At 45.9% G+C, this 57,671-nt stretch carries 47 protein-coding genes, 6 rRNA genes and 1 riboswitch (1 of these 54 running past the window's edge); of the genes, 4 read left to right on the top strand and 49 right to left on the bottom strand.

What is annotated here, in order from left to right:
- The 4 genes from MHB37_RS00265 to pth form a co-directional block, all read right to left on the bottom strand.
- Positions 1–211 carry the start of a peptidylprolyl isomerase gene (locus MHB37_RS00265; RefSeq protein WP_076282728.1) on the bottom strand. It extends 842 nt beyond the left edge of the window, so 211 of the gene's 1,053 nt are visible here — the first part of the coding sequence; it begins with the start codon at positions 209–211; its stop codon lies beyond the left edge, outside the window.
- Complete coding sequence (gene mfd / locus MHB37_RS00260) at positions 198–3,722, bottom strand: transcription-repair coupling factor (protein WP_076186834.1); 3,525 nt, start codon at positions 3,720–3,722, stop codon at positions 198–200. Before mfd ends, MHB37_RS00265 begins: the two co-directional genes overlap by 14 nt.
- Before the next feature lie 131 nt (positions 3,723–3,853).
- Positions 3,854–4,084, bottom strand: coding sequence for an anti-sigma-F factor Fin family protein (locus MHB37_RS00255; protein WP_036678789.1), 231 nt, complete (start codon positions 4,082–4,084; stop codon positions 3,854–3,856).
- An 84-nt stretch (positions 4,085–4,168) separates the two neighbouring features.
- Entirely contained in the window at positions 4,169–4,729 is a 561-nt protein-coding gene (pth, locus tag MHB37_RS00250) for an aminoacyl-tRNA hydrolase (protein WP_076130069.1), read from the bottom strand.
- Positions 4,730–4,854: 125 nt separating this feature from the next.
- Between pth and MHB37_RS00245 the strand changes: the two genes are divergently transcribed.
- Entirely contained in the window at positions 4,855–5,055 is a 201-nt protein-coding gene (locus MHB37_RS00245; RefSeq protein WP_036678792.1) for a hypothetical protein, read from the top strand.
- A gap of 88 nt (positions 5,056–5,143) precedes the next feature.
- Here the strand turns inward: MHB37_RS00245 and MHB37_RS00240 are convergent, their stop codons facing one another.
- From MHB37_RS00240 to MHB37_RS00180, 13 genes are all read right to left on the bottom strand, one after another.
- Positions 5,144–6,097 (bottom strand): ribose-phosphate diphosphokinase, encoded by a 954-nt coding sequence (locus tag MHB37_RS00240; protein ID WP_036678796.1) that lies wholly within the window; start codon positions 6,095–6,097, stop codon positions 5,144–5,146.
- Between the two features lie 87 nt (positions 6,098–6,184).
- Positions 6,185–7,585 (bottom strand): bifunctional UDP-N-acetylglucosamine diphosphorylase/glucosamine-1-phosphate N-acetyltransferase GlmU, encoded by a 1,401-nt coding sequence (glmU, locus tag MHB37_RS00235; RefSeq protein ID WP_076138495.1) that lies wholly within the window; start codon positions 7,583–7,585, stop codon positions 6,185–6,187.
- Positions 7,586–7,857: 272 nt separating this feature from the next.
- Positions 7,858–8,145 carry a septation regulator SpoVG gene (gene spoVG / locus MHB37_RS00230; RefSeq protein ID WP_020425826.1) on the bottom strand — a complete coding sequence of 96 codons (288 nt, stop codon included), beginning with the start codon at positions 8,143–8,145 and terminating at the stop codon, positions 7,858–7,860.
- 209 nt (positions 8,146–8,354) lie between these two features.
- The gene (gene purR, locus MHB37_RS00225; protein ID WP_036678807.1) at positions 8,355–9,182 is read right to left on the bottom strand and encodes a pur operon repressor; all 828 of its coding nucleotides are present in this window, start codon (positions 9,180–9,182) and stop codon (positions 8,355–8,357) included.
- Positions 9,183–9,257: 75 nt separating this feature from the next.
- The gene (gene ispE / locus MHB37_RS00220; RefSeq protein ID WP_076194958.1) at positions 9,258–10,112 is read right to left on the bottom strand and encodes a 4-(cytidine 5'-diphospho)-2-C-methyl-D-erythritol kinase; all 855 of its coding nucleotides are present in this window, start codon (positions 10,110–10,112) and stop codon (positions 9,258–9,260) included.
- A 140-nt stretch (positions 10,113–10,252) separates the two neighbouring features.
- A complete protein-coding gene (locus MHB37_RS00215; protein ID WP_036678812.1) occupies positions 10,253–10,429 on the bottom strand; it encodes a small, acid-soluble spore protein, alpha/beta type in 177 nt (58 codons plus the stop codon).
- Positions 10,430–10,572: 143 nt separating this feature from the next.
- Positions 10,573–10,848, bottom strand: a complete 276-nt coding sequence (gene veg, locus MHB37_RS00210) for a biofilm formation stimulator Veg (protein WP_019914493.1) — start codon at positions 10,846–10,848, stop codon at positions 10,573–10,575.
- Between the two features lie 276 nt (positions 10,849–11,124).
- Positions 11,125–12,027, bottom strand: a complete 903-nt coding sequence (yabG, locus tag MHB37_RS00205) for a sporulation peptidase YabG (protein WP_036678813.1) — start codon at positions 12,025–12,027, stop codon at positions 11,125–11,127.
- Between the two features lie 164 nt (positions 12,028–12,191).
- Positions 12,192–13,076, bottom strand: a complete 885-nt coding sequence (gene rsmA / locus MHB37_RS00200; RefSeq protein WP_036678815.1) for a 16S rRNA (adenine(1518)-N(6)/adenine(1519)-N(6))-dimethyltransferase RsmA — start codon at positions 13,074–13,076, stop codon at positions 12,192–12,194.
- Complete coding sequence (gene rnmV, locus MHB37_RS00195; protein WP_036678817.1) at positions 13,073–13,624, bottom strand: ribonuclease M5; 552 nt, start codon at positions 13,622–13,624, stop codon at positions 13,073–13,075. The genes rsmA and rnmV overlap by 4 nt, the downstream gene beginning before the upstream one ends.
- Before the next feature lie 176 nt (positions 13,625–13,800).
- The gene (locus tag MHB37_RS00190; protein ID WP_076105834.1) at positions 13,801–14,967 is read right to left on the bottom strand and encodes a 3D domain-containing protein; all 1,167 of its coding nucleotides are present in this window, start codon (positions 14,965–14,967) and stop codon (positions 13,801–13,803) included.
- Between the two features lie 285 nt (positions 14,968–15,252).
- Positions 15,253–15,482: riboswitch (cyclic di-AMP (ydaO/yuaA leader) on the bottom strand.
- A gap of 198 nt (positions 15,483–15,680) precedes the next feature.
- The gene (locus MHB37_RS00185; RefSeq protein WP_036678823.1) at positions 15,681–16,451 is read right to left on the bottom strand and encodes a TatD family hydrolase; all 771 of its coding nucleotides are present in this window, start codon (positions 16,449–16,451) and stop codon (positions 15,681–15,683) included.
- Positions 16,452–16,502: 51 nt separating this feature from the next.
- Positions 16,503–17,786 carry an HD domain-containing protein gene (locus tag MHB37_RS00180; protein ID WP_405168833.1) on the bottom strand — a complete coding sequence of 428 codons (1,284 nt, stop codon included), beginning with the start codon at positions 17,784–17,786 and terminating at the stop codon, positions 16,503–16,505.
- A gap of 295 nt (positions 17,787–18,081) precedes the next feature.
- Here MHB37_RS00180 and MHB37_RS00175 point away from each other — a divergent pair, with 295 nt between their 5' ends.
- Entirely contained in the window at positions 18,082–18,336 is a 255-nt protein-coding gene (locus MHB37_RS00175; RefSeq protein ID WP_036678829.1) for an AbrB/MazE/SpoVT family DNA-binding domain-containing protein, read from the top strand.
- Between the two features lie 418 nt (positions 18,337–18,754).
- On the opposite strand, the gene rsmI is transcribed toward MHB37_RS00175, so the two are convergent.
- The 10 genes from rsmI to MHB37_RS00125 form a co-directional block, all read right to left on the bottom strand.
- Positions 18,755–19,666, bottom strand: coding sequence for a 16S rRNA (cytidine(1402)-2'-O)-methyltransferase (rsmI, locus tag MHB37_RS00170; protein WP_076218452.1), 912 nt, complete (start codon positions 19,664–19,666; stop codon positions 18,755–18,757).
- A complete protein-coding gene (locus MHB37_RS00165; protein WP_076296962.1) occupies positions 19,663–20,436 on the bottom strand; it encodes a tRNA1(Val) (adenine(37)-N6)-methyltransferase in 774 nt (257 codons plus the stop codon). Before MHB37_RS00165 ends, rsmI begins: the two co-directional genes overlap by 4 nt.
- Before the next feature lie 109 nt (positions 20,437–20,545).
- On the bottom strand, positions 20,546–20,911 hold the full coding sequence (gene yabA, locus MHB37_RS00160) for a DNA replication initiation control protein YabA (RefSeq protein ID WP_036678835.1): 366 nt from the start codon (positions 20,909–20,911) through the stop codon (positions 20,546–20,548).
- Between the two features lie 30 nt (positions 20,912–20,941).
- Complete coding sequence (locus MHB37_RS00155) at positions 20,942–21,742, bottom strand: stage 0 sporulation family protein (protein WP_036678838.1); 801 nt, start codon at positions 21,740–21,742, stop codon at positions 20,942–20,944.
- A gap of 139 nt (positions 21,743–21,881) precedes the next feature.
- Positions 21,882–22,856: a DNA polymerase III subunit delta' gene (holB, locus tag MHB37_RS00150; RefSeq protein ID WP_076099912.1), complete on the bottom strand. Its 975-nt coding sequence runs from the start codon at positions 22,854–22,856 to the stop codon at positions 21,882–21,884.
- 17 nt (positions 22,857–22,873) lie between these two features.
- A complete protein-coding gene (locus tag MHB37_RS00145) occupies positions 22,874–23,317 on the bottom strand; it encodes a YaaR family protein (RefSeq protein WP_036678842.1) in 444 nt (147 codons plus the stop codon).
- Positions 23,318–23,368: 51 nt separating this feature from the next.
- Positions 23,369–23,698, bottom strand: a complete 330-nt coding sequence (locus tag MHB37_RS00140) for a cyclic-di-AMP receptor (protein ID WP_036678844.1) — start codon at positions 23,696–23,698, stop codon at positions 23,369–23,371.
- A gap of 126 nt (positions 23,699–23,824) precedes the next feature.
- Positions 23,825–24,466: a dTMP kinase gene (gene tmk, locus MHB37_RS00135; RefSeq protein WP_036678846.1), complete on the bottom strand. Its 642-nt coding sequence runs from the start codon at positions 24,464–24,466 to the stop codon at positions 23,825–23,827.
- Positions 24,467–26,167, bottom strand: coding sequence for an aminotransferase class I/II-fold pyridoxal phosphate-dependent enzyme (locus MHB37_RS00130; protein WP_405168832.1), 1,701 nt, complete (start codon positions 26,165–26,167; stop codon positions 24,467–24,469).
- Positions 26,168–26,375: 208 nt separating this feature from the next.
- Positions 26,376–26,561: a sigma factor G inhibitor Gin gene (locus MHB37_RS00125; protein ID WP_036678851.1), complete on the bottom strand. Its 186-nt coding sequence runs from the start codon at positions 26,559–26,561 to the stop codon at positions 26,376–26,378.
- A 209-nt stretch (positions 26,562–26,770) separates the two neighbouring features.
- Here MHB37_RS00125 and MHB37_RS00120 point away from each other — a divergent pair, with 209 nt between their 5' ends.
- Positions 26,771–27,295, top strand: coding sequence for a hypothetical protein (locus MHB37_RS00120; RefSeq protein WP_076130063.1), 525 nt, complete (start codon positions 26,771–26,773; stop codon positions 27,293–27,295).
- 63 nt (positions 27,296–27,358) lie between these two features.
- Here MHB37_RS00120 and MHB37_RS00115 read toward each other — a convergent pair whose 3' ends face one another.
- The 16 genes from MHB37_RS00115 to gyrA form a co-directional block, all read right to left on the bottom strand.
- A complete protein-coding gene (locus MHB37_RS00115; RefSeq protein WP_036678856.1) occupies positions 27,359–27,772 on the bottom strand; it encodes a hypothetical protein in 414 nt (137 codons plus the stop codon).
- Between the two features lie 258 nt (positions 27,773–28,030).
- Positions 28,031–28,147 (bottom strand): 5S ribosomal RNA (gene rrf / locus MHB37_RS00110).
- Between the two features lie 128 nt (positions 28,148–28,275).
- Positions 28,276–31,200, bottom strand: a 23S ribosomal RNA gene (locus MHB37_RS00105).
- A 232-nt stretch (positions 31,201–31,432) separates the two neighbouring features.
- A 16S ribosomal RNA gene (locus MHB37_RS00100) occupies positions 31,433–32,990 on the bottom strand.
- The 16S, 23S and 5S rRNA genes sit together here, the layout of an rRNA operon.
- A gap of 424 nt (positions 32,991–33,414) precedes the next feature.
- Entirely contained in the window at positions 33,415–34,566 is a 1,152-nt protein-coding gene (locus MHB37_RS00095; protein WP_405168831.1) for an amidohydrolase family protein, read from the bottom strand.
- Positions 34,567–34,568: 2 nt separating this feature from the next.
- Positions 34,569–35,627 (bottom strand): alanine--glyoxylate aminotransferase family protein, encoded by a 1,059-nt coding sequence (locus MHB37_RS00090; RefSeq protein WP_076307474.1) that lies wholly within the window; start codon positions 35,625–35,627, stop codon positions 34,569–34,571.
- A 21-nt stretch (positions 35,628–35,648) separates the two neighbouring features.
- A complete protein-coding gene (locus tag MHB37_RS00085; RefSeq protein WP_076195266.1) occupies positions 35,649–36,398 on the bottom strand; it encodes an ABC transporter ATP-binding protein in 750 nt (249 codons plus the stop codon).
- Positions 36,389–37,153, bottom strand: coding sequence for an ABC transporter ATP-binding protein (locus MHB37_RS00080; RefSeq protein WP_076195269.1), 765 nt, complete (start codon positions 37,151–37,153; stop codon positions 36,389–36,391). Before MHB37_RS00080 ends, MHB37_RS00085 begins: the two co-directional genes overlap by 10 nt.
- On the bottom strand, positions 37,153–38,019 hold the full coding sequence (locus tag MHB37_RS00075; protein ID WP_139330225.1) for an ABC transporter permease: 867 nt from the start codon (positions 38,017–38,019) through the stop codon (positions 37,153–37,155). Before MHB37_RS00075 ends, MHB37_RS00080 begins: the two co-directional genes overlap by 1 nt.
- A complete protein-coding gene (locus MHB37_RS00070) occupies positions 38,016–39,002 on the bottom strand; it encodes an ABC transporter permease (RefSeq protein ID WP_405169574.1) in 987 nt (328 codons plus the stop codon). The genes MHB37_RS00075 and MHB37_RS00070 overlap by 4 nt, the downstream gene beginning before the upstream one ends.
- A complete protein-coding gene (locus tag MHB37_RS00065; protein WP_076195273.1) occupies positions 39,002–40,618 on the bottom strand; it encodes an ABC transporter substrate-binding protein in 1,617 nt (538 codons plus the stop codon). The genes MHB37_RS00070 and MHB37_RS00065 overlap by 1 nt, the downstream gene beginning before the upstream one ends.
- 154 nt (positions 40,619–40,772) lie before the next feature.
- A 5S ribosomal RNA gene (gene rrf / locus MHB37_RS00060) occupies positions 40,773–40,889 on the bottom strand.
- Positions 40,890–41,017: 128 nt separating this feature from the next.
- Positions 41,018–43,943: ribosomal RNA gene (locus tag MHB37_RS00055) — 23S ribosomal RNA — on the bottom strand.
- 232 nt (positions 43,944–44,175) lie between these two features.
- Positions 44,176–45,733: ribosomal RNA gene (locus MHB37_RS00050) — 16S ribosomal RNA — on the bottom strand.
- A 378-nt stretch (positions 45,734–46,111) separates the two neighbouring features.
- Entirely contained in the window at positions 46,112–47,209 is a 1,098-nt protein-coding gene (locus tag MHB37_RS00045; protein WP_076124333.1) for an HD-GYP domain-containing protein, read from the bottom strand.
- A 256-nt stretch (positions 47,210–47,465) separates the two neighbouring features.
- Positions 47,466–50,030 (bottom strand): DNA gyrase subunit A, encoded by a 2,565-nt coding sequence (gyrA, locus tag MHB37_RS00040; RefSeq protein WP_036677722.1) that lies wholly within the window; start codon positions 50,028–50,030, stop codon positions 47,466–47,468.
- A gap of 356 nt (positions 50,031–50,386) precedes the next feature.
- Between gyrA and MHB37_RS00035 the strand changes: the two genes are divergently transcribed.
- Positions 50,387–51,262: a YheC/YheD family protein gene (locus MHB37_RS00035; protein ID WP_076307608.1), complete on the top strand. Its 876-nt coding sequence runs from the start codon at positions 50,387–50,389 to the stop codon at positions 51,260–51,262.
- An 80-nt stretch (positions 51,263–51,342) separates the two neighbouring features.
- Here the strand turns inward: MHB37_RS00035 and gyrB are convergent, their stop codons facing one another.
- From gyrB to dnaA, 6 genes are all read right to left on the bottom strand, one after another.
- On the bottom strand, positions 51,343–53,253 hold the full coding sequence (gene gyrB / locus MHB37_RS00030; RefSeq protein ID WP_036677726.1) for a DNA topoisomerase (ATP-hydrolyzing) subunit B: 1,911 nt from the start codon (positions 53,251–53,253) through the stop codon (positions 51,343–51,345).
- A 47-nt stretch (positions 53,254–53,300) separates the two neighbouring features.
- Positions 53,301–53,549, bottom strand: coding sequence for an extracellular matrix regulator RemB (gene remB / locus MHB37_RS00025; RefSeq protein WP_036677731.1), 249 nt, complete (start codon positions 53,547–53,549; stop codon positions 53,301–53,303).
- A 17-nt stretch (positions 53,550–53,566) separates the two neighbouring features.
- A complete protein-coding gene (recF, locus tag MHB37_RS00020) occupies positions 53,567–54,685 on the bottom strand; it encodes a DNA replication/repair protein RecF (RefSeq protein WP_036677733.1) in 1,119 nt (372 codons plus the stop codon).
- Positions 54,686–54,708: 23 nt separating this feature from the next.
- A complete protein-coding gene (gene yaaA, locus MHB37_RS00015) occupies positions 54,709–54,936 on the bottom strand; it encodes a S4 domain-containing protein YaaA (protein ID WP_036677736.1) in 228 nt (75 codons plus the stop codon).
- Between the two features lie 48 nt (positions 54,937–54,984).
- Positions 54,985–56,127, bottom strand: a complete 1,143-nt coding sequence (dnaN, locus tag MHB37_RS00010) for a DNA polymerase III subunit beta (RefSeq protein WP_036677739.1) — start codon at positions 56,125–56,127, stop codon at positions 54,985–54,987.
- Between the two features lie 197 nt (positions 56,128–56,324).
- Positions 56,325–57,671: a chromosomal replication initiator protein DnaA gene (dnaA, locus tag MHB37_RS00005; protein WP_036677741.1), complete on the bottom strand. Its 1,347-nt coding sequence runs from the start codon at positions 57,669–57,671 to the stop codon at positions 56,325–56,327.

Here is a 57,671-nt window from a genome sequence, read left to right as displayed (position 1 = left end):
TCTCTAAGTATTGCGCTTGTTGTGGAGAGAGGAATTTCATGATTTTTTGATCCATTGCAAATTCCTTTTGTGTAATCGTTCCACCTTTATAAGTGGCTACAGCTTGATTATCATCCGCACTATTTCCACATGCTGCTAGCATAGAAAAGGAAACTGCCGCTGCCAATGAAACGAGCAGCACTTTCCATGATTTTGTTTTATTTAACGACATTGTGTAGTTCTCCCTTCGATTTAAAAGACTGTTTAGCTTCCTTAAGAAACTGTTCAAGCAAGTCAAGCAGCTGTTTATCACTTAAATCTTTCGATTTGACCCGGATACTGGCTTTCGCATCCCTATCAAATTGTACACGTCTTTCGAAGCTATTTCCAACTTTGGCGAGTTTCGCTGTGTCTAAAGCGCCGAGACTTCCCTCATAGAAATTCAAGGTAACATCATCTCCGCGTCTAATCATGGAATCAATGCCATACATTTTTCCATACACTTTCAAACGAGCGACCGATAGTAGATTCACCACGGCTTCAGGTAACTCACCGAACCGATCCAAGAGCTCATCTTCAAGCTCGGAAGCATCATCGAAGGAGGTTACTGCCGCCACTTTTTTATAAATTTCAATTTTTTGGATACTGTCGTAAATATACTCTGACGGCAGATACGCGTCAATCGACAAATCAATGACTGTATTGCCTTCTTTCAGGGATGTATCTTCCTCCCCAAGCACAGTAACCTTACGCTTACGAATTTCCTCCGCCAGCATTTGTGAGTACAGATCAAACCCCACGGATGCGATAAAGCCATGCTGCTCTGCACCCAGCAAGTTACCTGCACCGCGAATAGACAGATCTCGCATCGCTATTTTGAAACCAGAGCCCAGCTCCGTAAATTCCTTAATAGACTGCAGACGTTTCTCTGCAACCTCTGTCAGAACCTTGTCCCGTTGATACGTGAAATAAGCGTAAGCGATCCGATTGGACCGGCCTACACGTCCACGCAGCTGATAGAGCTGAGACAAGCCCATTTTATCCGCATCATGCACAATAAGTGTATTAACGTTCGGAATATCTACGCCCGTCTCAATAATACTTGTGCTGACGAGCACATCGTATTCTCCGTCAAGGAAATCGAGAATAGTCTTCTCCAGCTCAGATTCCGACATTTGACCATGTCCGATGCCAACTCTAGCCTCAGGAACAAGCATAGAGATTTGAGCAGCCATTTCTTGAATGCCCTGCACACGATTATAGAGATAATAGACTTGACCACCACGAGCTAATTCCCGCTCTACAGCTTCCCGCGTAAGGGTCTGGCTATGCTCCACTACATACGTTTGCACAGGGAATCTGTTCTCTGGCGGGGTCTCAATGACAGACAAATCCCGCACTCCGAGCATCGACATATGTAGCGTACGAGGAATTGGAGTTGCAGTCAGCGTAAGAACGTCTACATTCGTTTTCAGTTTTTTCAGCTTTTCTTTATGAGTCACGCCGAAACGCTGTTCTTCATCCACAATTAATAACCCCAGATCCTTGAATACAAGGTCCTGAGATAACAGACGATGTGTACCGATAACTACATCGACAGTTCCTGCCCTAACGCCTTTAATCGTCTCGTTCTGCTCTTTACGGCTGCGGAAACGACTTAAGACCTGAATATTAAGCGGGTAATTAGCGAAACGTTCCCGGAAGGTCTCATAATGCTGCTGAGCCAAAATCGTTGTCGGGACTAGCACCGCCACCTGTTTACCTTCAATCGCTGATTTAAAAGCCGCCCGAATAGCCACTTCAGTCTTACCATACCCAACATCACCGCAAAGCAATCGGTCCATTGGCCGGTTTTGTTCCATATCCTTCTTAATCTCTTCGATAGCCCGAAGCTGATCTCGGGTCTCCTCGTAAGGGAACATTTCTTCAAATTCATGCTGTTCCTGTGTATCCTTTTCAAAACCATATCCTGCGGCACTTTGGCGCTCAGCATATAGCTTTATTAAATCATCAGCAATATTCTGAACGGAGGAACGAACCTTATTGGTCACTCGTGTCCATTCATTGCCGCCTAGCTTATATACTTTCGGCTCTTTATCTTCGGAACCGACATATTTCTGAATCAGGTCAATCTGCTCAATCGGAACTGAGAGCTTATCGCCGCCAGCATACAAAATATGCATGTAATCACGGTGAATACCGCTGACCTCAAGCGTGCCGATCCCCATATATTTTCCGATACCATGGTTCTGATGGACGACATAATCACCGATTTTCAGCTCTGTGTAACTCTTGATCCGTTCTGCATTATCTATTCCTTTGGAGATCTTCCGTGCCTTCCGCTGCTTCTGAGAGAACATTTCTCCCTCAGTTATAACAGCTAGATGAATAGAGGGCAGCTCAAAACCAGAACCCAGATTTCCTTGTACAATCATCGGCTCGTTAATGCCGTAATCATAAAGAACTCTGCGCACTCGTTCAATCCGTTCCTCACTGCTCGCAAGCATCATTACCTTAACACCGGACTTCTGCCAACGCTCCATTTCCGATTTCAGCACATTCATCTGGCCATGGAAATCCTGCATTCCACGACTGATAAACCCAAGAATGTTCTGAGGCTGAATATGCGGAACCTGACGTAAAAAGATTGACATAAACAGGCTTTGGAACGGGCGCTGATACATAACAACATCCGTATCGACAGAGAGATCTAGATCCGGCAATGATTTGCCGTTTTGCAGCAAATGCAGATTCCATTCCGATTCATCCCGTTCAAGCTGTCTCGCCGTTTCGAGCAGTCTTGTCGGCTCATCTAGAATAAGAATGGTATCCTGGGCCATGTAATCAAATAAATGAGAGCGTTCAGGATATAAAAGACTGATATATTTATAGATCTCCGGGAAATAAGTACCTTCCCGCAGCATTTCCAGCTCACGGCCAATTTCTTCCCGCAGCCTGAGCTTCGCCTGGCGATCCGCCATCTTCTCCAACTGTCGCTCCATCATAGCTGAGGCTTCAGCAGAAGCAGATTCCTGGCGCAATCTACTAGCTATAATCTCTTTAGCCGGTGTAATCTTCACACTACGTACCTTATCAATAGAACGCTGATCCACTGGATCAAAAGTTCTTATGGAATCAACCTCATCGTCAAATAACTCAACCCGATAAGCAAAAGGAGATGTCATTGGATAAAAATCAATTATTCCACCCCGTACGCTCAGTTCACCACGATTTTCAACCCGCTCTACTCTTTCATAGCCCATTTCAATCATGGACATCAAAAATTCATCCAGAGCAAGCGTTCCATCTTGGGAAACGGTGACTTGTGCCTCTGCCATAACCTCTGGGGCTGGCAGCAATCTACGCACTCCTGAGTAAGGAACTACAACAATACCACGGAAGCCCTGAGCGCATTTGGTCAGCACATCTATACGCTGAGCCAGTGTCTCTGGGCTTGATACAGCCGCTTCTGCAGCCACTAGTTCATTGGCGGGATAGAGCAGAACCCGGTCAGGGGAAAGCGCTTCCTGCAAATCATCGGCCATCTTCTGGGCCGAAAACATATTATGAGTCACTACAAGTAAGGGACGAGTTGTCTCTTCATGTAATGCTGCAAGCATAATCTGTCTAGCAGAACCTGTAAGCCCCGAAATGAGCTGCTCTTTCATACCTGCAGCAACACCATGGGTGATAGACTGGAAATCGGGATCCTTGGAAAAAGCTTCTATAAGACCTTGTAACAACAGGCGCACCTCTCTTACTAAACAGGCTAACGGTGGCATAGCCACCGTCACCTATTATGATTGGAATCGAAAAGAAGCCTCAGCTGTAACGCCAAGGCTTGCGGATGACGATAGAGACAGGCGCTTCCACCTTACTGAAGCGGACTTGTCAGCAGGCTAAGCTCCGGATTGTTCTCTAAAGCCTCCTTGCAATAGTCGCAAGTAACCTTTACCGTGATTTCACCTTCTGAATTATACGCTATTATATCTCTGCGCTCCGCAGGGGTCAAGGAATGAAGGCCCAACTGCATTTCTGTAACATCACTTCTATTAATACTGCCTAGAGATGTCTTACAGTGCCTACAAACATAGTTTATTGCCATCTATATGCCTCCTGAAGGTACTATATACCTTCAGTATGTCCGGGCAGCTTCATCTTTAGCCTTAAAAACAACAGGGTTTACAGATTAACCATTGAACTTAGCCATTGTCTGCTCGAATGAATGCTGTAAGCTGTATTCCAGTGCATCACAAGTATTAAGGATCATTTGCTTAAGCGGATCGCTTTCCTTCTTAGGAAAAGTAGAAAGAACATAATCGACAATAGCAAAACCTGGCTCAGGACGAGAAATACCCATTCGTACCCGATTGAAATTCTGTGTTCCTACATGCTGTATGATGGATTTAATTCCATTATGTCCACCAGCGCTTCCTTGATAACGCAAGCGGACTTTTCCGATTTCTGTATCCAAATCATCATAAACGACGATCATATCTTCAAGTTGAACTTTGTAATAATCCATATAAGCGCGAACGGCCTCACCGGATAAGTTCATAAAGGTCATGGGCTTAATCAATACGGTTTTGACGCCACCAATGACCCCTTCACCGATGACGGATTTACATTTGCTCTGGTTGAAGGCAATTCCGTTCTGGGCAGCAAGCTCATCCAAAGCCATAAAGCCAACATTATGCCTTGTTTTCGCGTACTGTGTTCCGGGATTTCCCAATCCGACAATCCATTTCATTATCGAACCTTTCCTTTCCGTTCGGGCTCTCCGGCAAGAGGAGTCCGTTTTTGGTACAATAGATCTAATCTACATATCTCTGTGCAACCAGAGCGAAATTATACTCCGAAGACAGGTGATAACCCATGCCGCACAAAGGCGAATTATTGACACATCAACGCCATTTTCAGTACCACATCCAATATGCTGTGCCCGTGGAAATATACAAGGGCGACGTGCATATTGATATCGGTGTATTAACAGCGGTAGACGAAGCTTTCGTGGAGCTACAAGGGACACTATATAACCGCAGTTTATTCACCTTTGTCTCCCGTCCCGGATATTAAATCCAGTAGTTCTACCTGTAGCACGCCGATAAGGGTTACATCTCCGAGAACGGAGGTGTAACCCTTTTGTACTATTCATTCGTTATATTTATTCAATCTCGAACAATTTACTAATCGACAACTCTTCATGAACGCGGATAATTGCCTCACCCATAAGTGGAGCCACGGACAACACCTTGAGCTTAGAGGTTGGATTCGCGCTGCGAATTGGAATGGTATCCGTCACGATAATTTCTTTGATTGGAGAATTCTCCAGACGCTCGTGTGCAGGACCAGACAATACTGGGTGTGTACAGCATGCGTATACTTCCTTCACGCCGCCTTCCATCAAAGCATTAGCACCAAGTACGATCGTTCCAGCGGTATCGATGATATCATCGATCAGGATGGCTGTTTTGCCTTCGATATTACCGATGATGTTCATAACTTCGCTGACGTTAGGTTCTGGACGACGCTTGTCTATAATAGCCAGTGGAGCGTTCAGGAAATCAGCAAGCTTTCTTGCACGTACTACACCGCCATGGTCCGGCGATACGACAACTGGGTTCTCGATTTGCTTGGAACGGAAATACTGAGCCAGAATCGGTACACCAAGCAAGTGATCCACTGGAATATCGAAGAATCCTTGAATCTGCATGGCATGAAGATCCATCGTGATTACACGGTGAGCGCCAGCCTTTTCAATTAGATTCGCTACCAGCTTAGCGGTAATGGGGTCACGGGAACGGGCTTTACGATCTTGACGGGCATATCCGTAGTAAGGGATAACCACGTTGATGCTTTTTGCGGAGGCACGTTTAAGCGCATCTACCATAACCAAAAGCTCCATCAGGTTATCATTTACAGGGCCACAAGTGGATTGAACAATATAAACATGGCATCCCCGAACGCTTTCTGACAGCTTGACCTGAATTTCTCCATCGCTGAAACTTGTGGTGTGTGATTCACCCATCGGAATCCCGATGTAATCAGCAATTTGACTAGCTAGCTTAGGATTGGAGTTACAGGTGAAAATCTTTAACTTGGAATCACAATAAGTCATAAAATATAAACCCTCCGTGACGGAATTTAGCTTTCCAAAGGCGCCGGCGCGGAAATATAAGTCCGTCCGGCGCTTCTTAGCAACGCTTTACGATGGACTCGAGTGGTCTTTCTTCGCTTTTGCACGGGAACGGATCTTCTCTGCATATCCCGGTTTGTTCTCTTGTCTTACTCTAGCTACAGCCAGATCGTTCTCGGAAACGGAACGTGTAATTGTCGAACCTGCTACAACAAAAGCCCCTTTGCCCACAGTAACTGGAGCAATAAGGTTAACATTACTGCCAATAAAGGCATCGTCTGCGATTGTTGTCTTGAATTTATTATACCCGTCGTAGTTAACGGTAATCGCACCGCACCCGACGTTTACATTCTTACCTACAGATGCGTCGCCGACATAACTAAGATGTGACACTTTTGAACCGTCACCAATAGTAGCATTCTTGATCTCGACGAAATCTCCAACCTTAACTTCTTCTCCAAGCACAGAGCCTGGACGCAAATAGGCAAAAGGCCCAACGGTTGTCCGTGCGCCGACTTGAGCTTGATTCAATACGGACTGCTTAATCGTTGCATCATCCATAATCTGACAGTCTTCGATTTCACTAGCCGGTCCGATCACACAATTGTCCCCGATTACAGTCTTCCCTTTCAGGATGGTTCCTGGATAAAGCGTAGTATCTGATCCGATAACTACATCTGCTCCGATATAAGTGGAGGCTGGATCAATGATGGTCACACCGCCCAGCATGTGTTTACGATTAATACGTTGACGCATAAAGGCTTCCGCTTCGGACAAAGCTAAACGATCATTAACGCCGATAGACTCAGCTGCGTCATGGGTCTGATATCCTAGTACGGTATCCCCTTGTGAACGAAGAATCCCAATCACATCAGTCAAATAATACTCCTGCTGGTTATTACTGTTCGTTACCTTCTCGAGTGCAGCAAATAATTTAGCATTATCAAAACAATAAGTGCCTGTATTGATTTCTTGAACGGCATCTTCTTCAGTAGTGCAATCCTTCTGCTCTACAATCTTCAGAACGCCGCCATCTTCACCACGAATAATTCTTCCGTAGCCTGTAGGCTTTTCCATAACAGCTGTCAATACGGTTGCAGCCGCATTACGCTGTTCATGAAGCGCCATGAGTCCTTCCAGGGTCTCCGTGGTTACGAGTGGTGTGTCTCCACAAATAACTATAGTTGTTCCTTCTTCGCCAGCAAGTAAATCCTTTGCTTGTTTGACAGCATGGCCAGTGCCGAGCTGAGTTTCCTGCAGAACGTATTCCGCTCCTTCACCTACATAGGCCTTAACTTTCTCTGCGCCATGCCCAACAACAACAACGGTGCGCTGGCATCCGGTCGCTTTTACTGTATCAAGCACGTGCCCTACCATCGGCTTACCGCAAACGGGGTGCAGCACCTTATATAATTTAGATTTCATTCGCTTGCCTTGACCTGCGGCAAGTACTACAGCCATTCTTTTCAAGAATGCCAACCTCCTACTCTTGAACTCACTACTGAATATATCTCATTCCGGGCAAAAAGAAAAGAGAACCATGAAGTCATGGTTCTCTTTTCTATAAACCCCAAGTTAGAAAAGCATTTATCGCTGCCTTTCGAAGATGTCGTCAAATCCTTCACCAGCAATAGCTTTTCTTGCAAGATCAGGCTGCTAATTCATGAAGTGTATGTCGGTGTGATCTTATCAAAAACGGCGGATCCTACGCCACCCAAAAGGTAGCCGTCTTCCGAGGAAGCCTAAGCTCCCTCTTCAATAACTTCTTCTTCTTCCGTAGCGGCGCGATCGTACTCGGCCAGAACCGCGGATTGAATCTTCTCGCGTGTTCCCGAAGAGATCGGGTGCGCGATATCGCGGAATTCGCCGTCCGGTGTACGCTTGCTGGGCATTGCAACAAACATCCCATTATTGCCATCGATGACGCGAATGTCATGAACAACAAACTCGTTATCGATGGTAATGGATGCGATTGCTTTCATTCTCCCCTCAGAGTTAACGCGGCGGAGTCTGACATCCGTAATTTGCATGTGTGTGTTCACCACCTTTTTCCATCAGAGACTTGGTGTATAATTCCACACAGCAAAGCGAATTCCTTCTTTTTGATTCCATAAAATACCTAAAAAAGAAATATATTTTTTGGGATATGTTGTTTTCGACATACATCGAGTAGTTTTCTTAATATTCCTTACGTTTTCGACAATTTCCACGCTTTTTGAAAATGTAAGAGAATGGCTAATCAAGAGGAAAAGTAGTTGCCCGGATGCGCCGAAATTCTCCGCTCTTTCGAGTCTACTTCACTTAGTTTTACCAAGGACACGTAATCGTGCAACAGACGCTCTTCCGTCTCTACAGCGCCTGATTCCACTAAAACGCCTACCCCTGCAACCTCGGCATTAAATTCACCGAGCAGATCGACCATACCACGTACAGTCCCTCCCGCCTTCATGAAGTCATCTACGATAAGTACTCGCGATTTCTCCTTGAGTGCACGTCTGGAGAGAGACATTGTGTGTATGCTTTTATGAGATCCTGATACGTAGTTAATACTTACTGCTGATCCCTCTGTAACCTGATGGTCACGTCGCACAAGCACTACCGGCAAGCCTAGCTGTGCTGCTGTTGCATAGGCTAGTGGAATGCCTTTCGTTTCAACGGTCATCACCACATCGATTTCCGATCCGTAAAAGGCCGTTGCGATGATCTTACCCGCCTGTTCCATCAAAGACGGCAACCCAAGTAGATCCGACATATACAAATAACCGCCAGGCAATATCCGGTCAGTCTGCTCTAGCTGCACACATAAGCGCTGCACAAAGGTAAGCGCCATATCTTTAGGCATAACCGGGATATAACGTACTCCACCCGCTGCACCAGCTAAAGTCTGCAGCTCTCCGATGCCTTCACCTTCAAATACTTCTTTTATGATTGCCAAATCTTCACTAATGGAGGACTTAGCCGCTCCATAGCGATCGGCAAATATAGACAGCGGCAGTAGTTCATGCGGCCGCTCAAGTAAAAACTGAGTCATGTCTACCAAACGTTGGCTTCTTTTTAATTTCTTCACGGAATGCTCCTCGCCAAAACCGAATATTTTAGAAAAATATATCACTTTTGTACGGGTTTACACAAGAGAAGCAGACTAATTCAGTGATCTCACTGCGTAGACTTCCTTGCAGAACCCTCGCAGTCCGTTGTAAATCCTTGCTACTTTAGACTGCTTGGACACTAACCCGAATACGGTAGGTCCGCTGCCTGACATCAGTACGCCATCTGCTCCAAGCTTTATCATCGCTTCCTTAAGCTGCTGAACCTCTGGATGCAGCTTTAGGGTAACATCTTCAAGCACGTTGCCCAGATGGTTGCACACGCCCCCAAAGTCTCCAGCTTCTATCGCTTGCTGCATCTTTCGAGCAGAAGGATGAACCGCTATATTATTGCTCCGAACGCGTCCATACACTTCTGCAGTCGATACATTGATCGGTGGTTTCGCCAACACAACCCAGCATTGTGGCGGGTTATTGATTGGTGTCAGCTTTTCGCCTCGTCCTGTAGCCAAGGCTGTGCCGCCTGTGACGCAGAAAGGTACATCAGAACCCAGCTCAGCGCCAAGCTCCTGTAGCTCCTGCGCAGGAATACCCAGACGCCACAGACGGTTTAGACCGCGTAGCGTAGCTGCGGCATCACTGCTGCCGCCAGCCAGGCCAGCCGCAACCGGAATTCTTTTATCCAGATGGATATGTACCCCATTCTTCACGTTATAACGGTCTTTAATAAGCCTTGCCGCCTGGAAAGCTAAATTTTTCTCGTCCAGGGGAATATAACCAGCCTGACTTGATATTATAATAGTATCCCTTGGCAGCTCAGACAGCTCTAAGCGGTCTGCTAAATCTACCATGGTCATAATCATTTCCACCTCATGAAAACCGTCAGCACGTTTGTGCAGCACATCCAGCATCAAATTAATTTTAGCTGGTGCCTTTTCATACATTTTCAAGGCGTTCACCCACCTTCAGCTTTTCCCGTAAAAACAACTTAACATATTATATGAGAAACTTCTAATGAAGTCCAATAATAAAAGGGTGTCGCCATTTAGACGCACCCTTTTTCAGTAATATTCACTTTATAGCCTAAAATTTAAGATTTCCGCGCAGCCTGTTCAGCAAGCTGTATCGCTTTTTTCACCATGTTGCCAGCGTCTTGAGTTGTAATTCCACCCCAGCCCTCACGTTCCACGGTTTCATAAAAACCCAGCTCCTTGGCTAACTCTGTCTTCAATTCCTCCGACATCATGCCTCGTTTTCTGCGGCTCATTACGGAATTCCTCCCTTATGAAAATAAATGATTAACCCGTTGCCCAATTAGTATGCTTGCTTAGCACACGGATCATGCACCAAATATTTGTCCCAAAAAACGCAAACAAAAAACAGCCTCCAAGGGAGACTGTTCGTGAAACATTAAGCTTTAATATACATAATCCGCATCTGCCCATCGTCTTCACAAACTGTGATTTCCACAGATTCAGTAAGTATATCGGCATAGCTATAGGAGACTCGCTTAAAAGTTTGCTGCTCCTGATCCAGTTTGACAATAAATACAGAAGGGTACGTTTCTTCCAGGACACCTGTGCGTTCAACGGTTTTACGACGACCTCCGTTTGCACGCAATGTGATCTTATGACCGACGTGAGCTTCAAGACTGCGTTTGATTTCCAACAGCGCGTTATTAGCCATTACCTGACGACCACCTCTTTTCTTGTCCATTATACAACTTTTTCAGGACAATGTCAAAGCAAATAAATAATTAATTATAGTTGATGCATATTTCGTTGTCAACGGAATTTTTTTGCGAGAAATCAGCGCCGGACTAATATCCTTGTTATCTGTAATATAGGCATTACAAAGAAAAAAAGAAAGGGTTAAGCTCAGCGCTCACCCTTTCTTTCGGATATTCTATTCAGCCCATTCAAATTACCTATATTCCTGACACCATAGACCTATCTCTGCCGCTTAAATGGCTGATGGTGTCACTTTTAGCGCCGACAGATTCTGCAGTCGCGGCATTCCGATGCGGAAGCTGCCACGGGTCTCAACACCACCAATACCCTGATTGCCGCTGATGGTATTATTCAGAACATCGCTAAGATTTACAGTATCCCTGATGGAAGTAAAGGATGATTTTGCTGCTACATACACGGGATCCAGAGCATGGATCAAAATTCGACCAGGTGAACTGGCAAAATTAGCTCCAGCTCCAAGTAAGGCCTCGAAATGAGATTGACAAGCACCGGCAACAATAGTCAACGCATCAAAATTCCGCTCATACTCCCTAGCTACCCTAATAGCAGCTATAAAGTTTTGCGAATTTTTATAGCTATTCAGACTATACAGATCGTAAGTATGCTGTTGCTTCAGTACCCCATCATGACCAGTGATCACTACAATATCTGGGCGTACACGGGGCAACAGCCGGTATAACGTATCAGCCATTGCAGATTCATGAACATGATGCCCTTCAGCGGGAATCCGCAGCTGCTCGTATAAGCTAAGGCTCTTATTCAAATATGCCGGATCGCCATCCAGATGCAGTACTTTACCTGGCACTTCAAAATAAGGAGCTTCCTTGGACGGTGGAGCCCATGTCCCCTCTGTTAGGGTTCCCCCGCTCCGCTGACTTTGCTCCTGACGGTCCTTCCGCAGCTGTGTCAGTGATTCCTTCGCTTTGATCTGTGCTTGCTGTCCCCGTTCCGTTATTCGGGTAGGAGGCACTTGAACCAGGTCATCCAGAGGAGAATCCGCCAACAGGCGGAAATCTGTGCCTTTAATGACGGCTCTATCCTGCACAATATTATCTACACGAAATGTTAAATCACCGCCATAAGATTTGCGAACGACCAAGTCTCCTAAATTCATTACAACCACCACCTCTACCCCATCGTATGGGCAAAGGCCTCAGTTGGTTCATAACTCAACATATTTTTAAAATATAAGAATGTATAATGCTCCACCAGAATAACATCCTTATATTTCTACGAGAAACGGTTGTCGTCCTTAAGACAACAACCGTTTCCTATTGCTTATTCAATTCCAGCGGCTAGCAAAACACCGCTTAAGCGGGCGTATTCTTCAAGACTGAGTGTTTCTCCGCGACGGGTCGGTTCAATACCCGCTTCTGCGAGTAATGCCTCCAGCTGCTCACGTCCTTGTTCAGGGAAGTAACGAGCCTTCAGATTGTTAGCAATCGTCTTGCGGCGCTGTGTGAAAGAAGCGTGAACCACTTCAAAGAAATGCTTCTCACTCTCCACCTTTACCGGAGGATGCTCTCTAACCTTCAGACGGATAACAGCAGACTCCACATTAGGTTGAGGGATGAATACCGTACGTGGCACGATACAGACGAGCTCAGGCTCGCTGTAGTACTGAACGGCAATGCTAAGACTTCCGTATTCCTTTCCACCTGGAGATGCAGCCATACGCTCCGCAACCTCCTTCTGAATCATTACAACGATGTTATCAAGGGGAAGCTTCTCTTCGAGCAGCTTCATCAGAATCGGAGTAGTCACATAATAAGGCAGGTTAGCAACCACACTGACCTTGTTCACAGTGGTGAAATCTTCCTTGAACATTTCCTGCAAGTTCACATTGAGGACATCATCGTTACGAACCTTAACATGGGGATAGGGGGAAAGTACGTCTTTTAATATTGGAATCAGTCTACGGTCAATCTCTACGGCAGTTACAGCACCCGCTGTTAGTGCCAGACGCTCCGTCAGCGCTCCAATTCCCGGCCCGATCTCCAGCGCCCCAGAATCGCTATCTAGTCCAGCAGCGTCTACAATCTTGTCCAAAATATTTTGATCAATCAAAAAATTCTGTCCCAGGCTTTTCTTGAACTTGAATCCATAACGTTGAATAATCTCTTTGGTCCGTTTTGGAGTCGAAATTTCCTCTCTACCACTCATGAAGTAATGCCTCCCTGATCAATTTGGGCGAGAGCCCCGGCAAATTCCTCCCGCGTAATCCCAAACATCGCCAGCCGCTTGTACAGCTGTTTGCCGTTACAATATCCGATTCCAAGCAAATTACCAAGCGCCATACGTCTTTCAGCAGCCCGAGGGTGTACAAGCATTCCAGCGGCCATAAGATCATCAATACCAATCAAAGCAGGTGCTCCTTCAAAAGAGGTATGTACATTACGCAGCGCATGACGAATCGCCTCTGGCGATGCATTCTCTACACCGATATCCCCTTTTCGAGTTGCGTCCTTCTCTGGAATAAAAGCATGCTTGCAGCCCGGCACCTTCGCTGAAACGATTTTACGAATTCGCTCCCCAGCATGGTCCGGGTCCGTAAGAATAATAACCCCTCTACGTTCCATAGCAAGCGCGATCTTAGCAATTACAGTCCGGTTTACAGCAGAGCCGCCTGTCTCAATGGTATCCGCTTCTACAGCACGCTTAATGGCTACGGTATCGCTTTTGCCTTCAACGACGATTAATTCCTTAATCATATTTCTTGACTCCTTCCAAAAAAAGCAAAAAGAAGAGGATTCGCTCCTCTTCTTTTGGTTAAAGAATGTATAAGTGATGAGCGGTTGCTCTGCGATCAACGAAATGATCATCCAGCGTTCCTTAACGGTTATCATCACTATAGCTTATCAAAGGATTTTTTGCAAAAGCTTCAGTTCTAGTTAAGCTCTGGTTTCACAGGTCCAATCACATAAACGGTACGTGATTTACGGCCGAAATTACGAGCATGGCTCAGGGAATCATAATAGACATCCACTTTATTGCCTTTAATGGCACCGCCAGTATCCTCTGCACGGCGGAATCCAAGCCCATCGATATAAACCCACCAGCCAATAGGAATTACATTCGGATCTACTGCAATTGTACGACCTTCCGTTACGCGTGTTCCGGAGGCAGTTTTAGTACCTATCCCTGGCTCTTCTGACGAATAAGCTGTCATGGAGACGTTCTTAATCATCTTCTTGTACTCAAAGTCTACGCCAGCCTTGCTTGTGACGTTCTTAGTCTTAGCGCTAACTTTAGTCGTTTTGGAGGTAGTGCTTGATTTGGAAGTTGTTGTAGCTTTAGCAACTACAGTAGGCTTAGGAAGTGCTTTAGTACCAACGGCAATGATCTTATCTTTTGTTACCGTTTGTACTTCCTTGCCGATCATGCGCATAGAGGCCAGTTCTCCGTCTTGATAGATCTTTTCAATATGCTGAACCATGACGCCTGGTTTGCCTGCCTGTGCCACTCTAACTGTTCCCACAGTAAGGGAGGGATCTGCTGTCTTAATAACACGGAAAGGTAAGTTAGTTGTTCGCTGTACCGTTTGCTTGTTGATACGAACGATCTTAATCTCCATGTCAGCAGAGATGGTGGTGTCTAACGAAGGAAAAATCTTATCATAGCCTTCTAGGTTGATACCCAGTTTGTCAATCGCTTGACCGATAGTGTCTTCGGTCGTATATAACGTTTTTGTTGCTCCGTCCGCAGTAAGGCTAAATTTCTGCGCACGATTGATAACGACACGGTCACCGTCTTTTATTTCATCACTCAGACCTAAAGATAATTCATCATGCGGCTGCAGCGAAATTTGCTCTTTCTCCAACACATCACCAAGAAGTGCTTCTCGCGTTTCAAGTGTCTGTGTTTGCCCGTCTATTACTAAAACTAATTGTTTATTACTTTGACCGTGTACGTACAGCAGAATTAACAGCGCGATTGCGATTGAAATCACACCTGCAAGTAAAAGTACGCGAGTATTTACTTGCTCCCACCGTAATGCGAAAGACCTGCTGGATGACTGCGAATCATGGGATACCTCTGGTTGGAATAAGCCCATTCTCTCCATCCTCCTTACATAGCCTCGTCGTCAATTTGTATATCATGAGGACTGAATTTCTTTGACGAAACTATTTGAGATTGTCACAGGATACGCACGTATTAACTTAGCGTCTCCTGCTCATGGATCGCCTGCTCGGCACAGCTACTCCCACACCTGTTATATAACAGTATGCGGGCAACATTCAGTTTATTCAAAAATAAAGAAGCCTAAAAAGAGTTCTCTTGAGGACTCTTTCGTGGCTTCTCCGATGTCAGAATACGCGGGAATGTTTGTGCACGAGGTTGCCTCTCTTACTTGCGCTTACGGGGTTAGCTGTCGGGTTCGGACGAAAGAGAGACGCCCTATTTCAGGTCACCCGCTCACGGCGGTTGCCCTTAAATTCACCCCAAAGACCACGTGAAGAAATCAAATATTGTTCTGCGGCAATTCCTAGTCGTATTCAAGATACAGGCATGCGGCAGTTCAATATTGGTTCCCCCGTTCTCCATACGGAGACTCAGCGAGACGATCCATGAATCAATGGCTGTCACAATAACAACAGCTCACATCACTGAAAAGATGATATCCTGTTTTGATGCATGTTGTAAAGGACGATTCAACCACGTTTACGCAAATATATGGTTAAAATATTGTAATAATCAGCCGTTTTTATATTAAAAAAGTTTAATATATCGGCCATTCTCTATTTTTCACCCGTTTTACTCCTGTTTTCAGACAATCCCAAATCGTTCCAGTGCGTTCGCATACGTAATTTTAGCCAATTCTTCCCATGTTAACCCTTTAATTTCAGCCGCAGCCTCTGCTACTAACTTCACATGAGCACTCTCATTTCGCTTGCCTCGGAAGGGGTGTGGAGTCAAATATGGAGCGTCTGTTTCGATCAATAATCTGTCCAATGGCGTCTGTGCAAGCACCTCTTTAGGCACTCTGGCATTTTTGAACGTGATCGGTCCTCCAAATGACAAATGAAATCCTAGGTCTAGACACATTTTTGCGGTTTCCCAGCTGCCTGAGAAAGAATGCATTACGCCACCAATTTCATTTGCTTTTTCCTCCCGTAAAATCCGTACGACATCTTCATGGGCATCACGGTCATGTATACAGATTGGCATTTTTAGTTCACGGGCTAGTCCAATTTGTTTGCGGAAGACCTCCTGCTGCACATCCTTGGGAGAGGTATCCCAATAATAATCCAACCCAATCTCTCCGATGGCCACCACTTTCTCATGGCTGCAAAGAGAGGCGATCCAATCGAGGTCCCCCTCTTTCATATCAATCGCATCCTGTGGATGCCAGCCCACCGCTGCATAAATATAATCATAAGATTCAGCCAGCTTCATCGTTGAAGGGATCGTTTCCCGATTAAATCCAATATTGATCATCTTGCTAACTCCGGCCTCTACTGCACGAGCTATAACTTCCTCGCGATCCTCGTCGAATTGAGGCGCATCTAAATGTGTATGTGTGTCGAACAGATACATTTTAAAGCTCACTCCTTGTTGTTTTTATCAATAGTTCCATAAATATTTGTATTATTTTGCAAAAATCTCTGCTACAGAAGAGGGCAACCGTGTAAGGGCTTTTTTCAGCTTATCCTGTGGGAAATATAGGTGATATCTGCCACGATGAATTCCGCTTATTGAGCGCACAATATCCGATACCTCTGAAATTTCCCGCAATTGCTCATTGCGATCAAGCAGTAAAATTTGATTATTGTCGAAGGCTGCTCCTGGACGGAACACATCATAAGGCAAATCTGTCGGATAATCAATCTCTAAGTCATATTCTGGGTTAAGTCCCGCTCCCGCAAAACTGCTGCGGATTTCCGTAATCATATCTGTATCCAAATTCTCGATCTCTACATATTTATACAGTTTACGATGAATAAAACGGGTACACAAGTCGCTTAATAACTCATCTTCTTCAAGTGTCCATTGCATAAAAGCAGTCTGTACCAGTGCCTCATCAAGCATTAAATATTGCTTCACTGTTACTTCTCCTCGAAAGAGATCTTCTAGCGGAGCGATCATAAAGCGAAATTTGTACTCCTCTTGGAACAATTCTTTAGCTCTACGGAAGATTTGACGCAAAATAATTTCAGAGCTGCGCGTCACCGGATGAAAATATACCTGCCAGTACATTTGATAACGCGACATTAAATAATCTTCAATGGCATGCATACCTGATTCTTTTACTACAATCCGCCCATTATAAGGACGAAGCATTCTCAAAATCCGATCAATGTCGATGGTTCCATAGTTTACACCTGTATAGTACGCATCACGCAGCAAATAATCCATACGATCAGCATCCAGCGGACTGGAAACCAAATTGACAACAATTTCATGCTGATATGTCTTAGAGATAACTGAGGCTACTTTACGAGGAAAATCTTCCTCCACATCACGCAATATTTCGGTGATCTCCGTGTCCTCCAAAATAATTCGGCAGGTCCAATCCTCATGGTTCATTTCAAAAGCTTCTTCTATAGAATGTGAAAATGGACCATGCCCTAAATCATGCAGCAAAGCCGCACACAAAGTAAGCAAACTTTCTTCAGGAATCCAATCCTTATACCCGCTGCGCTCAAATTGCGAAATGATTCTGCGTGTAATTTCATATACTCCTAAAGAATGAGAAAAACGACTATGCTCTGCACCATGAAAAGTGAGATATGAGGTACCTAACTGGCGAATCCGGCGTAAACGCTGAAATTCTTTTGTATTAATTAGTCGCCAAATAATCGTATCCTGTACGTGAATATAATTATGAACGGGATCCTTGAAAACTTTTTCTTCCGTGAGCGGCTGCTTCATGAGATCAACTCCTTCTAATAATTTAATATGATTTTAACTAATATCAGTATATAATAAGTAATTATGTCGTACTTTGTCGAAAAGTATCATTTTTGGTCTTGGTAAATCGACAAAATGCTTTCAGGGTAATTCTTAATTTTTATAGGGACATTCAAAGTTCTTATGGAAATTTTCTTATTCAGCCTATGAAAAAAGGTTGACTGATTTGGGAATCGTTGGTATTATAAGTATCATAAAACAGTGAACAATGTCGAATAATGACGTTTTTGGAACATTGAGAGGAGTAACGATTGTTATGATGAAATCAACAGGAATTGTAAGAAAAGTAGACGAACTTGGACGGGTTGTTATTCCTATTGAATTACGCCGTACACTTGGCATTGGCGAAAAGGACGCACTGGAAATTTACGTTGATGGCGAACGGATTATGCTTAAAAAGTATGAGCCTGCCTGCATTTTCTGTGGCAACGCTGAGAACGTAACTTACTTTAAAGGAAAAATAGTTTGTCATGAATGCATATCTTCCATCCCTACCCCTGTGACAAACTAAATTAAATAGTATATAATAGAACTAATCAAATTGTTAATTCTAACCTTTTCATATCTCCTTGACCTCCCGTGACCGCGGGAGGTATTTTTTATGTCTGGGTTTGCCCTCCTGGTTATCCCCTCCCTAAGGGCAATGTGCTTCAAGACGGAACTAGTAATACTTAGTTGTATTTCTTACAGTTATTTTAAATGCTTTTTACCATTAAACGAATTAATTGTATTTTGTACACTTATATTTCCTATATCTCCGTGAAATCAATCCTTTCCACCTTTATAACTGTATGAAGTACAACTAAACGAACAAATACATAAAAAAATTCAATATAACTGTACAAATTACATTTAACCCACAGATAAATCACTCAAGCTCGAAACGGCTCCGAAAATCCTTAGTTATTCTAGGAATTCGTCTATAACACTTACTCTTCTGCTCTATCAAGCAACGCATTATAAATATCCCGTTTGGCTACACCCCGGTCTGATGCCGCTTTTTTCATAGCCTCTTTCCGTGGTACATCCTGTGCTTCGTAATGAGCTACATGATCTTCAATGCTTAACTGACGCCACCACGCCGATTCTGCGATTTCTGCATCTTCCTTGCTCTCCCCTTCTACGACAATAACATATTCGCCTAGCGGAGGATGTTCAGCCAGCCATAGTGTACATTCCTCAATCGAACCGCGTAGAAACTCCTCATATCTTTTCGTTAATTCACGTGCCAACACAATCTGGCGATTACCGAATGCTTCTTGAAGATGAGCAAGTGTCTTAACTACGCGATGGGGAGATTCGTAGAACAACAAAGTGCCTTGAGCCGAACGAAGTGGACTTAATACTGTTCGGATGTCCTTACGCTCTCGGGGAAGAAAGCCGATAAAGGTGAACGTATTCGTAGATAGACCAGAAGCGATCAAAGCTGACAACGCTGCGTTAGCTCCAGGGATAGGAATCACCGGAATTCCATGACTTATAGCAAGGGCTACAAGATCCGCTCCAGGGTCAGAAATCGCTGGTAAACCGGCATCGCTGACGAGTGCCAAATTTTTTCCTTCTATTATATAGCGTACAAGCTCAGGTCCACTGGCGGCCTTATTATGCTCATGATAACTAAACAACATCGAAGGTGAAATCTCAAAGTGGCTGAGTAATTTTCGGGTCTGTCTCGTATCTTCCGCGGCAATAATATCACATTCCTGCAATGTACGGACTGCACGATAGGTCATATCCTCCAGATTACCGATAGGTGTAGCCACCAGAAAAAGCGACCCTATTGTCTCCTGAGTACTGGTATTAGTCTTGTTTTGAAAACTGCTTTGGCATGATATCGTCATGATTTACCCTCTTTAGCACCATAGTAGATGTCCATAATCTCTGGACAGTATTGATTGTCCTCATTATATACGATGAGCGGTGGTTGTAAACGAACCTCAGGCTTTCCATCACGTGCGGCTTCGATTAATACCATATTTGCCTCCAGATGGGCACGTGGATGTACAAACCGAATAATCTTTGGCTCGAGTCTATATTGTCTCATGAGACTGATAATATCAACCAACCGTTGTGGTTTATGAACCATACTTACCTTTCCGCCCGTCCGAACCAATCGCACACAAGCCTGAATGACCTCCTCCAGTGTACAGCCTATCTCATGGCGAGCCATAGCTTGATGGTTGTTCAGCTTCAGATCACTGCCATTAAGCGGCATATAAGGAGGGTTCACCGTTATTGCATCATACACCCCATGTCCTGCGGTAGTATATAACTCGCGCAAATCACCTTCATGAATTACAACCTGATCCTGAAGGCCATTTAGAGCCACGCTACGACGAGCCATATCAGCTAAACGAGGTTGTATTTCAATGCCTTCTATAGAAGCTTTTGTCCGGGTAGTCATTAAAATCGGTATTACACCATTTCCCGTACAAAGATCTAGAACTCTTCCACGTGGCGGAACACTGGCGAAACGAGCAAGCAATACAGCATCCATAGAAAAACTAAATACTTCATCACTTTGAATAATGTGCAGGTCATGTGTTAGTAAATCATCCACCCGCTCCGTCGGTAACAAGGGGACAGATATATCATTAAAAGAATTCGTCATGTAATAATCTCCTAAAGGTTTTGATGAGAAAAACTTGTTTCAAAGGCATATGCCTATTGGCTAAAATTCAAAAAAAACCGTAGGATTAATCTCCTACGGCTGGATATCCTCATTTATTAAGAAAAGAAAGACAGAACAGACAGTCACCTTCCGTGCGTAAATGTCCAAAATAAACATTACAGATGTGAAAGCCTTCGTGGTAAAGTCGAGCCAAGTTGTCATAACCTTCCCCGACAACCTCTTCTGTTCCCTCTCCGGTAGCTAAAAGAGCTTCCGCCTCCGCAGAATCTACGGTAGGATCCAAAGGTGCATCCCGCTTTAAAATTTTGCGAAGCTGTTCATTCTCCAGAGTTAACCTCTGGTTAGCTTCCATCAGTTCTTTTACCGTCTGTTTCCATTCTCCAAGATTGGCGCGCATCGTTTCCATCTGCGCTTCCATATCCTGCATGTGTGCAAATATATTTTTCTTCTCCAAGTTTCCACCCCGAAAGTAACCTTATATGGTTTACTTGACGACAACATCATCCATTGGAAGTTCCTTAACTTTGCCCACTTCAAACAACTGTACATGAACCGTACGGTTTCCGGCATTGATTCCTACTACTTTGCCATCCCCCAATGAGGTCACGACAATCTTGCCGACCGCTGGCATTTCTTCCTTTACACTCTCATAATTGTCATGCTCAAATTTCAAACAACACATCAGACGTCCACAAAGTCCGGAAATCTTCGTCGGATTAAGTGAAAGGTTCTGATCCTTGGCCATTTTTATGGATACGGGTTCAAAATCCCCTAACCAAGAGGAGCAGCAAAGCACTCGTCCACAAGGTCCAAGTCCACCTAGCATCTTAGCTTCATCACGTACCCCAATTTGCCGAAGCTCAATGCGGGTCCGAAAAATACTTGCCAGATCCTTAACCAATTCTCTAAAGTCAACGCGTCCTTCAGCCGTAAAGTAAAATATAATCTTATTACGGTCAAAAGTAAACTCTACATCTACGAGCTTCATTTTGAGACCGTGGTCGCGTATTTTATTTAAACAGGTGGTAAAAGCCTCCTTAGCGGCGCTTTTGTTCTCCTCAACAACGCGTGCGTCGGTTTCTCCGGCAATACGCATCACTTTTTTGAGGGGTAGTACAACATCGGACTCCTCCACCTCTTTTTTGCCTACGACAACCTTACCGTATTCCACCCCACGTGCTGTCTCAACAATAACACATTGATCTCGTTCAATCGGAAAATCAAGTGGATCAAAATAATATATTTTACCCGCTTTTTTAAAACGGACACCTACTACGCTGTACAAAAATTAACCCCCTTGTTTGCCGGTAAAAGGAACCTATGGGCATGTCCGCTCCCTGATGATCCATGCTTGTCCTTCCTCGTCTGTTAAAACGATACTTCCAGGTAAAGCGACATCCGGAGGATATATCATTGCTAATCCTTTAACTTTCCAGTCGGATTAAGAACTGCTCCAGACACAACTGGGCATTGGCATTGGAACGCAGCTTCTTAGTACTCTCTGCAGCATATCCCATATAAGCCACCCATTGTTCCGCACTGCGCCCACGGGCATGCCTGGAAATAAAGTCTAACTGATCTATAAAAACGATACTTTCGTGCTTGCGGTACAGGAAGTAGAGCATATCTTTAAACCATAGATGGAACATGCTGAAAAGGATATCCAAATGTTCAGCGAGCCCAGTCTTGAACAGCTTCTGCCCGGCAGTTGCTACCGTGGAGCTGCCCTTGCTTAAGGACTCCTTAGCTAATTGTAACACTAGATTTCTCATTTCTGCAAACCAATTCTGTTCCAAAAGTTCCCTGCAACCATCAAGTCCCGAACTGAGTGATACTGCACATCGAGCTAAGGGGATCGGCACACCCTCACTTGCTAGCGCTTGAAGCATAATATCCGGATTTAACGGACTAAATGGGATCCGCTGAGTCCGTGACTGAATCGTCGGCAATAAAGAACGACTATTATCAGATATTAGGATTCCCACTGCCGGAGCTGGCGGTTCTTCCAGAAACTTCAACAAACTATTGGCAGCTTGTACCGTCATTTTGTCTGCCCCATCTATAATATAAACCTTTGGATTCACACCCTCAGATCGATAGGAAAAGACACGCTGCAGCTCACGGATCTGGTCTATTTTTATGCTTGCACCGTCGGGCTGCAGCAATGACAAATCAGGATGGTTTCCATGCTCAACCTTTCGGCACTCTAGACATTCGCCACAGGCGTCATCCTTGCTTTCCGTGCAAAAAATTGCTTGGGCAAACATCAGCGCCGTCTTCATTTGTCCACTGCCTGCTGGTCCTGTAAATAAATAAGCATGGCTCACAGCATCCTTGCGCAAGGCATTTTGGAGTAGCCGTTTAGCATGCTCCTGGCCTACTATATCATGAAAAGGCATAATTTCCTCCCAAAACTTTAAAAAGAAAGGTTGATTAACAACCCACGAATTTCTCCAACACGTCCCAACAGATCTATTCGGCCCTGCTCACTATTCAGCAGATCGTCTGCCATAGATAGCAAAGCCGCATCAATTTCCTCAAGCAGCTTGTAACGCTTACCCCGCCCACGTCTATCCCATCCACGTGTCTCTTTCAGTATAACGCCTCTACGAGCGGTTTCTTCCAGAAACCTTTTGATCATCATCCGGTAAATGGTGAGTTCACGAATGGTCATAGACTTAGATAAACGGTCGCCTTGTGACTGTATTTCTTTGATCTGGCGGTTTAGTTCATCTTTGGTTTTCTGTTCACCTTGCTGCTGAAAAACGTCAGAGAACGATTTCTGCTGAACAGGCTTATTAGCCCCTTCTGCATTTGGAAGCTCACTCTTTAAGGGCCTATATCCCGGATTGATCTTCAAAGGTTATCTACCGCCCCTTTTTTGTAAATGACTTGCTCATTTATATTATACTTAATAATGTTCGAAACGATCTACAGGAAGCACGAATACAGTAGCGCCACCGACCTGTACTTCAACAGGGAGCGGTAAATAGGAATCGGTCGTGCCACTCATCGGAGTTACTGGAGTGACTAGTTGTTCACGCACTTTACAGCTGTTACGGATAACATTCAACACAGCTTCGATCTGACTGTCCTCTACCCCAATCATAAATGTCGTATTTCCCGCCCGCAGAAATCCACCTGTACTTGCGAGTTTGGTAGCACGGAAATTGGCTTTTACTAGCTCACTGGATAACCGGTTACTGTCTTTATCCTGGATAATTGCAATGATCAACTTCATCTTCGCATTCCCTCCCAAAAAAGTTTTATGGAGTATTACTACTTAATGTGTTCTTAGTAGTAACCTCACTTCATAAGCAAACGCTTAGTTATATGCCACTTCTCTTATTATATTAGACAAAACACCCTAAAAACCCTTTAATACTCTCTCTTCAAGAGTTCTCACGATATCTTGTTCTACCAGATGAATAGGGCGGTTTGCATCAAGAACTACTATTCTCTCCGGATTCGCCTTAATTAATAAATGATAACCTTCACGAACCTTCTGATGAAAGGCAAGACTCTCCATATCCAGACGATTGACTTCGCGATCTTGATTGGCCGCAATCCGTGATAATCCAATCTCAGGGTCTACATCCAGATAAAAGGTTAGATCGGGCATGCGATTTCCAATAGCAAAACGGTTAATACTCCACACCTCTTCCATACCTAATCCTCTTGCATGTCCTTGATAAACGAGACTGCTGTCTACAAAGCGGTCACAGAGGACTGTAAGCCCTTCTCTAAGAGCCGGCTCTACTACTTCAGCGAGATGTTGGCTTCTTGATGCAGCGTACAGCAATGCCTCTGTACGTGCATCCATTGCAGTATGGGCAGGATCCAGAATAATAGAGCGAATTTTTTCGGCGATTTCTATGCCTCCAGGTTCACGTGTAATTCGATAGGGCATGGACCGATTCTGCAAATATGCTGCTACTCTGCCCAGAACCGTTGTTTTTCCGGAGCCTTCGCCCCCTTCTAATGTTATAAAGAAACCTTCTTTGCCCACTTATACTTCTCCGCCCTTCTGAATGTTGTATACCTTAATACGCTGTAAGACCGGATCAGCACAAGCCTGGAACTTCGCGCCTCCATAAGCTAAACCAGTCAGTCTTTGCTGTATCTGATCTGTGATGACCTCACCCGGATATAATAATGGAATGCCTGGTGGATAGGGAATTACCATTTCTGCAGCTACTCTCCCCACGCTGTGTTCAAGATTAATACTTTCTACCTCATTGGCTGACACCGGCTTCAAAGAGAAGGGAACAGGTGCTGAGATTTGTAAAACATTCAAATTGTTCCACGTGGAAATATTTTGAGATTCTGAAATGCCAGCGGTGTGCGGTGATTCGGATGTAACCTCCGAATCTATTTCCCGCAGCGCCTGCAATAACCTTGCTGCATCTTCAGCCTTCGAACCGAGGCTGAACAGCAGCACTACGTGCCGGTCGTCACTCATCTCCGGCACACAGCCCTTAGCCTCGAGCCTGCGCTGCAGCTCGAAACCGCCTAGGACCCCGGTGGCGTCATAAATGACGACTTTGAAGGGGTCCTGCGTCTCGTACGCCGCCTTATGCAGCGGCGTGCCGTCGTGCAGCGGCGTGCCGTCGTGCAGCGGCGTGCCGTCGTGCAGCGGCGTGCCGTCGTGCAGCGGCGTGCCGTCGTGCAGCGGCGTGCCGTCGTGCAGCGGCGTGCCGTCGTGCAGCGGCGTGCCGTCGTGCAGCGGCGTGCCGTCGTGCAGCGGCGTGCCGTCGTGCAGCGGCTCTGCCGGCTGCACCAATCCATAGCGCGGCAGCTCGGCAAGGCCGCGCCGCAGGACATCCACGGCGGCCAGCCCCGCCGTGAAAGCCTCGCTGCCCCGGCTGTGCAGCAGCCGCCGGGCAAGATCAAGCGACGCCATCATAGGATATGATGGGCTGGAGCTCTGCACCATGGCGAGCCGCTGCGAGAGCAGGGCGCGGTCGAGCCGCTGCCCTTGAACATGCAGCATAGCGCCCATGGTCATCGCAGTGAGCATCTTGTGCGTGGACTGCACTACGCCGTCCGCGCCACAAGCAAGCGCCCCGGCAGGCAGTGCCGGGTGCTGCCCGTAATGCGCCCCATGCGCTTCATCGACAAGCAGCGGTACTCCGCTGTCGTGGCAAATACGTGCGAGGGGCGCAAGGTCACTGCCCATGCCGTAGTAATTGGGCATGGTGACAAATACAGCGGCGGCTTCAGGATAGGCTGCAAGTGCAGCCTCAACAGCTTCTGCCGCCGGCGCTACTGCCAAGCCGCTGAGTGGATCAATTAGCGGCTCGACGAAAACAGCCCTCACTCCAGCTAACATAAGACCATGAATCACTGATTTATGCACATTTCGTTGAAGAATCAGAATCATTCCTGGCTCGGGGCAAGCCGTTAGAATCAGCGCCAGGTTACCCGCCGTACTTCCGCCAACTAGAAAAAAACTCTCCTCTGCTCCAAAGCAATCCGCAGCCAACTCCTGTGCTTCCTTAATGACTCCCTCAGGATGATGAAGATCATCCGTACCGGTAATCTCCGTAACATCGTACTTCATGACCTCATCTAGAAACCCAGCGCCTTCTACGCCGTCATATGCCGCTCCATTTTTATGTCCCGGCACATGATAAGATATATTACCCACAATTCTATATTGCTCCAGCATTTCGTATACAGGTGCCCTACATCGTTGTAATTTATTCATATTAAATTCCTTCCCATAGGGTTCCTTCTATTTTAACGTAAATATTCAGAAACTCCTATGTTTCCTCATAAAAGCATCTGACTGAACAGCAAAACGGCTCCCCCCGCTTAAACAACGAGGAAGCCGTATATGAATATCTCTAATGCAGCCCTTATATCTTTCATCCAGACTGCTCTCTTATCCGCATCAATTAACAGAGTTACTCTACTTAAGCGTTCTTTTGCAATCCGATCTTCTTCATCTGGCCAATAAAAAAACGGTACTTAGCATCTTCTGCCTCGGTACGGATCATTTCTGCCTCACAATCCTCACAAATAAAATGCGAGACAATCACAATACCTTCTTCTTTTTCCTGCCCACAAATGATACAAGCTTGCCCGGTTTGCTGTTCCATAACCATCCCACCTTGACTCTTTTAAGAACAGTATGATACACCTTCTATCATTTTAAACCTTTTCATAGTTTTTTCATATCCTTCGTTTCGTGTATTATATATATTCCGCTGCCCCTATATCGGTGAATATTCGCCCATAGTTTAATAAAATGCTTTCATTCGCCGATATTAAGAACATATGAATCTGTGAGGAGGTTAGTCTATTTTATATGGAACCCAACACCAAAGGCGCTGCTACATTCTATCAATATAAATTAATCAAAAAAATTAATCTAACGGCACCTCTGCTGCGTGTTTATATTTTGCTCCCTCTTTTGGTCCTTGTGCTCGAGACAGTCTTTCTTTCTTGGTGGAGTATTCTCTACTTAATTATAGCTGCTCCGGTTATGTTCTGGGTTCAATATGTTATTTCACGCTCAGTACTTCTAATCTCCGGGCATCCTATTTCAAAAAGATGGTCCATCTCATTTAAAATCCCGTGGCTTGGCTTCATGCCAGATCAACACATTAGTTACCGCATTTTCCGTAAAGTACAGTTACATAATTTTTATATTGGTCTTTGTATCGCAGCTCTCTTTATTTTTTGGTCACCACCGGCATTTACAGTATCCCTGATTATTTGCCACTTGTGGCTTTTATTGCCCCGTCTCTATACACTGTTCAAAATAAATCAACGCAACAAGGAAGGCATGCTGAAGTTTAATCCAACCGATGCCTCCTATTACTCTCAATAGAGTACGGTTAACCTGTGTTCGCATATAAATAAATAATCGCCATCCATAAAGGACGGCGATTATTTATTTTGTCTTAAGACCTTTAATTAAGGCCTTCTTTTCTTTAGGAATCATAACTATAAAATAATCATCATGCACTGTTAAATGAACCGTTACTCCATCCTTCTGAAAAACACCAGATGAATCGGTATTCTCCTCTTCCTGTTCAACCCATCCCCAGGCCTTAATAGTATCCATATACTCCTCTGGGATGCCGTTCTTCTCCTTTAATCCAGGTAAAGAATAACGCACATAATCCATAGCAACATTTGTGGTAGTCTGGTCTGGTGAGTACGCCTCTTGGGGCACAGGGAAATTTTTCTCGTTTAGCGCACCCTCAAAAGCATCCCAGCTGGGCGCTTTCGTACCGCAGCCTGCCAGTATTAAAGCTACTATACACGAAAAAATTAATATCTTAATAATTCTTGTTTGTTTCATGCCTTAAATCCTCCTTACCTCCACAATGCATCTAAAGACACAAGAAAATTCAAAGTTAGAATTTATGAGTAGTTCCTTCGTATTAGAGATGTTGCTTATTATTTGCACTTATCTATTATACTTGTATCGACCTCAGCGTCGGTAACAAAAATGTCACTCAATTACAGCCCCTTCAGATGTTGTACTCCCCTTCAAACAACACTCTTGTCCAAAAAAAACAAAAAAGCCACTGCTGATAAATCAACAATGGCTTAATGTGCTTGGCAACGTCCTACTCTCCCAGGACCCTTCGGTCCAAGTACCATCGGCGCTGGAGGGCTTAACGGTCGTGTTCGGGATGGGTACGCGTGGAACCCCTCCGCTATCGCCACCAAACATGCGTCTGTGAAACAGATGCTGCCGCGTGAAATTCGGTTCATCACCTGAAGTGACAATGAATTTCTAAGCGTATTTCAGGCTTGATGCCTGAAAACTGAATCCGAAACGAATCTGCATTTTAAGTATAGGATAAGCCCTCGACCGATTAGTATTGGTCAGCTCCATGCATTACTGCACTTCCACCTCCAACCTATCTACCTCGTCGTCTTCAAGGGGTCTTACTAATTGGGAAATCTCATCTTGAGGGGGCTTCACGCTTAGATGCTTTCAGCGCTTATCCCGTCCGTACGTAGCTACCCAGCCATGCTCCTGGCGGAACAACTGGTGCACCAGCGGTACGTCCATCCCGGTCCTCTCGTACTAAGGACAGCTCCTCTCAAATTTCCTGCGCCCACGACAGATAGGGACCGAACTGTCTCACGACGTTCTGAACCCAGCTCGCGTACCGCTTTAATGGGCGAACAGCCCAACCCTTGGGACCTACTTCAGCCCCAGGATGCGATGAGCCGACATCGAGGTGCCAAACCTCCCCGTCGATGTGGACTCTTGGGGGAGATAAGCCTGTTATCCCCAGGGTAGCTTTTATCCGTTGAGCGATGGCCCTTCCATGCGGTACCACCGGATCACTAAGTCCGACTTTCGTCCCTGCTCGACTTGTAGGTCTCGCAGTCAAGCTCCCTTATGCCTTTGCACTCTGCGAATGATTTCCAACCATTCTGAGGGAACCTTGGAACGCCTCCGTTACTCTTTAGGAGGCGACCGCCCCAGTCAAACTGCCCGCCTGACACGGTCCCCGTACCCGATAAGGGCACTAGGTTAGAACCTAGATACGATCAGGGTGGTATCCCAACGGCGCCTCCACCGAAGCTTGCGCTCCGATTTCTACGGCTCCCACCTATCCTGTACAGATCGTACCCAAATTCAATATCAAGCTGCAGTAAAGCTCCATGGGGTCTTTCCGTCTTGTCGCGGGTAACCTGCATCTTCACAGGTATTAAAATTTCACCGGATCTCTCGTTGAGACAGCGCCCAAGTCGTTACGCCATTCGTGCGGGTCAGAATTTACCTGACAAGGAATTTCGCTACCTTAGGACCGTTATAGTTACGGCCGCCGTTTACTGGGGCTTCGGTTCATAGCTTCGGGTTACCCCTAACCACTCCCCTTAACCTTCCAGCACCGGGCAGGCGTCAGCCCGTATACTTCGCCTTGCGGCTTCGCACAGACCTGTGTTTTTGCTAAACAGTCGCTTGGGCCTTTTCACTGCGGCCCCCTCGTGCTATTCACACTACCGGGGCACCCCTTCTCCCGAAGTTACGGGGTCATTTTGCCGAGTTCCTTAACGAGAGTTCTTCCGCGCGCCTTAGAATTCTCTTCTCGCCTACCTGTGTCGGTTTGCGGTACGGGCACCTTCTCCTGGCTAGAGGCTTTTCTTGGCAGTGTGAGATCATGACCTTCGCTACTACAATTTTCGCTCCCCATCACAGCCCAGCCTTAATGATGTGCGGATTTGCCTACACATCAGCCTCACTGCTTAGACGGACATCCATCAGTCCGCGTCACTACCCTCCTGCGTCACCCCATCGCTCATAGCGGATTACGGTGGTACAGTAATTTCAAACTGTTGTCCTTCGACTACGCCTTTCGGCCTCGCCTTAGGTCCCGACTTACCCTGAGCGGACGAGCCTTCCTCAGGAAACCTTGGGCTTTCGGCGGATCAGATTCTCACTGATCTTTTCGTTACTCATACCGGCATTCTCACTTGTGTAGTGTCCAGCGCTCTTTTCAGTACACCTTCAACCCCTACACAACGCTCCCCTACCCCAGATGCAAAGCATCTAGCCATAGCTTCGGTGGTGTGTTTAGCCCCGTTACATTTTCGGCGCAGAGTCACTCGACCAGTGAGCTATTACGCACTCTTTCAATGGTGGCTGCTTCTAAGCCAACATCCTGGTTGTCTGTGCAACTCCACATCCTTTCCCACTTAACACACACTTGGGGACCTTAGCTGATGGTCTGGGCTGTTTCCCTTTTGACAATGGATCTTAGCACTCACTGTCTGACTCCCGGCAATAAGTATATGGCATTCGGAGTTTGACTGAGCTTGGTAATCCTTGCGGACCCCGCACCCAATCAGTGCTCTACCTCCACTACTCTTATACCGAGGCTAGCCCTAAAGCTATTTCGGGGAGAACCAGCTATCTCCGAGTTCGATTGGAATTTCTCCGCTACCCCCACCTCATCCCCGCACTTTTCAACGTACGTGGGTTCGGGCCTCCAGTGCGTGTTACCGCACCTTCACCCTGGACAGGGGTAGATCACACGGTTTCGGGTCTACGTCCACATACTAAGTCGCCCTATTCAGACTCGCTTTCGCTGCGGCTCCACCTTCTCGGCTTAACCTTGCATGTTAAACGTAACTCGCCGGTTCATTCTACAAAAGGCACGCCATCACCCATTAATAGGGCTCTGACTTTTTGTAAGCACACGGTTTCAGGTTCTATTTCACTCCCCTTCCGGGGTGCTTTTCACCTTTCCCTCACGGTACTGTTTCACTATCGGTCGCCAGGTAGTATTTAGCCTTAGCAGATGGTCCTGCTGGATTCATACGGGGTTTCACGTGCCCCGCACTACTCGGGATCCGTCTCGGAGAGAACACAGTTTAGGTTACAGGGCTTTTACCTCTATCGCGGGCCTTTCCAGACCTCTTCACCTACCATATTCCTTTGTAACTCCATGTGAGACGTCCCACAACCCCTAAGAGCAAGCTCTTAGGTTTAGGCTGTTCCGCGTTCGCTCGCCGCTACTGACGGAATCACTATTGTTTTCTCTTCCTCAGGGTACTTAGATGTTTCAGTTCCCCTGGTCTGCCTCTACATTTCCTATGTATTCAGAAATGAGTAACTGCGAATTACCACAGCTGGGTTTCCCCATTCGGACACCCCCGGATCAAAGCTTGCTTACAGCTCCCCGAGGCAGTTTCGTTGTTCGCCACGTCCTTCGTCGGCTCCTGGCGCCTAGGCATCCTCCATGTGCTCTTATTAGCTTAACCTTGATTCTTCCGAAGAAAAATCTCACTAATAACATTTACTTGTTTACACAAGTTGCTAAAAGATGTTCTAAAACGCAAATTCGTTTCGGTATCCAGTTTTCAAGGATCAAGTCTTACTTGAGAGCTTAAACTCTCAAAACTGAGCAACGAGTGAGTAACAGGCCTAAACCTGAGTTTTGGAAGTTAAACTTCCGATTTGAATGTCCTCATTGCAGAGAACGATTCTCCATAGAAAGGAGGTGATCCAGCCGCACCTTCCGATACGGCTACCTTGTTACGACTTCACCCCAATCATCTACCCCACCTTCGGCGGCTGGCTCCCTTGCGGGTTACCCCACCGACTTCGGGTGTTGTAAACTCTCGTGGTGTGACGGGCGGTGTGTACAAGACCCGGGAACGTATTCACCGCGGCATGCTGATCCGCGATTACTAGCAATTCCGACTTCATGCAGGCGAGTTGCAGCCTGCAATCCGAACTGAGACCGGCTTTGATGGGATTGGCTCCACCTCGCGGCTTCGCTTCCCGTTGTACCGGCCATTGTAGTACGTGTGTAGCCCAGGTCATAAGGGGCATGATGATTTGACGTCATCCCCACCTTCCTCCGGTTTGTCACCGGCAGTCACTCTAGAGTGCCCAGCATTACCTGCTGGCAACTAAAGTTAAGGGTTGCGCTCGTTGCGGGACTTAACCCAACATCTCACGACACGAGCTGACGACAACCATGCACCACCTGTCTCCTCTGTCCCGAAGGCCGCTGCTATCTCTAGCAGATTCAGAGGGATGTCAAGACCTGGTAAGGTTCTTCGCGTTGCTTCGAATTAAACCACATACTCCACTGCTTGTGCGGGTCCCCGTCAATTCCTTTGAGTTTCAGTCTTGCGACCGTACTCCCCAGGCGGAGTGCTTACTGTGTTAACTTCGGCACCAAGGGTATCGAAACCCCTAACACCTAGCACTCATCGTTTACGGCGTGGACTACCAGGGTATCTAATCCTGTTTGCTCCCCACGCTTTCGCGCCTCAGCGTCAGTTACAGCCCAGAAAGTCGCCTTCGCCACTGGTGTTCCTCCACATATCTACGCATTTCACCGCTACACGTGGAATTCCACTTTCCTCTTCTGTACTCAAGCCACCCAGTTTCCAGTGCGACCTCAGGTTGAGCCCAAGGTTTAAACACCAGACTTAAATAGCCGCCTGCGCGCGCTTTACGCCCAATAATTCCGGACAACGCTTGCCCCCTACGTATTACCGCGGCTGCTGGCACGTAGTTAGCCGGGGCTTTCTTCTCAGGTACCGTCACTCCGGTAGCAGTTACTCTACCGGACGTTCTTCCCTGGCAACAGAGCTTTACGATCCGAAAACCTTCATCACTCACGCGGCGTTGCTCCGTCAGGCTTTCGCCCATTGCGGAAGATTCCCTACTGCTGCCTCCCGTAGGAGTCTGGGCCGTGTCTCAGTCCCAGTGTGGCCGTTCACCCTCTCAGGTCGGCTACGCATCGTCGCCTTGGTGGGCCGTTACCCCACCAACTAGCTAATGCGCCGCAGGCCCATCCCTCAGTGACAGATTGCTCCGTCTTTCATTCTTCTCTCAGGAGAAAAAAGAAATTATCCGGTATTAGCTACCGTTTCCGGTAGTTATCCCAGTCTGAAGGGCAGGTTGCCTACGTGTTACTCACCCGTCCGCCGCTAAGTTGTTTTGAAAGCAAGCTTTCAAAACAACTCCGCTCGACTTGCATGTATTAGGCACGCCGCCAGCGTTCGTCCTGAGCCAGGATCAAACTCTCCAATTAGTATTGAAAAGAGCGATATGCTCATTTTGAAACATCTGACGAGAAAATTAATTCTCTAATTTGGATTTCACTTGCGTGATTTCCTACTCACTCGTTGTTCAGTTTTCAAAGATCAAGTTCTCGTTGGCGCCGTTTAATGTCTCAGCAGCAACTCTTATACTATATCATGTTCGGCTATTTAATGTCAAGCTCTTTTTTTAACTTCTTTTTCGAGCTCGGCATGTGTACTTCTTGGCCGGACTTAGAATATATCATGTATGGAGATGCATTGCAAGAGTTTTTTTATATAAAATCAAAAGCATAAAACATCATCTATGTATTATCGTATTATAATAACTACCTCCCCTTATCATCTAATTATCTAGAAAGTAAAAAAACAACTGCAGAAGATAACAGTTGTTTTTTAGAAGAAGCTTAGACGATTCTAAATTAATTCCGCTTCCTTCGCTCCAGTAATTACGGCAATGATATTGCTTCGAAGTGCCTCCGCATTGTGCGCTTCATATGGATCCACTTTGAAAACAACAGCATCTGCAATAAAACCTTCTGCAATTTGTCCCAGCTCGTTACCGCTCCCCAGAATATCAGCAGCACTTTTAGTCGCAGCCTGCCACGCTTCTCTCCGAGTTAAGCCATAATCAATCAATGTATCCAGTTCTTGAAGGTTATAGCCATGTAGTGCAGGTGTGGCATAATCTGTACCGAATCCAATACGAACGCCTTCTCTTTTTGCATAATGAATGGCCTTGGAATGACATTCGGCAGCGCGGGCAGCTCGGTCGCAAATGATCGGGTTCAACGCTAGAACGCCTTTTGGGTCTGCAGCAATACGATAAATTGATGTGGTGGGTACAAACGCTACCCTCGAGTTAGCAAGTCTTCCTGCCTGATCCTCAGTTAGAAACATCCCATGCTCTATTGATTCCACGCCGGCCTGGATGGACCAGTCTATCGTCACTCCGCCCCAGGTATGAACCAGTACCTTCTTATCATGGGCATGTGCATTACGAACAATGAACGAGAACTCTTCTTCGGAAAAGATCGGGTCAACGACTTTCTCGGTAGGTGCTCCAAGCCCGCCTGTGGCCATGATTTTTATCCAACCCGCTCCTGTAGCAAAGATTTCCGCCATGCGTTGTTCTAAATGCTTGAGACCACGGGCATCTGCTGCTCCAATCATATCGCTACTGGTCTGCACTCTTAATGGATGCTGATATTGCTGAACAAGATGCTGCACTGTGCTCGGCAGAATCCCACCTGCATCACGGGCAGTCGTTACACCCGTTCTAAGAGTAGCTTCAAAAGCTTGTGCCTGCATAATTTCGATCTTGTTGGCATCGCGCTTCAATTGATCAGAGTGGTCAAAATCTGTCCAAGCTAAATGCGTATGAAGATCAATAATACCCGGACTTAGCCACAGATCTGTTCCTGCAAGATTTGACTCTACTTGATGCGGATCCGCTTCAGTAATGGATGAAAAACGCCCATCCTTTATCACGACATCAAAACGTCTGCCTTCGATACCTGCTATAAAAATGTCATTGAACGTTTGCAGCTCTGGATGCTTATGAATCATCTTCATTCCCCCCATGCCAGCCGAACAGCTGCTAATGCCTGAACAGGGTCTTGTTTCAACAGTTCGGCAAGCGTGGATATAGCCTTCTCCACACTTTGCCGCTCAGCATTCGTTCCAAAATGGTTGATCCGTAGAAGATGGCCAAATAATTCTCCGTCTCCGGGAGCCACAATGCCTATAGGCTGCTCAATCCGCAACTCTTGCTTTCCAGAAATCCGCACCGTTGTAGTCAGCGTAGAATAATGTCTGCTGTCCTTTTGCCAAGGCTCAAGCCCCAAGGATTTAATACCAGCTACAGCAGCTGCTGCGGCTCGCTCATGGCGTTTGATTACTTGATCCAATCCTTCTTCTTCAATTCGTGTCAAAGCTTGAGTCAAGGCTCTAGCCTCCAGCGTAGGAATGTTTGGGGCAACCCGCGATGGCGCGGCGTCTCCCAGTGATGGTTTCAGATCCAGCAAGGATAAAATAGAATTGCGTGGAGCATTTTCATTCGACTCAAGAAATTCCCAGCCACGTGGAGAAATACTTACGGCACTAACACCGTTGGGTCCAGCTAAGGCTTTTTGCGCACCTATAACTGCAAAATCAACGGACCATTCATCCACCAGCAGGGCCTCTCCCCCAACCGCAGATACGGAGTCCGACACAGTAATTAGATTGAATTCTTTTGCAATTTCAAATATTTCTTTAGCAGGATTAGAGCCTCCAGTAACCACTTCAGCTTGAACAAAAGAAAGGGCACAAGGTCTAAACTCCTTAATCGCAGAAGCAACTTGGTCGCTAGTGACCACTTCATCAAAAGGAACCTTTACTTCAACAACCGTTGCTCCACCCCGCTCAAGCCATTTTCCAAATAAACTTCCATAAGGACCTGTTACTATATTTACAATGGTTCGACCGGGTGCAGCTATTCCGGCGGCTACCGCCTCGATTCCAAGGATTGCCTCAGCCGGAATAATAACTGGAGGGTGCTCAGTAAACAAGACTTTGGAAATTAAATGTGTTAGCTTATTGTACTCAGCCAGTGAAAGTGGCACGTATCCTTTATGTTCTCGGTTCATAAAAAAACCTCCTGATGTACTTTATTTTGGCATTTTCGGAACCGCCGACAACAGCTCATAACTGTATTCATGTTTAGGACGGATGAAGAATTGGTCCCGCGGACTCTGCTCCACGAGCCTTCCTTGCCGCATAACTGCTACCGTATCGCTAATTGCATTGATTACTCCTAGATCATGAGAAATAAAAAGCATGGTGAGATTAAGCTCAGCCTTCAGCGTATTGAACAGTTCGAGCACACTAAGCTGCACAGATACATCCAACGCACTTGTAGGTTCATCCGCGATCAGGATGTTTGGCTCAACACTTAATGCACGAGCGATCGCTATCCGTTGACGCTGGCCGCCGGAAAATTCATGCGGGAATTTGTCTAACGCCTTTTGTTCTAAATGAACTTGATTCAAAAGCTCTTTGCATCTTTGTTCAACATCTGTACGCCCCACTATTTTATGAAACAATAAGGGCTCGGAAAGAATTTGCCTAATCGAATGTTTAGGATTTAGCGAAGCATCTGGATTTTGGAAAATCATCTGGATTGTTTTGTGCTGCTCACGGCTTCTTTTCTTTTTTAATTCTTGGGTTCCCAACAGAATCTGTCCCTCATTTGGGGCAATCAGTCCAGCAATTACTCGCGCCAGCGTAGATTTCCCTGATCCGGATTCTCCAACAAGCCCAAGGGTGGTGTGCTGCTCAAGATTCAGATTGATATGATCCAGTGCAGTAAAGCCGCCATAATGAACAGTTAAATCTTTTATTTGTAAGGCTAATTCCATGAGTCTCTACTCCCTTCAAGCTCTGGCAAAGGAAGCACCGAATCAATCAGCATCTGTGTGTAAGGGTCTTTCGGATTTCGCAAAATATCAAGGGTATTGCCCTGCTCAACAATCTGTCCCTGTTTCATTACACATAGCCGTGAACACAAGTTTGCTGCAATCGCTAGGTTATGCGTAACAAATACCATGGCAAAACTGAGCTCATGCTGGAGGCTCGTGATCGTCTCAATAATTTGCCGTTGAACCGTGACGTCCAGTGCCGTTGTCGGCTCATCACAGAGAAGTATGCCTGGCTTGCACGCCAGTGCCAGAGCGATGACTACCCGTTGACACTGACCGCCTGACAGCTGACTCGGATACCGGTCCTTTTTCTTCAATGAATCGGGGAGACCAAGCCTTTCGAGCAGTTCCAGTGCAATTACCCGCGAAGTCTTACGGCTTACTTTCTGTCTGTAATACACAACTTCAGCCAGTTGTTTGACAACCGTACAGAGCGGATCAAGCGCACCTCTTGGATCTTGAAATACCATCGCACTGCTTACGTCACTTTTAATGGTGCCACCAGTCTGTTCAACACCATTTGGAAGCAAGCCTAAAATTGCACGCAGCGTAAGCGATTTTCCTGATCCCGATTCACCTACTAATCCCAGACTCTCCCCTCTACCCAGCGAAAAACTAACATTATTGACCAATCTCTCATTTGACTTAGCTGCCAGCGATAGCGCCTCTATTTCTAAAATGGGTTGTATAGACATTATTTTTTCCTCCATATGTCTGCCAAACCATCACCTAGGAGCGACAAAGCTATCCCCGTATACACCACTGCAAATCCCGGAACGGCCGAGAGCCACCAAGCTGTAGTGATGAAGGGCTGTCCATCTGAAATCATTGTCCCCCAGTCAGGAGTTGGCGGTGTAATGCCGATACCAAGATACCCGAGTGTAACAATGGCAACAAGCAATCCAATCATATCTGTCATAAGGACGACCACGGCTTGCGGAAGTACATTCGGCAGGAGATGACGCAAAATAATTTTCACTCCTGGTAGCCCTAAGGTTTGAGCGGACGCCACCCATTCCTGATTACGAAAAGAAGCACTAAGACCTCTGACGACACGGGCAAAGACAATCCATCCTACAAAGATAAAAGTAATATAAATGCCTCGTTCTCCTGCTCCACTTGCAAAAGCCACGATAATAACGATCAGATAAAAAGGAAAGGCGATGAATGTATCTGACAACAGCGTAATAACTGTATCGATCCATTTGCCGTAATATCCTGCCAGCATTCCTAGAAATACACCTGTGCAAAAGGGAATGATTTCTGCCAAGACCATGATTTTCAAATCAGTCCTCGCTGCATAAACCAGTCTGGTAAACAGATCACGCCCTAATTGATCAGTTCCCAACCAATGTTCGGCTGACGGAGGCTGTAAAAAGGCACTCAAATTTTGCTCAGAGGGGTCATAAGGACTTATATAAGGTATAAACACAGTCAAGAGAATAAGAGCTGCAAACATAATAATTCCCACTAGAAGTGATGGGGTATTCCATATTCGCTTTAAGCCGCTTGTTATCTTACCGTCTTCATACAATCGCGAGTCTAGTCTTATAGTTTTCATTGTTTTCCTTTCGTTCTGGGATCAAGCCACCAGGAAATGATTTCAATCAAGAGACTGATGATCACAACAGATAGCGCACAGTAAAGTGCTATTCCTTGAATAACCGGAAAGTCCCGTTTCGAAATTGAGGTGAACAATAAGCTGCCAATTCCCTTAATTCCAAATACCTGCTCAACGACCAAGGTGCCTCCGATTAAATAAGAAATATTCACACCCAGCAGCATTAACGTAGGAAGAGCAGAGTTGCGCAGCACATGTTTAAATAAAATAACCCTGTTTGGTATGCCCGCAGCCTTAAGGGTGACTACAAAATCCGATTCTAACACTTCAAGCATCTGCGCTCTTAATGAACGAACAAGCGTAGGAACCTGTGAAAAAGCAACAGTGACTGCTGGAAGTGCAAGACTATGCAAGGTTCCGACCCACCCTTCACTTACTCCCCCAACAGGGAACCAGCCAAGCCGGACACTAAAGAGCAAAATTAAAAGTAAGCCAACCCAGAAGATTGGCATACCTAGAGTAATTGTAGGAAAAATACGTATCAAATGGTCCAGCAGTTTATCCTTATGCGTAGCGGCTACCGTAGCGAGCAGAAGGGATACAAAAATCGCCAACACACAAGCCATCACGATGAGCAGCAAAGTAACAGGGGCCCGTTGTGTAATCAACTCTCTTGTTGATGTCCCCATAATAATGGAGTTTCCAGTATCTCCTTGAGTAAACAGCGTCTTCACAAATCGGATGAATTGCTCCCATAAAGGGAGGTCCAGCCCAAGAGTATGATGCATACTCTTGAGCGCCTCAGGGGTGCTGTATTCTCCCAAAATCATTTTTGCTGGATCTCCCGGCACGATTCGTATGATGAAAAAGACTGCTATCATTACGCAGAAGATCACTGCCAATGCTTTTATAAGAGATATCACAAGCCAGTTGTAAGAACCCTTGCTTCCTTTCGGTTGATTTAACACCTGCTTAGGATTCATCATTGGCTGATGCGGACATCTTCGAAACGGGCACTGCCGTTCGGTAGAACAACGAGACCGTCAACTGAAGAACGAATACCTTTTAAAACATCTGGATAGTAAAGAGGAATATAAGGAACTTCATCAGCAAGGGTCTGCAGCAGCTTAGTATAGATTTGTGCACGTTCATCGCCATCCGCAGTTTTTTGTCCCTCATATAGAAGCTTCGTTACTTCATCATTTGTATAATGCGTCCAATATGATTTGCTGAAGCCTTCCGGATCGGTCTGGAAAGCAATAATTGAGTTCGCTTCAGGGGAATCCGCTTGGCCACTGTTCAGCATTGCCGCAAAATCATATGCGAAGAAACGTTCACGGAAAGTGGCAAGTTCAATCGATTCAATCTCAATCTTAATCCCGATCGTTTGGCCCGCTGCCTGAATAATTTGTGCCTCTTGAGCTCTTGTGCTATTACCGGATGCTACAAGTAATTTGGTAGTGAAGCCATTAGGGAAGGAAGATTTTGCAAGCTCCTCCTTGGCTGCTTCGATATTAAAGTTCAGTGCTTTGATTGTATCATTTGCGTTATAAGGAATCGTTGTTGGCAGCAATGAGTTTGCTGTTTGTGCATAACCAAAGGTTAGCGCCTTGGTCAAGCCCTCACGATCAAGCGCCAGCGCCAGAGCGCGACGGACATGCACATCAGAAAAATGTTCATCCAACGTATTAAAGAACAATTGCTCTGTCACCCAACTACCGTTAGTAACTACTTTAGTGTCAGCCCCGTCTTTAATCTCATTGGCATTTTGCAGAGCCAAAGATTCAATAGCATTAACTTCTCCAGCCTTCAGCTGGTTAATCGCTTGGCTGTCATCTTCAATCAGCTTATAAACGAGCTTATCAATATAGGGTTTACCTTCTTGCCAGTAGAATGTATTCTTAGTGAAGGTCAGATCACCAGCAGTGTCCCATGTTTCAACAACAAAAGGTCCCGTACCGATTGGTTTCTTGAAGAATTCCTCTTCGGATACTCCCCCGAAATTGTTAGGAAGGATACCATTTGAGAAATTAGATAGCTCCGAGATAAATGGTGTATAAGGCTCTTTAAGTGTAATAACAAGCGTTTTGTTATCTTGCGCTTTGATTGTGTCGACCTTTGCGGATATTGCAAGCGGGCCGCCTACCTTCAAGTGCCGCTCAAGAGAGAATACAGCATCTTCTGCGGTCACATCCGTACCATTGGAAAACTTCAACCCATCACGAAGCTCGAATGTATACGTCAGACCATCTTCACTGATATTATGTGACTTAGCAAGCCAATCTACAATTTCACCTTTGCTGTCAAAAGCGACTAATGATTCAAAGACTTTGTCGATTGCAAAAGCATTGTTGGACGTAATCTGATTATGCAAATCCAGCGAAGTTACAGAAGCAGGTCGTCCATAGACGAAAGTCCCTCCCGTTGCAGGTTCTGCAGTTTGAGGACTTTGAGTTGCCGGACTCGCACTTTCCTGTGCCTCTTTATTTGAATCAGCCTTATTATTAGACCCCGAGCACCCTGCAATTAACATCAATAGCAAAACTGCTATTGCCCCCAACAGAATTGGTTTCTTAATAGATACACTAAAGTACGACATAATTCGCTCCCCCTATAATTCTTATATGTTTAGTATGAATTGTATTATGGGTTAAACACTCTAGTCTGTCAAACATAATTTAATTTGCAACAATCCTTAAGTAAATATACATAACAAAAAGACCACTGTCGATTACTCAACAGTGGTCTTGCGTGCTTGGCAACGTCCTACTCTCCCAGGACCCTTCGGTCCAAGTACCATCGGCGCTGGAGGGCTTAACGGTCGTGTTCGGGATGGGTACGCGTGGAACCCCTCCGCTATCGCCACCAAACATGCGTCTGTGAAACAGACGCTGCCGCGTGAAATTCGGTTCATCACCTGAAGTGACAATGAATTTCTAAGCGTATTTCAGGCTTGATGCCTGAAAACTGAATCCGAAACAAATCTGCATTTTAAGTATAGGATAAGCCCTCGACCGATTAGTATTGGTCAGCTCCATGCATTACTGCACTTCCACCTCCAACCTATCTACCTCGTCGTCTTCAAGGGGTCTTACTAATTGGGAAATCTCATCTTGAGGGGGCTTCACGCTTAGATGCTTTCAGCGCTTATCCCGTCCGTACGTAGCTACCCAGCCATGCTCCTGGCGGAACAACTGGTGCACCAGCGGTACGTCCATCCCGGTCCTCTCGTACTAAGGACAGCTCCTCTCAAATTTCCTGCGCCCACGACAGATAGGGACCGAACTGTCTCACGACGTTCTGAACCCAGCTCGCGTACCGCTTTAATGGGCGAACAGCCCAACCCTTGGGACCTACTTCAGCCCCAGGATGCGATGAGCCGACATCGAGGTGCCAAACCTCCCCGTCGATGTGGACTCTTGGGGGAGATAAGCCTGTTATCCCCAGGGTAGCTTTTATCCGTTGAGCGATGGCCCTTCCATGCGGTACCACCGGATCACTAAGTCCGACTTTCGTCCCTGCTCGACTTGTAGGTCTCGCAGTCAAGCTCCCTTATGCCTTTGCACTCTGCGAATGATTTCCAACCATTCTGAGGGAACCTTGGAACGCCTCCGTTACTCTTTAGGAGGCGACCGCCCCAGTCAAACTGCCCGCCTGACACGGTCCCCGTACCCGATAAGGGTACTAGGTTAGAACCTAGATACGATCAGGGTGGTATCCCAACGGCGCCTCCACCGAAGCTTGCGCTCCGATTTCTACGGCTCCCACCTATTCTGTACAGATCGTACCCAAATTCAATATCAAGCTGCAGTAAAGCTCCATGGGGTCTTTCCGTCTTGTCGCGGGTAACCTGCATCTTCACAGGTATTAAAATTTCACCGGATCTCTCGTTGAGACAGCGCCCAAGTCGTTACGCCATTCGTGCGGGTCAGAATTTACCTGACAAGGAATTTCGCTACCTTAGGACCGTTATAGTTACGGCCGCCGTTTACTGGGGCTTCGGTTCATAGCTTCGGGTTACCCCTAACCACTCCCCTTAACCTTCCAGCACCGGGCAGGCGTCAGCCCGTATACTTCGCCTTGCGGCTTCGCACAGACCTGTGTTTTTGCTAAACAGTCGCTTGGGCCTTTTCACTGCGGCCCCCTCGTGCTATTCACACTACCGGGGCACCCCTTCTCCCGAAGTTACGGGGTCATTTTGCCGAGTTCCTTAACGAGAGTTCTTCCGCGCGCCTTAGAATTCTCTTCTCGCCTACCTGTGTCGGTTTGCGGTACGGGCACCTTCTCCTGGCTAGAGGCTTTTCTTGGCAGTGTGAGATCATGACCTTCGCTACTATAATTTTCGCTCCCCATCACAGCCCAGCCTTAACGATGTGCGGATTTGCCTACACATCAGCCTCACTGCTTAGACGGACATCCATCAGTCCGCGTCACTACCCTCCTGCGTCACCCCATCGCTCATAGCGGATTACGGTGGTACAGTAATTTCAAACTGTTGTCCTTCGACTACGCCTTTCGGCCTCGCCTTAGGTCCCGACTTACCCTGAGCGGACGAGCCTTCCTCAGGAAACCTTGGGCTTTCGGCGGATCAGATTCTCACTGATCTTTTCGTTACTCATACCGGCATTCTCACTTGTGTAGTGTCCAGCGCTCTTTTCAGTACACCTTCAACCCCTACACAACGCTCCCCTACCCCAGATACATACGTATCTAGCCATAGCTTCGGTGGTGTGTTTAGCCCCGTTACATTTTCGGCGCAGAGTCACTCGACCAGTGAGCTATTACGCACTCTTTCAATGGTGGCTGCTTCTAAGCCAACATCCTGGTTGTCTGTGCAACTCCACATCCTTTCCCACTTAACACACACTTGGGGACCTTAGCTGATGGTCTGGGCTGTTTCCCTTTTGACAATGGATCTTAGCACTCACTGTCTGACTCCCGGCAATAAGTATATGGCATTCGGAGTTTGACTGAGCTTGGTAATCCTTGCGGACCCCGCACCCAATCAGTGCTCTACCTCCACTACTCTTATACCGAGGCTAGCCCTAAAGCTATTTCGGGGAGAACCAGCTATCTCCGAGTTCGATTGGAATTTCTCCGCTACCCCCACCTCATCCCCGCACTTTTCAACGTACGTGGGTTCGGGCCTCCAGTGCGTGTTACCGCACCTTCACCCTGGACAGGGGTAGATCACACGGTTTCGGGTCTACGTCCACATACTAATTCGCCCTATTCAGACTCGCTTTCGCTGCGGCTCCACCTTCTCGGCTTAACCTTGCATGTTAAACGTAACTCGCCGGTTCATTCTACAAAAGGCACGCCATCACCCATTAATAGGGCTCTGACTTTTTGTAAGCACACGGTTTCAGGTTCTATTTCACTCCCCTTCCGGGGTGCTTTTCACCTTTCCCTCACGGTACTGTTTCACTATCGGTCGCCAGGTAGTATTTAGCCTTAGCAGATGGTCCTGCTGGATTCATACGGGGTTTCACGTGCCCCGCACTACTCGGGATCCGTCTCGGAGAGAACACAGTTTAGGTTACAGGGCTTTTACCTCTATCGCGGGCCTTTCCAGACCTCTTCACCTACCATATTCCTTTGTAACTCCATGTGAGACGTCCCACAACCCCTAAGAGCAAGCTCTTAGGTTTAGGCTGTTCCGCGTTCGCTCGCCGCTACTGACGGAATCACTATTGTTTTCTCTTCCTCAGGGTACTTAGATGTTTCAGTTCCCCTGGTCTGCCTCTACATTTCCTATGTATTCAGAAATGAGTAACTGCGAATTACCACAGCTGGGTTTCCCCATTCGGACACCCCCGGATCAAAGCTTGCTTACAGCTCCCCGAGGCAGTTTCGTTGTTCGCCACGTCCTTCGTCGGCTCCTGGCGCCTAGGCATCCTCCGTGTGCTCTTATTAGCTTAACCTTGATTCTTCCGAAGAAAAATCTCACTAATAACATTTACTTGTTTACACAAGTTGCTAAAAGATGTTCTAAAACGCAAATTCGTTTCGGTATCCAGTTTTCAAGGATCAAGTCTTACTTGAGAGCTTAAACTCTCAAAACTGAGCAACGAGTGAGTAACAGGCCTAAACCTGAGTTTTGGAAGCTTAGCTTCCGATTTGAATGTTCTCATTGCAGAGAACGATTCTCCATAGAAAGGAGGTGATCCAGCCGCACCTTCCGATACGGCTACCTTGTTACGACTTCACCCCAATCATCTACCCCACCTTCGGCGGCTGGCTCCCTTGCGGGTTACCCCACCGACTTCGGGTGTTGTAAACTCTCGTGGTGTGACGGGCGGTGTGTACAAGACCCGGGAACGTATTCACCGCGGCATGCTGATCCGCGATTACTAGCAATTCCGACTTCATGCAGGCGAGTTGCAGCCTGCAATCCGAACTGAGACCGGCTTTGATGGGATTGGCTCCACCTCGCGGCTTCGCTTCCCGTTGTACCGGCCATTGTAGTACGTGTGTAGCCCAGGTCATAAGGGGCATGATGATTTGACGTCATCCCCACCTTCCTCCGGTTTGTCACCGGCAGTCACTCTAGAGTGCCCAGCATTACCTGCTGGCAACTAAAGTTAAGGGTTGCGCTCGTTGCGGGACTTAACCCAACATCTCACGACACGAGCTGACGACAACCATGCACCACCTGTCTCCTCTGTCCCGAAGGCCGCTGCTATCTCTAGCAGATTCAGAGGGATGTCAAGACCTGGTAAGGTTCTTCGCGTTGCTTCGAATTAAACCACATACTCCACTGCTTGTGCGGGTCCCCGTCAATTCCTTTGAGTTTCAGTCTTGCGACCGTACTCCCCAGGCGGAGTGCTTACTGTGTTAACTTCGGCACCAAGGGTATCGAAACCCCTAACACCTAGCACTCATCGTTTACGGCGTGGACTACCAGGGTATCTAATCCTGTTTGCTCCCCACGCTTTCGCGCCTCAGCGTCAGTTACAGCCCAGAAAGTCGCCTTCGCCACTGGTGTTCCTCCACATATCTACGCATTTCACCGCTACACGTGGAATTCCACTTTCCTCTTCTGTACTCAAGCCACCCAGTTTCCAGTGCGACCTCAGGTTGAGCCCAAGGTTTAAACACCAGACTTAAATAGCCGCCTGCGCGCGCTTTACGCCCAATAATTCCGGACAACGCTTGCCCCCTACGTATTACCGCGGCTGCTGGCACGTAGTTAGCCGGGGCTTTCTTCTCAGGTACCGTCACTCCGATAGCAGTTACTCTACCGGACGTTCTTCCCTGGCAACAGAGCTTTACGATCCGAAAACCTTCATCACTCACGCGGCGTTGCTCCGTCAGGCTTTCGCCCATTGCGGAAGATTCCCTACTGCTGCCTCCCGTAGGAGTCTGGGCCGTGTCTCAGTCCCAGTGTGGCCGTTCACCCTCTCAGGTCGGCTACGCATCGTCGCCTTGGTGGGCCGTTACCCCACCAACTAGCTAATGCGCCGCAGGCCCATCCCTCAGTGACAGATTGCTCCGTCTTTCATTCTTCTCTCAGGAGAAAAAAGAAATTATCCGGTATTAGCTACCGTTTCCGGTAGTTATCCCAGTCTGAAGGGCAGGTTGCCTACGTGTTACTCACCCGTCCGCCGCTAAGTCACTTTGAAAGCAAGCTTTCAAAGTGACTCCGCTCGACTTGCATGTATTAGGCACGCCGCCAGCGTTCGTCCTGAGCCAGGATCAAACTCTCCAATTAGTATTGAAAAGAGCGATATGCTCATTTTGAAACATCTGACGAGAAAATTAATTCTCTAATTTGGATTTCACTTGCGTGATTTCCTACTCACTCGTTGTTCAGTTTTCAAAGATCAAGTTCTCGTTGGCGCCGTTTAATGTCTCAGCAGCAACTCTTATACTATATCATGTTCGGCTATTTAATGTCAAGCTCTTTTTTAACTTCTTTTTCGAGCTCGGCATGTGTATTTCTTGGCCGGACTTAGAATATATCATGTATGGAGATGCATTGCAAGTCTTTTTTTGAAATATAATAGATAAATGAGAGACTGTGCTGCCATAAGCCTCAATACTGCGATATATAATGGCTAGCACAGCCTTATTCCCTTGTACCTACGCCCTAAGCAATGATCTCTTGAATATACAATTCACGTTCCAACATCAAGTTAACTATTGTTTCCTCTATTTTAACCATCGGACGTGTAGGGTTTGCGCGATCTGTGAAGATAATCTCCCCATGACGGCCATCACTTAATTTGATTCTAGTGCCATTAAAGAGATCAGTACTCTTCTGTATAAACGTCTGCACAATCACTGGGTCAAGCTTACCGAAGCTTTCTGTCAGAATCTGCTCTAGTACCAAATAAGGAGACTGTGCTCTTCTGTAGGCTCTTTCTAAGGTCATAGCATGGAATATATCTGCTACTGCGACTACTTTAGCGTAGAAATGAATCTGACTGCCGTCCAGCTTCAATGGGTAACCAGAGCCATCAATCTTCTCATGATGCTGCAAGGCGGCAAGTCTTACCCCTTCATTAATCGCTGTAACATTGCGTAATAATTGATAACCATATGTAGTGTGTCGGCGAACCTCTTCTATTTCACTATTGTTAAGTGACTCCGGTTTCTGTAAAAGTGAGCTGTCTACTTTTGCATTGCCGATATCATGTAATAATCCTGCAAAAGCAATCTGCATCCAATCCTTTTGTGGGTACCCACACCACTGAGCAATTTTATAGGATGTCAACGCGGACAACACAGCATTGTGATAGTTGTAATCCTCATACTTTAAAGTGCGCGGTGTAAACTTCAAGACATGATAATCCTTCAAATAACCTATTAGTGTCTCTAACTGACTGCGAAGCTCAAAAATAGGAAGTGAAGCTGCCGTTACCGATCGATAGCTGTTCTTAATAAGAGTGAGCATTTTATCGTATTCATCATGTAGAGGAGAATTAGTCTTGGCCAACATCGATTCGTTGATAATGGCTCCAGCTTTAGGGGAAGCTTGCTTAGCTGTTGTCTTGGCTCCATCCGAACTGGCCTCACCTTGGTCACCTTCGATTTCCACTTGCCCAATCAAAAAAGCCTGTAAAATATCTAGATCACGAGGGAGCAATATTTTTCCCTTAGTGAATAAAGTCCCCCCTAAAGGTGTAATTACATCCTTTATTATCTTTGAGCCTGCTTTAACTTCTCCAACCAATATATTTGGCATATACTCAGCCCCTTAATTTCTATAAGCCGTACACCCAGCATTACCTCACATTGATAAGACAGATAATTTCTGAGAAATTAGTACTTTATAGGATTCTATTGGCTAATTATAGTACGGATAAATGGAAGACACTAGTGCAGTGAAAACTATTCTTTCAAAATATTTATTTTATTTTTTGAAGCATCGGTCATTCAAAAAGCAACAAAAAGAGCAAGAACTTCTGTAATAGAAGCCCTTGCTCTTTTTTGAATTCAACCTATTCTAAGTCAGTGTCTTCGTCCTCAGTCAGGATCTCAGGCTGATCAATATCGCCAGATTCCTCGACTGTATCTTGCCCATCCAGGCCTTCTTGCCCTTCCAAGCCTTCCAGACCTTCCACTTCCTCAGATTCATCCTCTTCGTTCTTGTCAGCTCTACACAGGGTAGCTACTGCGTCATCCTCACGGATGTTAATCAGCTTAACCCCTTGAGCATAACGGCCCATAGTAGAAATTCCATCCATGCTGGTACGAATCAGGGTACCGCTAGTCGTAATAATCATTAAGTCTTCATCCTTCTTAACGACCTTAAGACCCACTACAGGACCATTCTTATCGGTGAGATTAATGGTCTTGATCCCTTTACCGCCACGAGTCTGGGAACGATAATCACCGGCTGGTGTGCGTTTACCATAGCCCTTGGTAGTAACAATCAGAACCTCAAGCTCCTTATCGACACAGTCCATACCAATGACATGGTCATTACCGTCAAGCGTAATGCCCTTAACGCCAGTCGCGCTACGTCCCATAGAACGCACATCATTCTCTGAGAACGTGATCGACATTCCGCGAGCTGTACCGATAATGAGATTTTGCTGTCCATCAGTCAGCTTAACCTCGATTAGGGAATCTTCTTCACGAAGATTAATAGCAATAAGACCGCCTTTACGGATGTTGTTATAATCCCCAAGAGGCGTCTTCTTCACGATACCCTCGCGGGTAGCAAAGAATAAATATTTGTCGCTATCGCCATCTTCCACTTGGATTACCGCACTAATCTTCTCACCTTGTTCGATTTGAATCAGGTTGATGATTGGCGTCCCCCGGGCTGTACGGCCCAATTCTGGGATCTCATAAGCTTTAATCCGGTAAACTTTACCCTTATCGGTAAAGAACATCAGATAGTTATGAGAGTTACTCACGAAGAGATGCTCCACGAAATCCTGGTCCTTGGTGTCCATCCCCATGACTCCGCGACCTCCGCGCTTCTGACTGCGGTAGGTGCTGACAGGTAGACGTTTGATATATCCTGTATGTGTAATAGTGATAACAACCTCTTCACGTGGAATAAGGTCTTCATCCAGGATACTTTCTTCACCAACCGTAATCTCTGTCCGGCGTTCATCAGAATATCTATCGCGGATATCCTGCAACTCGTTGCTGATGATTTCCAGTACAAGATGCTCGTTAGCCAGAATTTCACGGTACTCTGCAATTTTAACGATCAATTCGTTATATTCATTCTCGATCTTTTCCCGTTCCAGACCGGTCAGACGTTGCATCCGCATATCGAGGATAGCCTGAGCCTGCTCTAAACTGAGGCTAAAGGTGCTCATTAATCCTTCGCGGGCTATATCAGTTGTCCGTGAAGCACGGATTAACGCAATCACTTCATCCAGATGATCAAGCGCAATGCGCAGACCTTCTAAGATATGAGCGCGTGCTTCAGCTTTTTTAAGATCAAATATAGTACGACGACGAATAACTTCAATCTGGTGCTGCAAATAATGATAAAGTACATCACGCAGATTAAGAATTTTCGGCTCGTTATTTACGATGGCAAGCATGTTGATCCCAAATGTGGATTGCATAGAAGTATGTTTATATAGATTGTTTAATACTACATTTGGATTAACATCGCGTCTCATCTCAACAACTACACGCATACCGTTACGGTCAGACTCATCTCGAAGATCCGTTATACCTTCGATCCGTTTCTCACGTACTAATTCTGCGATTTTTTCAACCAATCTTGCTTTGTTAACCTGGTATGGAAGCTCATGCACAATGATGCGAGCCTTGCCGTTGTTCTCTTCGATCGTTGCCTTCGCACGCATGGTTACTGAACCACGCCCCGTACGATAAGCCTGACGAATGCCCTCACGACCCAAAATATATCCAGCCGTAGGGAAATCCGGACCTTGGATAAACTCCATCAATTCCATTGGCGTGATATCAGGATTCTTAATCATCGCCTGCACACCATCGATAACTTCACCAAGGTTATGCGGTGGAATATTAGTAGCCATACCTACAGCAATACCAGATACCCCATTTACGAGCAGATTCGGATAACGGGCTGGCAATACAACCGGCTCATTCTCTTCACCATCATAGTTGGGTGCGAAGTCAACTGTCTCTTTGTTCAAATCACGAAGCATTTCGCCTGCAATCTTGGAGAGACGGGCTTCTGTGTACCGCATCGCCGCGGCCATATCACCATCAATCGAACCAAAGTTCCCGTGACCGTCTACAAGCATATAGCGCATCGAGAAATCCTGAGCCATCCGTACCATTGTTTCATAGACAGCTGAGTCACCGTGAGGGTGGTACTTACCGATAACCTCACCGACGATTCTTGCAGATTTCTTATGAGGCTTATCCGCAGACATTCCAAGCTCCGACATCGCAAACAAAATGCGTCGGTGAACCGGCTTGAGTCCGTCCCGCACATCTGGCAAAGCCCGGCTAACAATGATGCTCATTGCGTAATCCATAAAGGATTCACGCATTTCCACGCCAATGTCCCGATCTTTGACTTGTGGGTTATTTTGTTCAGCCATGAGTTGCTGGACCTCCTTCAGTTAAAAAACCGCTACCCTTAATTATATTACTTTCACAAAAGTAGCACAATTAAACATGATAGCCTTTTATCTTCTAATATTGATTTCTTTTTGCGCTTATCAGGGTATTTGCCCTTTCCGCAAATATCTTTACTACATAGACTGTAAAGACAAGAAACACGGTTTTATTATCCTAATATCGTTCGATAAGGCATAACCCCATATCCTTATATTATACCATTGTTTAGGTAGCTTGTCCTGATTTTCAGCTGTCAAAGATTATGCTGCCACTGCATTTTTTACAACAAGGAACCCAAAGGACCTATTCCTGCACAAAACTCATAAGGAGGAAGATAATGAAGATTCAACGCGTCCCAAGCAAATGGGCTAAAACGAAAGTCATCCTTCAAAATCACTCTCTATTGCAATATGTGCCTGATACCCGTAAATTCGATGTCAATGCTCTTAAGGAGATGCTTGCGTTATATACAATGGTCTATATTAAGCCAGATCGAGGAAGTTATGGTATCGGTGTAATGAGAGCTGAGCAGCGTACTGTAACTCTTAGCACTAGCAAACAGAAAGCTGAACACGGTACCGACCTCGATAACGTTAATAAAGAAGAGCCTGAAGAACAGATCTTGTATATTTTAAGATATGGGAAGACTGCGGAAGTGTTTTTCTCACCAGAAGAGCTGTATGAGAACTTACAGAAACGAATTCAGAATCGAACCTATTTGATTCAAAAAGGGATTGACCTTCTGCGTCATCAAGACCGCCCTTTTGATCTTCGGGTTCTTACCCAAAAGACTCCATCAGGAGTATGGGAAACAACAGGAATGCTTGGAAGAGTAGCTGCCCCTCAAAAAATCGTCACCAATTATCACAGTGGAGGCAGTATCCTTTCCGTAAGTACTCTGCTAAAAAATTATATGCCGCCCTCTGAAGTCCTAGTTACGGTCAATCACTTAAAAGCTTTGGGTATACAAATCGCGACACAGCTTCAATCTGCCTATCCAGGAATCAAAGAGATTGGTCTGGATATTGCCATGGATCAACATCTGGATATGTGGCTGCTGGAAGTCAACACTCTTCCGTCCATTGCTGTATTCAAATTATTTCCTGATAAATCAATCTATCGTAAAATACATCGCTATGCCGTAGCCTATGGACGTGTAAAAGCAAGAAAATCCCCTTATTCGACACGCAATAAACAATCTACAAGAGCCTAAAAAGAAGCTTGAAATCAAAGAACCTCCAGCGTTCTCATTCCGTTAGGAATAGAAGCCGGAGGTTGTATTAAATATTGTTTTTACACATCAAGGTATCTAACGTTCTTGGCATGCTCATGGATAAAGTCACGTCTTGGTTCAACATTGTCACCCATAAGTGTATCAAAAATACTATCTGCCAGCATCGCATCTTCAATCGTAACCTGGAGCATCATACGGGTCTCAGGGTCCATCGTTGTGTCCCAAAGTTGGGTTGCATTCATCTCTCCCAAACCTTTGTAACGTTGGACGTTAACCTTAGCATTTTCTCCAAAAGAAGCGATAATATCATCGCGTTCCTTCTCGCTGCCTGCGTAGCGGATAACCTTATTGCGCTCAATCTTAAAGAGAGGAGGCTGTGCAATATAGATATAACCCGCGTCTACTAGCTTCCGCATGTAACGATAGAAGAACGTTAATAATAGCGTTCTAATATGGGCTCCATCGACGTCGGCATCGGTCATAATAACGACTTTATGGTAGCGAGCCTTCGATAAGTCAAAGTCATCGCTGATCCCTGTGCCCAAAGCCGTAATGATGGCGCGGATCTCCGCGTTAGATAAAATACGGTCAAGGCGAGCTTTTTCAACGTTTAGGATCTTACCACGCAACGGTAGAATCGCTTGGAAATGGCGATCCCGTCCTTGCTTAGCCGATCCACCCGCTGAGTCACCTTCGACGATGTATAGTTCGCTGATCGAGGCATCCTTGGATGAACAGTCGGCGAGTTTACCAGGCAGAGCACTGACTTCAAGCGCACTCTTCCGACGGGTTAACTCACGTGCCTTACGGGCAGCTTCTCGTGCGCGCGACGCGGAAAGTGACTTCTCAAGAACGCGACGTGATACTGCTGGGTTTTCTTCCAGGAACTCTTGTAATTTCTCTCCGAACAGTGATTCTACGATACCCCGCACTTCACTATTTCCGAGCTTAGTTTTCGTTTGACCTTCGAATTGTGGATCTGGAATTTTGACAGAAATAATGGCTGTCAATCCTTCACGCACGTCATCACCAGTCAGATTCGAATTGCTATCCTTCAGTACTCCCGCTTTACGAGCATAATCGTTGATGATACGGGTCAGCGCACTTTTAAAGCCGGATTCATGCGTTCCGCCCTCATGCGTATTAATATTATTCGCAAAAGAGTAGATGTTCTCAGTATACGAATCGTTATATTGGAGAGCCACTTCAACTTGGATCATATCGCGTGAGCCTTCCACGTAGATCGGATCCTCATGTAGTGCTTCTTTTTTCTCATTCAAATATTTCACATATTCAACGATACCACCCTCGTATTTGAACACGTTGGTGACATCCGTCCGCTCATCATGAAGTGAAAGCTCGATTCCTTTGTTAAGAAAAGCCAGCTCCCGAATACGAGTAAGCAGTGTCGAATATTCAAAAACTGTGGTTTCCGTAAATATTTCAGGATCCGGATGAAAGGTTGTAGTCGTTCCTGTCTCATCTGAATCGCCAACGATTTTGATATCATACTGCGGTGCACCACGTCTATATTCCTGTTGGTAGATATGACCGTCACGTTTGACCTTAACAAGGACCTTTTCAGACAAGGCATTCACTACAGAGATACCCACACCATGCAAACCACCGGAAACTTTATATCCGCCACCGCCGAATTTACCGCCTGCATGCAGCACGGTCATTACGACTTCAAGCGTCGACTTCTTAAGCTTTACATTCTCACCTACAGGTATGCCACGTCCATTATCGATAACAGTGATCGCGTTATCCTCATGTATAATCACTTGAATCCGGTCACAATAACCTGCGAGTGCCTCATCGATACTATTATCGACGACCTCCCATACCAAGTGATGGAGACCTTTAGAACTAGTCGAACCAATATACATGCCCGGACGTTTCCGAACCGCTTCCAGCCCTTCCAGTACCTGAATCTGGCTCTCATCATATGTCGGTTGATTCATTGACATGCCTTCACCTACTTCTTTCTGATTATCTCTTTGTTACCCAATGCAAGTTATATTTCGAGCAAAATTTTGGCTCTTTTTTTAAGAGTGGAGGAGGAAATGGGGGAGTAATACACGATATTTTTAGTTACGACAATAGATTTTGCTTCCTCTTCGCCAATCCGCTCAAGCTTCTTATCCTGCTCAGAGTGAATAACGAATTGCTTAGATACCTTGGAAGATTTCTCAATCGAAATATCAAATATAGCAATTAACTCCGAAGACCTAATGATCTTCTCCCCGCCCAAATGAATATACATGATCGTCCTCCGCTCTTTTATAACTCAACTTTTCCATCATGAACATGAAATAGGCTGGCGCCCTTTAATTTATCGGCATTCAGACCCTCAATTCCTGTAGCGGTAATGAATGTCTGTACCTTGCTTTGAAAGGTTTCAATAAGCTGGGTCTGGCGGTAAGGATCAAGCTCGGATAAAACATCATCAAGAAGCAGCACAGGATATTCTCCGATTTCCTCATGGATCAGCTCGATTTCCGCCAGCTTAAGCGATAAAGCCGTGGTACGCTGCTGTCCTTGAGAACCGTAGACCTGAGCTTCCCTTCCGTTGATAAAAAAGGACAGGTCATCCCGATGGGGACCCGTCAGCGTCATGCCGCGCCTGATTTCTTGTTCTCTCGTTTGTGATAACTTTAACATAAAATTGTCTAATAAGACAGCTTCATCTTCCTCATCCCGATCGCCGAAAGAGGGGACATAGAGCAATTTCAGTTCTTCTCCGCCGTTCGTAATCCCCCGGTGAATGCTTTCAGCCCATATTTGCAGCTTCTTTATGAATTGTTTCCTTTTTTTGACGATTTTAACACCATGCTCTACAAGTTGAGCATCCCAGATTTCCAGAAGCTCTTTCCCTGCAGCCTCTTTTCCCCATAATTGCTTTAAGAGATTACCTCTTTGCAAGAGAATTTTTTGATACTGCTGTAGGTGAAATAGATAACTAGGCTGGACTTGGCCGATCTCCATATCAAGAAAACGCCGTCTGATACCAGGGGTCCCTTTTACAATCTCTAAATCTTCCGGTGCAAACATGACCACATTCAGAGATCCAACAAACTCACTAAGGCGCCGCTGCTCCAAACCATTGATCTTGGCTTTTTTACCTTTGGCAGATAGGGTGAGCTCCAGCTTGAGATCGCCATACTTGCGTTCCACCTCGGCAACGATCTGAGCTGCATCTCCGGGGGCATCGAAGGAGATAAGTTCGCGGTCCTTAGAGGTGCGGTGGCTTTTGGTCATCGCCAGGACGAACAATGCCTCCATGAGGTTTGTTTTGCCTTGGGCGTTCTGACCCAGAATCAGATTCACATCGCCCAGGCTCTCCAGACGCAGCAGCCCGTAATTCCGATAATGCTGCAGACCGATATTTTTAACAAACACGAAATGGTTCCTCCCCTAGCGTACTACTCTTTTACTCCTCCGCCTTCAACCTCAAAGGTACCGTTATCCTGCACTTCGATTTTGTCACCCGGATAAAGTTTTCTGCCGCGCCGTTCCTCTACCTCTCCGTTGACCAATACGTGACCTTCCTGCAATAAAGCTTTGGCCATTCCACCTGTGGATACACAATCTGCGAGTTTCAGAAATTGGTCCAGCTTAATGTATCCACTGTGGATAAGTATTTTTTTCATGGTTTTTATCCTTTCAGCCACTTATCCACATGTTCATGAATGTTGGCATTAATTTGTTGTACGGTAAGGCAAAATGATATACAAGCTATTGGTTTGGTCAAGTGGTTTCAAAATGATCGGACTCATCATCCCTGTAAATGCAATGACGAGCTGCTCGCTCTCTATGACCTTTAATACATCAAGCATATATTTCGAGTTGAAAGATATTTTGAGAGGTTCACCTTTGAAATCAATGACTTCAAGTTCCTCGCGAACCTTACCCAGCTCTGATGAGCTTGAAGAAATTTCAATACCGCCTTGATCAAGCGTCTGCATACGAACAATATTTGTTTTTTCTTCCCGGGACAGCAAATAAGCACGATCAATCGATTCGCTTAATTTTTTTGTATCTAAAGTTAGTTCTGTTTTGTAGGTTGTTGGAATAATTCTAGAAGTATCAGGATAAATCCCATCTAGGATCCGTGAATAAAACAGTACTTTGTCGATTTTGAAGAGAACTTGATTATCCGCAACGACAATATCAACCAGCATATTTTGGTCAGGGATAATTTTGCTGAGCTCATTAAGGGTTTTACCGGCAATAACAATATTTCCGAAATTGACATTTTCCGTGCCTTCAAGTTTAGCAGCTCTTGTTGCCAAGCGGTGACGGTCAGTCGCTGTAAACTTAAACTCATTGTCGCTCAGATTCCATAGTATACCCGTTAATATCGGAGTTGTCTCTTGGGTAGAAATAGAAAAGGCTGTTTGTTTAATCATATTTTTCAGCAAATCACCTGGTAGAGAGATCGTGTCATTCTCTTCAATGCTCGGTAACACTGGGAATTCTTCAGGGTCTAAACCTACCATCTGAATCTCAGTGGATCCGGAAGAAATGTACGTTTGGAATCCTTCTTTTACTTCCATGTGGATTTCTTTGGAGGGCAGCTTCTTAATAATCTCGACGAAAAATTTAGCGGGAAGGACAACACTTCCTGGCTGATCTATCTTCACGATGGTGTGGCTGTCATTCTCTGCTGGAATAAACGATTGAATAGAAATATCGGTATCACTTGCAGTTAATGTGACGCCTTGATGGCTAACTTCCAGTTTAATACCGGTCAAAATAGGGATTGTTGTTCTGCTGGATATAGCTTTGGATACGTGTTGAATGGATTCGTTGAGCTCATTTTTAAGAATGCTTATTTTCATGATTTCACTCCTAGCTGAAAAATTGGGAATTTCGATGGATTTGAGTCTGTTAATTACGCGTCTTTACATGATGAATTATTATAGTTATTTAATAGTATTAGTAGTAGGGGCGACGAATATGTGGATAACCCCACCAAACAGCATAAAATTAAGCCTACCCACATGTGTATAGATTGTGTATAGGCTCTTTGTTCCTCTTAGGAAGGATTTTTAATTTTCTCCGCAAGATTATTTACCACTTTGTACAACTCCTGATCGACCTTTAATGCCTGTGTAATTTTATCGTGCGCATGAATTACGGTCGTATGGTCACGTCCTCCGAAAGCCTCACCAATCTTAGGCAGCGAATAATCCGTTAGTTCACGGGATAGATACATTGCGATTTGACGTGGAAACGCTACGGCTTTGGTTCTTTTGCGTGCTTTGAAGTCTTCAAGGCGCAAATTGTAGTATTCTCCGACTTTTTGCTGAATATCAGCGATGGTGATCATCTTGGGACGACTGGAAGGAATAATATCCTTGAGCGCTTCAGCTGCCAAATGAGTGGTTACATCCTGGTTGGTAAGCGAAGAATAAGCAACTACCCGGATTAATGCACCCTCAAGCTCACGAATATTGGTGTCAATCTGGTTGGCAATATACATCATGGCCTCATTAGGGATATCAAGGTTCTCTGCCTTAGCCTTTTTGCGTAAAATCGCAATCCGGGTCTCCAGATCTGGTGGTTGAATATCCGTAATCAAGCCCCATTCGAACCGGGAACGCAGCCGTTCTTCCAGTGTGGGAATTTCCTTTGGTGGTCGGTCGCTGGAGATGATAATTTGCTTGCGTTCTTCGTGGAGCGCATTGAAAGTATGGAAAAACTCCTCCTGTGTAGACTCTTTTCCAGCGAGGAATTGAATGTCGTCGATAAGCAAAATGTCAACATTACGATACTTGTTACGGAAGCTTTCACCGCGGTTATCACGGATCGAATTGATAAATTCATTCGTGAATTTCTCAGACGAGATGTAAATTACCTTGTTATTTGGGTTATGTTCCAGGACATAGTGCCCAATTGCGTGCATCAAATGGGTTTTGCCCAGACCTACACCACCGTATAAAAACAAGGGATTGTATGCTTTGGCTGGTGCTTCGGCTACTGCCAGTGAGGCTGCATGCGCAAAGCGGTTCCCAGAGCCGATTACAAAGGTGTCAAAAGTGTACTTTGGATTGAGCAGATGCGTTTGTGCTTCTTCTCTTGATACTACGGGAGTCGGAGCGGATTGTTGAACCACAAGCTCAGGCGGCTTGCTTTCTTCAATCACGAATTTTACATCCACTTGTTTCCCTGTGACTTCGTAGACGGTTGCTCCTACCAGTTTGGTGTAACGACTTTCCAGCCATTCTACTGCAAACGTTGTAGGTGCCGAGATAATGAGAACCTGGGAGTTGAAGGTTATCGCTTTAGTAGCCTTAAACCAGGTATCAAAGCTCGGCTTGCTTAATTTGGTTTGAATAATCGATAAAATTTGCTGCCATAATTCGGAAGTATGGCTGTCCAC

Origin of the sequence: Paenibacillus sp. FSL H3-0286 (assembly GCF_045040705.1) — a bacterium.
Lineage (GTDB): Bacteria > Bacillota > Bacilli > Paenibacillales > Paenibacillaceae > Paenibacillus_AQ > Paenibacillus_AQ odorifer.
Note: the sequence above shows the minus strand (reverse complement) of the source record. Positions and strands in the feature narration are given on the sequence as shown.

Coding starts and splice junctions, on each gene's coding strand:
- MHB37_RS00255 (WP_036678789.1), bottom strand. CDS start 4,084: ATGGCAATAAACTATGTTTGTAGGCACTGTAAGACATCTCTAGGCAGT.
- pth (WP_076130069.1), bottom strand. CDS start 4,729: ATGAAATGGATTGTCGGATTGGGAAATCCCGGAACACAGTACGCGAAA.
- MHB37_RS00245 (WP_036678792.1), top strand. CDS start 4,855: ATGCCGCACAAAGGCGAATTATTGACACATCAACGCCATTTTCAGTAC.
- MHB37_RS00240 (WP_036678796.1), bottom strand. CDS start 6,097: ATGACTTATTGTGATTCCAAGTTAAAGATTTTCACCTGTAACTCCAAT.
- spoVG (WP_020425826.1), bottom strand. CDS start 8,145: ATGCAAATTACGGATGTCAGACTCCGCCGCGTTAACTCTGAGGGGAGA.
- MHB37_RS00215 (WP_036678812.1), bottom strand. CDS start 10,429: ATGAGCCGCAGAAAACGAGGCATGATGTCGGAGGAATTGAAGACAGAG.
- veg (WP_019914493.1), bottom strand. CDS start 10,848: ATGGCTAATAACGCGCTGTTGGAAATCAAACGCAGTCTTGAAGCTCAC.
- yabG (WP_036678813.1), bottom strand. CDS start 12,027: ATGAATTTAGGAGACTTGGTCGTTCGCAAATCTTATGGCGGTGATTTA.
- rsmA (WP_036678815.1), bottom strand. CDS start 13,076: ATGAGTGGTAGAGAGGAAATTTCGACTCCAAAACGGACCAAAGAGATT.
- rnmV (WP_036678817.1), bottom strand. CDS start 13,624: ATGATTAAGGAATTAATCGTCGTTGAAGGCAAAAGCGATACCGTAGCC.
- MHB37_RS00190 (WP_076105834.1), bottom strand. CDS start 14,967: ATGGGCTTATTCCAACCAGAGGTATCCCATGATTCGCAGTCATCCAGC.
- MHB37_RS00185 (WP_036678823.1), bottom strand. CDS start 16,451: ATGTATCTGTTCGACACACATACACATTTAGATGCGCCTCAATTCGAC.
- MHB37_RS00180 (WP_405168833.1), bottom strand. CDS start 17,786: ATGAAGCAGCCGCTCACGGAAGAAAAAGTTTTCAAGGATCCCGTTCAT.
- MHB37_RS00175 (WP_036678829.1), top strand. CDS start 18,082: ATGATGAAATCAACAGGAATTGTAAGAAAAGTAGACGAACTTGGACGG.
- rsmI (WP_076218452.1), bottom strand. CDS start 19,666: ATGACGATATCATGCCAAAGCAGTTTTCAAAACAAGACTAATACCAGT.
- MHB37_RS00165 (WP_076296962.1), bottom strand. CDS start 20,436: ATGACGAATTCTTTTAATGATATATCTGTCCCCTTGTTACCGACGGAG.
- holB (WP_076099912.1), bottom strand. CDS start 22,856: ATGCCTTTTCATGATATAGTAGGCCAGGAGCATGCTAAACGGCTACTC.
- MHB37_RS00140 (WP_036678844.1), bottom strand. CDS start 23,698: ATGAAGTTGATCATTGCAATTATCCAGGATAAAGACAGTAACCGGTTA.
- MHB37_RS00130 (WP_405168832.1), bottom strand. CDS start 26,167: ATGAATAAATTACAACGATGTAGGGCACCTGTATACGAAATGCTGGAG.
- MHB37_RS00125 (WP_036678851.1), bottom strand. CDS start 26,561: ATGGAACAGCAAACCGGGCAAGCTTGTATCATTTGTGGGCAGGAAAAA.
- MHB37_RS00120 (WP_076130063.1), top strand. CDS start 26,771: ATGGAACCCAACACCAAAGGCGCTGCTACATTCTATCAATATAAATTA.
- MHB37_RS00115 (WP_036678856.1), bottom strand. CDS start 27,772: ATGAAACAAACAAGAATTATTAAGATATTAATTTTTTCGTGTATAGTA.
- MHB37_RS00095 (WP_405168831.1), bottom strand. CDS start 34,566: ATGATTCATAAGCATCCAGAGCTGCAAACGTTCAATGACATTTTTATA.
- MHB37_RS00090 (WP_076307474.1), bottom strand. CDS start 35,627: ATGAACCGAGAACATAAAGGATACGTGCCACTTTCACTGGCTGAGTAC.
- MHB37_RS00085 (WP_076195266.1), bottom strand. CDS start 36,398: ATGGAATTAGCCTTACAAATAAAAGATTTAACTGTTCATTATGGCGGC.
- MHB37_RS00080 (WP_076195269.1), bottom strand. CDS start 37,153: ATGTCTATACAACCCATTTTAGAAATAGAGGCGCTATCGCTGGCAGCT.
- MHB37_RS00075 (WP_139330225.1), bottom strand. CDS start 38,019: ATGAAAACTATAAGACTAGACTCGCGATTGTATGAAGACGGTAAGATA.
- MHB37_RS00070 (WP_405169574.1), bottom strand. CDS start 39,002: ATGAATCCTAAGCAGGTGTTAAATCAACCGAAAGGAAGCAAGGGTTCT.
- MHB37_RS00065 (WP_076195273.1), bottom strand. CDS start 40,618: ATGTCGTACTTTAGTGTATCTATTAAGAAACCAATTCTGTTGGGGGCA.
- MHB37_RS00045 (WP_076124333.1), bottom strand. CDS start 47,209: ATGCCAAATATATTGGTTGGAGAAGTTAAAGCAGGCTCAAAGATAATA.
- gyrA (WP_036677722.1), bottom strand. CDS start 50,030: ATGGCTGAACAAAATAACCCACAAGTCAAAGATCGGGACATTGGCGTG.
- MHB37_RS00035 (WP_076307608.1), top strand. CDS start 50,387: ATGAAGATTCAACGCGTCCCAAGCAAATGGGCTAAAACGAAAGTCATC.
- gyrB (WP_036677726.1), bottom strand. CDS start 53,253: ATGTCAATGAATCAACCGACATATGATGAGAGCCAGATTCAGGTACTG.
- remB (WP_036677731.1), bottom strand. CDS start 53,549: ATGTATATTCATTTGGGCGGGGAGAAGATCATTAGGTCTTCGGAGTTA.
- yaaA (WP_036677736.1), bottom strand. CDS start 54,936: ATGAAAAAAATACTTATCCACAGTGGATACATTAAGCTGGACCAATTT.
- dnaN (WP_036677739.1), bottom strand. CDS start 56,127: ATGAAAATAAGCATTCTTAAAAATGAGCTCAACGAATCCATTCAACAC.